Here is a 57,671-nt window from a genome sequence, read left to right as displayed (position 1 = left end):
GCGGGGCGGGGCGGTGCGCTGGGGCTCCGCCCCAGACCCCGTTCGCGCCTGAAGGGCGCTCGTCCTCAATCGCCGGACGGGCTGAAGATGTCCGTGCGGACCAGGAATGCTGCTAGGGGCGCGGGGCTGTGACATTGTGCGGCTCCGCCGCGCGGGCGCGATCAGCCACGTACAGGCCGCACACAACCGACCCGCACCCCGCGGAACCCCTCAGCCGTCCTCAGGTACAGGCGGAGCCGTAGGCCGTAGCTTCAGCCACACCAGGAAGAAGACCCCCAGGGCCAGCATCCCCAAGCCCGTCCAGAGGTTGATGTTGACCCCCTGCGCCTTCTTCAGGTCCGCGGACGACGCGAAGACTCCCGCCCCGCCCACAATCACCCCGTACAGGGTGAACAGCCCGCCGATGATGCGGCGGATGTCGAACAACCGGGCCGCCGTCGCCGACTTCCGCTCCAACTCGGAGACTTCACGCTGCAGTTCAGACATTTGAGTGACCTCCGGTCAGAAGGAGTAGGGGACGTAGCAGAGCGCGGCCAGCACGATCGCGCCCCAGCCGAGCAGGGCCGGCCGGCGGTACCAGGCGGCGTCGCCCTCGGCGGGCGGCTCCTCGACGCCGGGCGACTTCGTCCCGTACACCAGGCCCGCGAGCTCAGCCGCAGGCTTGGGCGCCGTGAACAGGGTGACCAGCACCATCACCACCGCGCCAGCCACGAAGCCGACGATCGCGGAGACGAAGTTCGCCCCCTGGTCGGTCGGGATGGACACGACACCGTGCTTGTAGATCCAGAAGTAGTTGACCATCGCCGCCGTGGTGCCCGCGAGCAGCCCCCACACCCCCGACTTCACCGACGCCCGCTTCCAGAACATGCCGATCACGAACACCACGAACATCGGCACGTTGAAGAAGGAGAACAGCGTCTGGAGGTAGCCCATGATGTTGGAGAAGGACGAGGCGATGAACGCCGTACCGATGGATGCCAGAACCCCTATCGCGGTGATCAGGCGCCCGAACCTCAGGTAGTACCCGTCCGGCTGGTCCTTCTTCACGTACTTGGCCCAGATGTCGTACGTGAACACGGTGTTGAAGGACGACACGTTCGCCGCCATGCCCGCCATGAACGCCGCGAGCAGCCCGGTCACCGCGATGCCGAGCACGCCGTTGGGCAGCAGCTCCTGCATGAGCAGCGGGATCGCGTCGTTGTACGTCAGGTCCGAGCCCGCCGTGCCGATCTTGGGTACGAGTACGGCCGCGACCAGGCCCGGGATCATCACCAGGAACACGATGAACATCTTCGGGAACGCGGCGATCAGCGGGGTGCGCCGGGCCGCGCTCAGGTTCTTCGCGGACAGTGCCCGCTGCACCTCGGCGAAGTTGGTCGTCCAGTAGCCGAAGGACAGCACGAAGCCGAGCCCGAGCACGATGGTCAGCCAGTTCGCGCCCAGCGGGTTGGCCTGGCCGATGCCGGTGCCGCCCCACGCGGACAGGAAGTTGTCACCGTGGCTCGTCCTGAGTGAACTCGTCAGGCCGTCCCAGCCGCCGACCCGCTTCAGACCCAGGATGGTCAGCGGTATGAGCGCGGCCAGGATCACGAAGAACTGGAGCACTTCGTTGTAGATCGCCGAGGAGAGCCCGCCGATGGTGATGTACGCGAGCACGAACAGCCCGGCGACGACGATCGCCACCCACTGCGGCCAGCCGAGCAGCGCCTCCACGACGATCGACAGGGCGTACAGGTTCACGCCCGCGATCAGCACCGCGGCGAACGCGAAGAGCGCCGAGGCCAGCAGGTGCGCCGACTTGTCGAAGCGCTGGAGCAGGAACTCCGGTACGGAGCGGACCTTCGACCCGTAGTAGAAGGGCATCATCACGAGCCCGAGGAAGACCATCGCCGGGATCGCGCCGATCCAGTACCAGTGCACGACCGCGACGCCGTACTGGGCGCCCGTCGCGGACATGCCCAGGATCTCGGTGGCGCCGAGGTTGGCGGCGACGAAGGCGAGCCCGGTCACCCAGGCCGGCAGCGACCGGCCCGACAGGAAGAAGTCGAGGCTGGTCTTCACGCTGGCGCGGGCGGCGAAGCCGATGCCCAGAACGACGATGAAGTAGATCGCCAGAATCGTGTAATCGAGCCCGTTGGTGGGGAGCCGAAGCCCCGCGGCCAGGTATTGCATGCGTACTCGCTTCGTCGCGCTTACTGATCCGGACGGGAACCTACGCCTCCATGTTCAGAAACTGAACACTTTTGATGAGATTGTTTGTTTGATTGTGATCGAGCGTGGATGGCGACCGGACCTGGCGCCGTACTTGATCATCCATGGCAACCGCTTGCGCGCCCATTGACGGAGGCTGTTGGCTTGTGGTTTGTTGTGTGCGGTTCTGTTGGATGGTGGAGGTTGCAGGTGAAGAAGACGTCGACCCGGCTCGCCGACGGTCGTGAGCTGCTCTACTACGACTCGCGTGACGACCTCGTACGGGACGAGACGGACCGGCGCCCGCTCGATGCGGTGTCGACCGCGTCCGAGATCCGCCGCGACCCGCTGCTCGGCGACGCGGTGGCCATCGCCTCCCACCGCCAGGCCCGCATCTACCACCCGCCGGCCGACGAGTGCCCCCTGTGCCCGTCGCGCGACGGGCGGCTCAGCGAGATCCCTGCCGCCGACTACGACGTCGTCGTCTTCGAGAACCGCTTCCCCTCGCTCGCGGGTGACTCCGGCCGCTGCGAAGTCGTCTGCTTCACCCCCGACCACGACGCGTCCTTCGCCGACCTCACCGAGGAACAGGCCGCGCTCGTCCTGGAGGCCTGGACCGACCGCACCGCCGAACTCGCCGAACTCCCGCAAGTCCAGCAGGTGTTCTGCTTCGAGAACCGCGGCGCCGAAATAGGCGTCACCCTCGGCCACCCGCACGGCCAGATCTACGGCTACCCCTTCACCACTCCCCGCACCGCCCTCATGCTCCGCTCGCTCGCCGAGCACCGCGAGCGCACGGGCGGCCGCAACCTCTTCGACGACGTGGTCGAGCGGGAGCTCACCGATCGCGTACGGGTGGTCCTGGAGGGCGAACACTGGGTGGCGTTCGTGCCGTACGCCGCGCACTGGCCGTACGAGGTCCATCTGCACCCCAAGCGACGCGTCCCGGACCTGCGGGCGCTCGACGACGGCGCGCGCACGGAGTTCCCACAGATCTATCTGGAACTCTTGAGGCGCTTCGACCGGATCTTCGGCCCCGACGAGCCGCCCACCCCCTACATCGCCGCCTGGCACCAGGCACCGTTCCGGGGCGAGGGCGCCGTCGACCGTGCGGAGTTCGGGCTCCATCTTGAGCTTTTCACCATCCGACGCACTTCCGGCAAGCTGAAATACCTCGCGGGTTCCGAGTCCGGCATGAGCGTGTTCATCAATGACGTGCCGCCGGAGGCCGCGGCCGAGCGACTGCGAGAGGTGGCAAGCAAGTGAGCAAGTACCTGGTGACGGGCGGTGCGGGGTACGTGGGCAGCGTGGTGGCGGCCCACCTGGTCGAGGCCGGCCACGAGGTGACCGTCCTGGACGACCTCTCCACCGGCTTCCGCGAGGCGGTCCCGGCCGGGGCGCACCTCATCGAGGGCCGCGTGCAGGACGCGGCCAAGTGGCTCGACCCCTCCTTCGACGCGGTCCTCCACTTCGCGGCGTTCTCGCAGGTGGGCGAGTCGGTGGTGAACCCCGAGAAGTACTGGGCGAACAACGTCGGCGGCACGATGGCCCTGCTCGCGGCGATGCGCGGCTCGGGCGTGCGCAGGCTCGTCTTCTCGTCCACGGCGGCCACGTACGGCGAACCGGTCTCGACCCCGGTCACCGAGACCGACCCGACGGCCCCGACCAGCCCGTACGGCGCCTCCAAGCTGGCGGTCGACCACATGATCGCGGGCGAGTGCGCGGCCCACGGCCTGGCCGCGGTGTCGCTGCGCTACTTCAACGTGGCGGGCGCGTACGGCGGTTGCGGCGAACGCCACGACCCGGAGTCGCACCTGATCCCGCTGGTGTTGCAGGTGGCGCTGGGGCAGCGGGAGTCGATCTCGATCTACGGCGACGACTACCCGACCCCCGACGGCACGTGCGTACGGGACTACATCCACGTGGCGGACCTGGCCGAGGCGCACCTGCTCGCGCTTGACGCGGCGACGGCGGGCGAGCACCTGGTCTGCAACCTGGGCAACGGCAACGGGTTCTCGGTCCGCGAGGTCGTGGAGACCGTACGCAAGGTGACCGGGCACCCGGTCCCCGAGGTCGTCGCGGGCCGGCGCGGCGGCGACCCGGCGGTCCTGGTGGCCTCCGCGGCGCGCGCCCACGAACGCCTGGGCTGGCAGCCCTCGCGCGCCGACCTCGCCGGAATCGTGGCGGACGCCTGGGCGTTCGCGCGGCGGACGGAGCACGCCGGTGAGTGAAGTGGCCGCCGCCTTCCGGGAGTTGTACGGGACCGAACCGGACGGGGTGTGGGCGGCCCCCGGCCGGGTCAACCTCATCGGCGAGTACACCGACTTCAACGAGGGCTTCGTCATGCCGCTCGCCCTGCCGCACACGGCGGTGGCGGCGGTGTCCCGGCGCACGGACGGGGTGCTGCGGATCCACTCGGCGGACATCGACGGCCCGCTCGTTGAACTCCGCGTCGACGAGCTGGAACCGCTGTCCGGCGCGGGCTGGGCGGCATACCCGGCGGGCGTGGTGTGGGCGCTGCGCGAGGCCGGCCACGAGGTGACCGGCGCCGACATCCACCTGACGTCGACGGTGCCGACGGGCGCGGGCCTGTCGTCGTCGGCGGCGCTGGAGGTGGTGACGGCCCTCGCGCTGCGCGACGTGTTCCAAATCCATTTGTCAATGGATGAGTTGGCGCGGCTGGCGCAACAGGCGGAGAACTCCTTCGTGGGAGTCCCGTGCGGAATCATGGACCAGACGGCGTCGGCGTGCTGCACGGCGGGCCACGTGCTGCACCTGGACACCCGGGACCTGGCCATGCGCCAGATCCCCTTCGATCTGCCGGCGCACGGTCTGCGGCTCCTGGTCGTCGACACCCGCGTGAAACATGCGCTGGGGGACGGCGCGTATGCCGAACGGCGCGCCGGCTGCGAGCGGGGCGCGCGGGAGCTGGGTGTACGGAGCCTGCGCGAAGTCGCCTACGCACAACTCCCGGAGGCTCTGGTGCAGTTGTCGTCCCCGACCGTGCGGGACTACGTACGGCATGTGGTGAGCGACAACGAACGGGTGGCGCGGGTGGCGTCGCTGCTGGCCGCGGGCGACGTCCGTGGCGTCGGCCCCGTCCTGACCGAGGGCCATGCCTCCCTGCGGGACGACCTGCGGGTGTCCTGCGCGGAGCTGGACCTGGTGGTGGACACGGCGGTGGCGGCCGGGGCGCTGGGCGCGCGCATGACGGGCGGGGGTTTCGGAGGCTCGGCGATCGTCCTTGTGGAGGAGCCGGCGGTGGGGCCGGTGTCGAAGGCCCTGGTGGCGGCCTTCGAGGGGGCCGGCCTGACCCGCCCTCGGGTCTTCGAGGCGGTGCCGTCGGCGGGGGCGCGGCGGGTGGGGTGAGGGCGCCCCTGCCCCCGGGGCCTGGGGCGCAGCCCCAGGCGTGCCGGGTCAGCTCGCGGCCTCGCCCGCGGCGCGGCCCAGCCGCTTGGTCAGGGTGTACTCCGTCACCCCCGGCGGATAGTCAGGGATGGCGCACACCACTTCGTACCCCCGCTTGCGGTAGAACCCCGGCGCCTGGAAGTCCCACGTCTCCACCCGGGCGAAGTCACAACCCCGCTCGGAGCGTGCCAACTCCTCGGCAGCGGTGAGGAGTTGGGAGCCGAAGCCCCCCGAGCGCAGCCCCGCGTCGATCCACAGGAGGTCCACGTGCAGCCAGCTCGCCCAGGTGCGCCCCACCAGGCCCCCCGCGAGCAGCCCCGCCTCGTTCAACCCCCAGACATGGAGCGGCACTTCCTTCTCCGACGGCGTCCCGCGCAGCGCGCGCAGCACCGGAGACCGCTCGGTGTTGGTGTCCCGCAGCCGCCGGTGCAGCTGTGCCCGCCGGGTCTTGTCCACTTCTGTCTCGATACGAAACATGGAACTCACCCTAAACATTCGGGCACGCCACGTAGCCGTACGGGTTCAATCAGTTCTGCAAAGTGCCTTCCGCTGACAGCTCACGGCCCTACGCTGATGCACAACACCGGTGGGGGCCGGTGTTGATCAGGGGGCGAGACAGTCGGGTACGTCGCCCGGGGTGGGGTAGTACTCAGTGCACGGCGGCGGCCGTGCGACTGCGGTGAACCCGGCTCCGGGCGCCGTACCCGTACCGGTCCGTCCCCCGACCCTGGGGGTGTCACTTGGTACGTATCCGAGTTCTGGTGGTGGACGACCACCGCATCTTCGCGGAGTCGCTCGCCGCGGCCCTGGCCGCGGAGCCCGACGTGGACGTCGCCGCGGCCGGCAGCGGTCCCGCGGCGCTGCGCTGCCTGGAGCGGGGTGCGGCCGAGGGCCGCAGATTCGATGTGATGCTCGTCGACGCGGACCTGGGCACATCGGCGACGGTCCCGGTGGCCCGCGCGGTGCCCGACGGCGGCGCCGAGGGCCTGGTGGACGGGATCTCCCTGGTCGCGGGCGTGCGTTCGGGCCAGCCCGCGGTGCGCACCGTCGTACTCGCCGAGAAGGACGACCCGCGCCGGGCCGCCCTCGCCCTGCAGGCCGGCGCCTGTGGCTGGGTCGCCAAGGACTGCTCCCTGCAACGGCTGCTCGCCGTGATCCGGGGCGTCCTGCGCGACGAGACGCATCTGCCGCCCGCGCTGCTCACGGGCGTCCTGCGCGAGCTGACCGCCGCCCGCAAGCACCGCACCGAGTCCGAGCGGCTCGTCGAGTCGCTCACCCCGCGCGAGCGCGAGGTGCTGCGCTGCATGGTGGCCGGGCTCGGCCGCAAGGCGGTCGCCGAGCGCCTGTTCCTGTCCCCGCACACGGTGCGCACCCACATGCAGAACGTGCTCGGCAAGCTGGGCGTGCACTCCACGCTCGCGGCCGTCGCACTGGCCCGCCGGGCGGGCGTCGGCCCGGTCGACCTAGCCGGGGATGTTGTCGAACGGGGCGGTCAACTGGCGTAGCAGGCCCGCCAGTTCGCCCCGCTGGGCGCGGCTGAGCTCGCCGAGGATGGCCCGCTCCTGCTCCAGGAGTCCGGCGAGCGCCTGGTCGGCCCGGTCGCGCCCCTCGGGCGTGAGCCGCACCAGGACCCCGCGCCGGTCGCTGGGGTCGGGCAGCCGCTCCACCAGGCCCTTCTTGGCGAGCCGGTCGATCCGGTTGGTCATCGTGCCCGAGGTGACAAGCGTCTGCGTCAGAAGCTGCCCGGGCGAGAGCTGGTAGGGGGCGCCCGCCCGCCGCAGCGACGTCAGCACGTCGAACTCCCAGGGCTCCAGGCTGTGCTCGGCGAACGCGAGCCTACGAGCCCGGTCGAGATGGCGCGCCAGCCTGCTGACCCGGCTGAGCACCTCGAGTGGTTCCACGTCGAGGTCCGGGCGCTCTCGGCGCCATGCTGCGACCAGTCGGTCGACCTCGTCCTCCATGGCGATCAGTGTAGAGGGTCTGTCGACGTGAAGTCTCTTGACGTCAAGATATATATCGAGCCACCATTGGGCATGGAGGGGCCGGGACCCTGTTCCGCTTCGGACGGCCGTACCTGCAAGGGGGCTCGAACATGCATTCCGATTCTTCGACGACCACCACCCGGACCGAGCCACCGGTCTGGGACCCACAGCAGTATCTGCGTCACGCCGGGCACCGCACCCGCCCGTTCCTCGACCTGCTCAGCCGCATTCCGGAACTCCCCGCGACCGGCGGTCTCTCGCCCCGGATCGCCGACCTCGGATGCGGCCCCGGCAACGTCACCGCCCGCCTCGCCGACCGCTGGCCCGACGCCCGCATCACCGGCTTCGACCTTTCACCGCAGATGCTCGCCCAGGCCGACAAGGAGCACGCCGGCACCACCGTGGGCGGCGGCTGGCTCGACTTCCAGGTCGCCGACGCCGCGCACTGGGTGCCCGGCGAACCGTACGACCTGATCGTCTCCAACGCGGCCCTGCAGTGGGTTCCCAACCACCCCGAGTCGTTCCCCGCCTGGATCGACGGCCTGAACCCAGGAGGCACCTTCGCCTTCCAGGTCCCCGGCAATTTCACCTCGCCCAGCCACGCGATCCTCGCCGAACTCTGCGAGTCCCCGCGCTGGCGCCGCCGCCTCGATGATCACGGCCGCCGCTACGTCCATATCCTCGAACCCGCGGACTACCTCACCCGCCTCGCCGATCTCGGCTGCGAGACCGATGTCTGGGAAACCGTCTACTGCCAGTTGCTCACCGGCCAGGATCCCGTCCTCGACTGGGTGAAGGGCACCGCCCTGCGCCCCGTGCTCACGGCCCTCGACGGGGACCAGGAAGCCATTGACGCCCTGCTCACCGAATACCGCGACCGGCTCCGCGAGGCCTACCCGCCGGGCCCGCACGGCACGGTCTTCCCGTTCCGCCGCATCTTCGCCGTGGCCAGGAAGAAGTAGAGGGAAGTAGAGGGAAGAAGTGGAAGAAGGCAGGAGAAACCAGCCCATGCTCGCCGCTGTCGACCATGTACAGCTCGCCGCCCCGCCGGGCAGCGAGCCGCAGTTGAGGACGTACTACGAAGTCATACTCGGCATGACCGAACTCCCCAAGCCCCCGGTACTGGCGGCCCGGGGCGGCTGCTGGTTCCAGTACGGGCCGGTCCAGCTCCACCTGGGCATCGAGGAGGACTTCCGCCCCGCGAAGAAGGCCCACCCCGGGCTCCGCGTCACCTCGATCGAGGCGTACGCGCGCCGCCTTGAGGAACACGGCGCGAAGGTCGTCTGGGACGACAACCTGCCGGGCCACAAACGCTTCTACTCCGAGGACCCGGTGGGCAACCGCCTGGAATTCCTGGAGCCGGCCCCGGTCGCCGGTTGAACGCACAGTGCCCCGCCCCCTCCTCGCGGAAGGGACGGGGCACTCCTGTGCGTGAACTGCCTTGCGCACACGGCGCGTTGGGCCTAGTAGATGCCGTTGTACGTGTTCCAGCCGCCGCCCAGGCTCACGCGCTCCTTGAAGGCACCCGTGCCGTTGGCGTCGTAGCGCCAGGCGGTACCCGAACCGTCGACGCCGATCAGGTCGGCGCGGCCGTCACCGGTCATGTCGCCCGGGGTGGCCAGCTTGTTGTAGCCGTTCCAGCCGCCGCCGAGGTCGATGCGGTTGCCGAAGCCGGGCGTCGACTTGCCCGGGTACATGAACAGGTGGCCGTTGCCGTCACGGGCCAGCAGGTCCGCGATGCCGTCGCCGTTGACGTCACCGGCGCCGAAGAGCTTGTTGAACCCGTTCCAGCCGGCGCCGAGGTCGACCGGGTTGTAGAACCCGGTCGCCTGGCCGTTGCCCGGGTAGAGGTACATGTGCCCGTTGTTGCCGCGCGCGAGCAGGTCGCCGTTGCCCTCACCGGTGAGGTCACCGACCCCGGCGAGCCCGTTGAACGCGTCCCAGCCGGCGCCGAGGTCGTGACCCTCGACGAACAGGTGGCCGCCGCCCACCTCCAGCAGCGTGCCCCAGCGGCTGTCGGCGCGGAGCGAGGAGGTGAAGGTGACGTTGGCCCCGGCCCAGCCGCCGACGTCGCTGATCAGCCTGCGGTCGGCCAGGGTGCCGTTGCCCAGCGCGTAGTAGTAGTAGAGCGAGCCCTGGGTGTCGAGGCCGAGCAGGTCGCCCTTGCCGAAGGCCGCGTTGCCGCCGGCATTGGCCAGGACGGAGCCGTTCCAACCGGTGGCGTTCATGGCGCCCCGCGGGCCCAGACCGCCCTGGAGGTCGACGCCGTAGTACCAGAGCGCCCCCGCGAGGTCGCGCCCCACGACGTAGCTGCCGGCTGCGTCGTCCATCACGAGGAGCTGGTTGTAGACGTTCCAGCCCGTGCCGATCTTGACGCGGTCCTTCAGCGGGGTCGCGGCGCTGCCCGAACCCGCATAGAAGAACAGGTCGCCGCCGGGCGTGCGGGCGACGATGTCGGCGATGCCGTCGTTGTTCATGTCGAGGCTGCCGACGATCTGGTCGTAGATTCCCCAGCCGCTGCCGACCTTGACCCGGTCCCCGAAGGGGCTGCCGGTGAGCGAGCCGGTGCCGGGGTACAGGTACAGGTCGCCGGAGGGCGTACGGGCCAGCAGGTCGGCCTTGCCGTCACCGGTGAGATCGCCGGGCACGATCAGCTTGTTGTACGCGTTCCAGCCGGTGCTGGACCACGACAGTGAGCCGCCGTAGACAGAGAGGCTGTCCTGCTGGTTCTGGTCCTTGACCGGCGTGGCGTACAGGCCCGAGTACAGGGCCAGCGTGCCGGTCGGCGACACGACGAACAGCTCGGGGTTCCCGTCGCCGTCGATGTCGCCGGGCTCGATCAGGTCCTTGGCCGGGGCGTAGCCGCTGGAGACCTCCGGGTTGTGGGTGATCTTCCAGGGCTCCAGGTAGACCTTGCCGTTCGGCTCCTGGTACAGCAGATCGCTGTTCCCGTCCTTGTCCAGGTCGAACCGGGGCTTCCGCGGGACGGCAGCGGCCGTGGCGCCGTACGGCGTCTTGCGCTGGGGCCGGGTCGCGGAGGGCTCGGCGGTCTGCGGCTTCGCCGGCTTCGCCGCGACATGCGGACCCGCCGGGTTGGTGTCGGCCGAGGCCGGGCCGGCGAGCAGCATGCCCGCCGACAGGACGATGGCGGTGCAGGCCGCGAGGCGGCTCGCGCGCTTGGTGCGCACAGAGGACAAAATTCCCCCCATGGGAATAAAGCGGGTAGATCCGGGGGGAATGGAATCGCTGCGTATTCGTCGTCGCATGGGCGCGCGGAAAAGGGCGCGGCACGCACGCCGTGGCGGCACAACGGGCAGCCACGGGTGATTGCACGCGAGGAATGGCGAAAATCCCCCCCGGGATTGTGCGTGAAGACTACAGCGGATTCTTGTGCAGTTGAAGTGAAAATTGTGGCCGATGTTGTCCGCTGTTGCCCGGAGGGAGTCCGGGGGGAGTGGGTATCAGTTTTTGCGGTGCCCTATCAGGCGCGGTTTCGGTTCAAGACCGTCCAAACCGTGCCAGGCCAGATTCACCAGATGCGCCGCGACTTCCGCCTTCTTGGGCTTGCGCACGTCCAGCCACCACTGCCCGGTGAGCGCCACCATGCCGACCAGCGCCTGTGCGTACAGCGGCGCCAGTTTCGCGTCGAAACCGCGGGCTTTGAACTCCAGGCCCAGAATGTCCTCGACCTGGGTGGCGATGTCGGAGATCAGTGAGGCGAAGGTTCCGGTCGACTGGGCGACGGGGGAGTCGCGCACCAGAATGCGGAATCCGTCCGTATACGTCTCGATGTAGTCGAGCAGCGCGAATGCGGCCTGTTCGAGGAGTTCCCGCGGGTGGCCCGCTGTGAGCGCGCCCGTCACCATGTCGAGCAGTGAGCGCATTTCCCGGTCCACGACGACCGCGTACAGGCCTTCCTTGCCGCCGAAGTGCTCGTACACCACCGGCTTGGAGACGCCCGCCTTCGCCGCGATCTCCTCGACCGAGGTGCCCTCGAAGCCCTTCTCCGCGAAGAGCGTGCGACCGATGTCCAGCAGTTGCTCCCGGCGCTCGGCGCCGGTCATCCGAGTCCGGCGGGTGCGCCGGGGCTTCTCGGCGGAGCCTGCGGCCCCGGCCGAGCGGGAAGAACCAGAGGTGCTGGTGGTACGGGTGGTGCTGGAGTCGGTCGCCACGTCGTCCATCATGCCGCCTCGGCGGCCTTCTCCTTGCGCCGGGAGGGGCCGTCCCCGTTCCGCTTGGAGTCGATACGGGCCGCGCTCGGCCAGCGCACGTCGTAGGCGAGACCCACCTGCTCGCACCAGCGGATGATCCGGGCACTGGAGTCGAGCTGCCCCCGCATCACCCCGTGCCGGGCCGACGTCGGGTCCGCGTGGTGCAGGTTGTGCCACGACTCGCCGCACGACAGAACGGCCAGCCACCACACGTTGCCGCTGCGGTCACGCGACTTGAACGGCCGCTTGCCGACCGCGTGGCAGATCGAGTTGATCGACCACGTCACATGGTGAAGCAGCGCGACCCGCACAAGGGAGCCCCAGAAGAACGCCGTGAACGCGCCCCACCACGACATCGTCACCAGACCGCCCACCAGCGGCGGAATCATGAGGGACAGGATCGTCCAGTAGACGAAGTCGCGCGAGATGCGGCGGATCGCCGGGTCGGCGAGCAGATCCGGTGCGTACTTCTCCTGCGAGGTCTGCTCCTCGTCGAACATCCAGGCGATGTGGGCCCACCACAGGCCCTTCATCAGCGCGGGCAGCGTCTCGCCGAACCGCCACGGCGAATGCGGGTCGCCCTCCGCGTCCGAGAACTTGTGGTGCCTGCGGTGGTCGGCCACCCAGCGCACCAGCGGCCCCTCGACGGCCATCGAGCCCGCCACCGCGAGCGCGATCCGCAGCGGCCGCTTCGCCTTGAACGAGCCGTGCGTGAAATAGCGGTGGAAACCGATCGTGACGCCGTGGCAGCCCAGGTAATACATGAACACGAGGAGGCCGATGTCGAGCCAGCTGACCCCCCACCCCCAGGCGAGCGGCACCGCCACGAGGAGCGCCACGAAGGGCACGGTGATGAAGAGCAGCAGAGCGATCTGCTCGATCGAGCGTTTGCTCTCGCCGCCCAGCGTCGCGGACGGCAACGGAGGTTCGTCAGGTGACTTGAGCAGATCGGGACTGGTGGTCATGGGGAGTACCCCCGGCAGGGTGAGGAATTCGAGAGGGATCGCCTGGCTACGGTTGCGTAACCTACGGCAACGTAAGTATGGCAGTGCCGTGGCCCGGGACAAGAGCCCGTGGACGGCGGGGCGGAATGGGACACCTATCCTGGGTGTCGTCGGACAGCGCGGTCCGCAAGCCTCCAGAACCCTCCAGACGTGCTCAAACACTGCAAGGAGCCGCACCTGTGAGCAGTGCCGACCAGACTCCCGCCGCCAGCCACGAGCTGCGCGCCGACATCCGCCGACTGGGTGACCTCCTGGGCGAGACCCTCGTCCGACAGGAGGGACCCGAGCTCCTGGAGCTCGTCGAGCGGGTCCGCGCGCTGACCCGGAGCGACGGCGAGGCCGCCGCCGAACTCCTCGGCGGCACCGAAGTCGAGACCGCCGCCAAGCTGGTGCGCGCGTTCTCCACCTATTTCCACCTCGCGAACGTGACCGAGCAGGTCCACCGCGGCCGTGAGCTGCGCGCCCACCGCGCCGCCGAGGGCAGCCTCCTCGCCCGCACCGCCGACATGCTCAAGGACGGCGACCCCGAGCACGTCCGCGAAAGCGTCAAGAACCTCAACGTGCGGCCGGTCTTCACCGCCCACCCCACCGAGGCCGCCCGCCGCTCCGTCCTCAACAAGCTGCGCCGCATCGCCGAGCTCCTGGAAACCCCGGTCATCGACTCCGACCGGCGCCGCCACGACCTGCGCCTGGCCGAGAACATCGACCTGATCTGGCAGACCGACGAGCTCCGCGTCGTACGCCCCGAACCGGCCGACGAGGCCCGCAACGCCATCTACTACCTCGACGAGCTGCACGCCGGCGCCGTCGGGGACGTACTGGAGGACCTCGCGGCCGAGCTGGAACGGGTCGGCGTCGAGCTGCCCCCCGGCACCCGCCCGCTCACCTTCGGCACCTGGATCGGCGGCGACCGCGACGGCAACCCCAACGTGACCCCCAAGGTCACCTGGGACGTGCTGATCCTCCAGCACGAGCACGGCATCAACGACGCGCTCGAAATGATCGACTTCCTGCGCGGGCTGCTCTCCAACTCCATCCGGTACGCCGGAGCCACCGAAGAGCTGCTCTCCTCGCTCCAGGCCGACCTCGAAGCACTCCCCGAGATCAGCCCCCGCTACAAGCGCCTCAACGCCGAGGAGCCCTACCGGCTCAAGGCCACCGCGATCCGCCAGAAGCTCGTCCACACCAAGGACCGGCTCGCCAAGGGCACCCCGCACCAGCCGGGCCGCGACTACCTCGGCACCGCCGACCTCATCGCCGACCTCACCCTCATCCAGACCTCCCTGCGCGAACACCGCGGCGCCCTGTTCGCCGACGGCCGCATGGACCGTACGATCCGCACGCTGTCCGCGTTCGGCCTCCAGCTCGCCACGATGGACGTACGCGAACACGCGGACGCCCACCACCACGCGCTCGGCCAGCTCTTCGACCGGCTCGGCGAGGAGTCCTGGCGCTACGCCGACATGCCGCGCGACTACCGGCAGAAGCTCCTCGCCAAGGAGCTGAGGTCCCGGCGCCCGCTCGCCCCCACCCCGGCCCCGCTGGACGCGGCGGGCCAGAAGACCCTCGGCGTCTTCGGGACGATCAAGGAAGCCTTCGAGCGGTTCGGGCCCGAGGTCATCGAGTCGTACATCATCTCGATGTGCCAGGGCGCCGACGACGTGTTCGCCGCCGCCGTCCTCGCCCGCGAGGCCGGCCTCATCGACCTGCACGGCGGCTGGGCCAAGATCGGCATCGTGCCGCTCCTGGAGACCACGGACGAACTGCGTGCCGCCGACGTCATCCTCGACGAAATGCTGGCCGACCCCTCCTACCGGCGCCTCGTCTCGCTGCGCGGCGACGTCCAGGAGGTCATGCTCGGCTACTCGGACTCCTCCAAGTTCGGCGGCATCACCACCTCCCAGTGGGAGATCCACCGCGCCCAGCGCCGGCTGCGCGACGTCGCGCACCGGTACGGCGTACGGCTCCGGCTCTTCCACGGCCGCGGCGGCACCGTCGGCCGCGGCGGCGGCCCCTCGCACGACGCCATCCTCGCCCAGCCCTGGGGCACCCTGGAGGGCGAGATCAAGGTGACCGAGCAGGGTGAGGTCATCTCCGACAAGTACCTGATTCCATCGCTGGCCAGGGAGAACCTGGAGCTGACCGTCGCGGCCACGCTCCAGGCGTCCGCCCTGCACACCGCGCCCCGCCAGTCCGACGAGGCGCTCGCCCGCTGGGACGCGGCCATGGACACGGTGTCGGACGCGGCCCACTCCGCCTACCGGCGGCTCGTGGAGGACCCGGACCTGCCGGCCTACTTCTTCGCCTCCACCCCCGTCGACCAGCTCGCCGAACTCCACCTCGGCTCGCGGCCCTCGCGCCGCCCCGACTCGGGTGCGGGCCTCGACGGTCTTCGCGCGATCCCGTGGGTCTTCGGCTGGACCCAGTCCCGGCAGATCGTGCCCGGCTGGTACGGCGTCGGCTCGGGCCTCAAGGCGCTGCGCGAGGCCGGGCTCGACACGGTGCTCGACGAGATGAGCGAGCAGTGGCACTTCTTCCGCAACTTCCTCTCCAACGTGGAGATGACGCTGGCGAAGACGGACCTCCGGATCGCCCGGCACTACGTCGACACGCTCGTGCCGGACGAGCTGAAGCACGTGTTCGCGACGATCGAGGCGGAGCATGAGCTGACCGTGCGGGAGGTCCTGCGGATCACCGGGGGCGATGAACTCCTCGGCGCCAACCCGGTGTTGCAGCAGACCTTCGCGATCCGGGACGCGTATCTGGACCCGATCTCGTATCTCCAGGTCTCGCTCCTGGCCCGCCAGCGGGCTGCCGCGGAGCGGGGCGAGGCCCCGGATCCCCTGCTGTCCCGTGCCCTTCTCCTCACGGTGAACGGAGTAGCAGCGGGCCTGCGCAACACGGGCTGACTTTCCCCACCCCGCCCCTTCCCGAGACCCTCCGGGGGTTGGGAAGGGGCGGCGGTCGTTCCTGGGGCTCCGCCCCAGACCCCGTTCGCGCCTGAAGGGCGCTCGTCCTCAATCGCCGGACGGGCTGAAATGCTCCGGTGCGGGCCAGGGTTGGTGTTGCTAGGGGCGCGGGACCGCGACATTGTGCGGCTCCGCCGCGTGGGCGCGACTGGGCATGCTGGGTGCCCTACAGGGGCGCGGGGAACTGCGCGACCAGCCACCGCGTGCCCGCGCGCGACATCCGGCCCACTAAGGGGCGCGGGGAACTGCGCGAGCGGGGTCGGGGGCAGCGCCCCCGGAAATTACAGGGCGATGAATGCCGCCGCCATCGTCGCCGCGCCCAGCACCCCCGTCACCCACGCCGTACGCGGCATCCGCACACCCCCACCGATCACCAGCGCCGCCAGCAGCAGCGCCCCCGCCAGGGGGAGCCAGGCGTACAGGAGGCCCGCCGTCCCGCTGCGTACCGCCTGCGTCGTGCCCGGTTTCACCACCACCGGTATCCGGGCGCCCCGACGGACCGCCACCGACTCGGCGATCGTCATGCCGGGGTGCGCCGACGAGCCCGCCGAGGGTCGGTACGGGCCGGTGCACACGTCGTCCGCGCACTTCGTCACCGTCAGCGTGCCGTGGTCACGGCCCTTCGCCAGGACCACGTGCTGGGCGGTGCCCCACGACGACCAGAACCCGGCGACCACGAGCAGCGCGGCGACCAGGGCCATCGCGGCCCGTCGCACGTACAGCAGGAACGTACGGCTCCGTTTCGTCATGGGGCGCGATCCTGGCGGTTTGGCTGCGCTCGGTCAACCTCTGCCCAACAAACAGGGCTGCTCTGCCACGCCTTGTCAGGAGTTGTACGTCGACTGAGCTCGTTCCAGGCCCTCGATCACCAGCGCCTCGGCCGCGTCCGCCGCCCGGTCCACGAAGTAACCCAGCTCCTTGCGCTCCGTCGAGGAGAAGTCCTTCAGGACGAAGTCCGCCACCTGCATCCGCCCCGGCGGCCGACCGATCCCGAACCGCACCCGGTGATAGTCCGCGCCCAGCGACTTCGTGATCGACTTCAGGCCGTTGTGCCCGTTGTCCCCACCGCCCAGCTTCAGCCGCAGCACCCCGTAGTCGATGTCCAACTCGTCATGAATCGCAACGATGTTGGCCACCGGCACCTTGTAGAAGTCGCGCAGCGCCGTCACCGGGCCACCCGAAAGGTTCATGTACGACAGCGGCTTGGCGAGCACCACCCGACGGTTCAGCGGACCCGGCGGACCGATCCGCCCCTCCACGACCTGCGCCCGCGCCTTGTGCGCCTTGAACCTGCCACCCATCCGCTCCGCCAGCAGATCGACGGTCATGAAACCGACGTTGTGCCGGTTCGCGGCGTACTCCGGACCCGGATTGCCCAGGCCCACGATCAGCCAGGGTGCGTTCGCGTCGGTCGTCATGGGGGCTGCGTCTCCTCACGTACGGACAAAAAGATGTGGACGAAACATACGGACAAAGAAAAACGGGGCGGCGGGCCATTGTGGCCCGCCGCCCCGTCGGAGTCCGTGCCCGGCACGGATCTCAGGCAGAGCGTGCGGCTCAGGCCTCGGCGCCCTCGGCCTCGGTCTCGGCAGCCGGCTCCTCGGCCTGCGCGGCCAGGATCTGGATGACGACGGCGTCGGGGTCGGTGGCCAGGGTCGTACCGGCCGGCAGCTTGATGTCCTTGGCGTGGATGGCCGCGCCGGCCTCAAGGCCCTCGATGGAGACCGAGACGGAGGTCGGGATGTGGGTGGCCTCGGCCTCGACGGAGATCGTGTTCAGCACGTTCTCGACCAGGAAGCTGCCCGGGGCCAGGTCGCCCTCGGTCTCGACCGCGATCTCGACCGTGACCTTCTCGCCCTTCTTGACGAGCAGCAGGTCGACGTGGACCAGGAAGCCCTTGATGGCGTCACGCTGGACGGCCTTCGGGATCGCGAGCTCGGTCTTGCCGTCGATGTCCAGGGACAGCAGGACGTTCGGCGTACGCAGCGCGAGCAGCAGGTCGTGGCCCGGCAGGGTCACGTGGACCGGCTCGGTGCCGTGACCGTAGATGACACCGGGAACCTTGTTCTCACGGCGGATGCTGCGGGCGGCGCCCTTGCCGAAGCTGGTACGGACGTCGGCGGCGAGCTTGACCTCGGACATGTGCACTCCTCGTAGAAGGTGAACCAAAAATTGGCGGTCACCCGGCCACGACTGGCCTGCTACGAAGAGCGCGTCGATAACGGACCGCCGTACCTCAGGTACGGCCTCCCTCGCCGAGCAACTTCCCCAGACTACCCGGCCACCCCCCACCCGCCCAATTGGATCAGTCGCCGAGGGCCGGGTATCGGATCCAGCTTCATAGGCATTCACCTATTCTTGCTGTTCATGGACCTGCTGCTGCACCTCAGGTACTTCCGCACCGTCGCCGAAGAACAGCACTTCGGCCGCGCCGCCGAACGCCTGCGCGTCGCCCAGCCCTCCCTCTCCCAGCGCATCCAGCGCCTCGAACGCGAACTCGGCGTCCGCCTCCTCGACCGCGGCCGCACCGGCGCCACCCTCACCCCCGCGGGCCGCCTCGTCCTCACCGAAGCCGACACCCTCCTCGACGCCGCCGACCGCCTGCGCACCCTCGTCGGCCGCGTCCAAGGCGGCGCCGCCGGCACCCTGCGCGCCGCCGTCCCGCCCCAACTCGGCGGCGCCACCGTCGCCGCCCTCCTCACCGCCTACCGCGAACGCAGCCCCGGCGGCGAACTCGACCTCCGCGAACTCAACACCGCCGACCAGACCGCCGAACTCACCGCAGGCACCCTCGACGCCGGCATCGTCCGCCACCCCTGCCCCACAACCGGCCTCGGCTTCGGCCCCCAACTCCACCAGCCACTCGGCGCCCTCCTCGCCGACCAGGACCCCCTCGCCACCCACACCGAGATCGACATACGCGAACTCGACGGCCGCGAACTCGTCCTCTTCCCCCGCGCCACCGCCCCCGCCCTCCACGACGAAACCCTCACCGCCTGCGCCCGCCACGGCTGCACCCCCAGCGCCGTCCGCGAAGTCGCCGGCATCGAATTCACCCGCGCCCTCATCCTGTCCGGCACCCACGTCGTCGCCCTGCTGCCCCGCCCCGCCCCCGAACCCGGCACCACCTGGCGCCCCCTGCACGCCAACCCCCTCACCTGGCGCACCTCCACCGCCTGGCCCGCCGGACGCGACGGCCCCGCCGTCCGCCTCTTCACCCAAGCCGCCCACGACGTCCTGCGCGACACCGCCGGCCTCACCCCCACCGCAACCCAGCGGCGCCTCTACCCCCGCCCCGCATCGGAGTTCCCGCTGTGAACACCCCCGTACGCAGCCGCATCACCGCCGCCTTCACCGACGCCGGCATCACCGGATCCCTCTGCGCCACCGACATCGACACCGGCGCCCACATCACCCTGAACGCCGACACCCCCGTCTCCACCGCCAGCGTCCACAAGCTGTGCCTCGTCGCCACCCTCTACCGCGAAGCCGCCGCCGGACGCATCGACCCCACCACCCCCCTCGACATCCCCGCAGGCAACCGCGCCCCCGGACCCACCGGCCTCGCCGTCATGCGCGACGCCGCCCGCCTCTCCCTGCGCGACCTCGCCTCCCTCGCCATCGCCGTCAGCGACAACGCCGCCGCCGACCTCCTCTGGGACCACCTCGGCCTCGACACCGTCAACGCCACCATGCACACCCTCGGACTGGCCCGCACCATCGCCGTCCACAACCAGGCCGGCCTCTACGCCACGATGGTCACCGACACCGGCCGCAGCGGCCCCGCAGCCCTCGTCGACCCCGCCGCCGTCGCCCGCCTCACCGTCCTCGACCCCACCCGCACCAACCGCTCCACCCCACGAGAAATCTGCGCCCTGCTCACCGCCATCTGGCGCGACGAAGTCTGCGAAGGACCCTGGGGCGACGAACTCCGCGCCATCCTCGGCACCCAGGCCTGGAGCCACCGCCTCGCCTCCGGCTTCCCCTTCGACGACGTACGCGTCAGCGGCAAAACCGGCACCCTGCCCACGCTGCGCCACGAAGCCGGCGTCGTCGAATACCCCGACGGCGGGCGCTACGCCGTCGCCGTCTTCACCCGCGCCGCCTCCACCGCGGCCACCCTGCCCGCCGCCGACGCCGCCATCGGACGCGCCGCCCGAACCGCCGTCGACGCGCTGCGGGCCCGTACATGAGCCTTCGAGAGCCCGGGCATGAAGAATCCGGACATGAAGAATCCGGGCATGAAGAAAGGGCCGCATCCGAACACCGGACGCGGCCCCAACTCCCAACAACTACAAGCTAGTTCTCCTCGAAGAGACTCGTCACCGAGCCGTCCTCGAAGACCTCGCGCACCGCGCGGGCGATCGACGGAGCGATCGAAAGCACCGTGATCTTGTCGAGCTCCAGATCCGACGGATCCGGCAGCGTGTTCGTGAACACGAACTCGCTCACCTTCGAGTTCTTCAGACGGTCCGCGGCCGGACCCGACAGGATGCCGTGCGTCGCCGTCACGATCACGTCCTCCGCACCGTGCGCGAACAGCGCATCGGCAGCGGCGCAGATCGTGCCACCCGTGTCGATCATGTCGTCGACCAGGACACAGACCCGGCCCTTGACGTCACCGACGACCTCGTGGACGGTCACCGTGTTCGCGACGTCCTTGTCACGGCGCTTGTGCACGATGGCCAGCGGCGCGTCCAGACGGTCGCACCAGCGGTCCGCGACACGCACGCGTCCGGCGTCCGGCGAAACAATCGTCAGCTTCGAGCGGTCGACCTTCGCACCCACGTAGTCCGCCAGAACCGGCAGCGCGGTCAGATGGTCCACCGGACCGTCGAAGAAGCCCTGGATCTGGTCCGTGTGCAGGTCGACCGTGAGGATGCGGTCCGCACCCGCGGTCTTCAGCAGATCGGCCACCAGACGCGCCGAGATCGGCTCACGGCCCTTGTGCTTCTTGTCCTGACGGGCATAGCCGTAGGACGGCACGATCACCGTGATGGAGCGCGCCGACGCACGCTTCAGCGCGTCGATCATGATCAACTGCTCCATGATCCACTTATTGATCGGAGCCGTGTGGCTCTGGATCAGGAAGCAGTCCGCACCACGCGCCGACTCCTGGAAACGAACGTAGATCTCACCGTTCGCGAAGTCGAAGGCCTTCGTCGGCACGAGGCCCACACCCAACTGGTGCGCAACCTCCTCGGCCAGCTCGGGGTGGGCGCGGCCGGAGAAGAGCATCAGCTTCTTCTCGCCGGTCGTCTTGATCCCGGTCACAGCACAGTCTCCTCAGACGTGTTCGATGCTGCTGCACCCGCGCGGTCCCTTTCGCGGCGAGCCAGCCGAATATGTGCACCTATCACGGTACGCCGTGAAAGACGCACCCGAATCCGGTCAGTTCTCCCCGCCCGACCGCTCGGCCGCAGCCTGAGCAGCCTGCGCGGCAGCACTTCCCGGACGCTTACGCTCCACCCAACCCTCGATATTCCGCTGCTGGCCACGGGCGACAGCCAACGAACCCGGCGGCACATCCTTCGTGATCACCGAACCCGCAGCGGTGTAAGCACCGTCCCCCACTGTGACAGGAGCAACAAACATGTTGTCCGAACCCGTCTTGCAGTGCGAGCCGATCGTCGTGTGGTGCTTGGCCTCACCGTCGTAATTCACAAACACACTGGCCGCGCCGATGTTCGTGAACTCACCGATCGTCGCGTCCCCCACATACGACAGATGCGGAACCTTCGTCCCCTCACCGATCGTCGCGTTCTTCGTCTCGACATACGTACCGATCTTGGCCTTCACACCAAGCCGCGTACCCGGCCGCAAATACGCGTACGGACCGACCGTCGCACCCTCACCCACCTCGGAGTCGTACGACACCGCGTTGTCGACCCGCGCGCCCCTGCCCACGACCGTGTTCGTCAGACGCGAATTGGGACCCACCTCGGACCCGGACGAAAGATGCGTCGTACCGAGCAGCTGAGTACCGGGAAGCACCACGGCATCCTGCTCAAAAGTCACCTGAACATCGACGAACGTCGACGCCGGATCCACCACCGTCACACCCGCGAGCATCGCCCGCTCCAGCAACCGGTCATTCAACAAACGACGCGCCTCGGCCAACTGCACCCGATTGTTGATCCCCAGAATCTCCCGGAAATCCCCCGCCAACGACGCACCGACCCGATGCCCCGCCTCACGCAGAATCCCCAGCACATCAGTCAGATACTCCTCACCCTGACTGTTGTCCGTCCGCACCTTGCCCAACGCATCCGCCAACAACGCGCCATCGAACGCGAACACACCCGAATTGATCTCACGAATCGCGCGCTGCGCCTCGGTCGCGTCCTTGTGCTCGACGATCGCGGTCACCGCACCCGAGACGTTGTCCCGCACGATGCGGCCGTAACCCGTCGAGTCGGCGACCTCGGCCGTCAGCACGGTGACGGCGTTGCCGTCCGCCTCGTGCGCACGGGTCAGCTCCGCCAGCGTCGCGCCGGTCAGCAGCGGGGTGTCGCCGCACACCACGACGACCGTGCCCTCGATGGTCTGGCCCAGCTCCTCCAGCGCCATCCGGACGGCGTGCCCGGTGCCGTTCTGCTCGTACTGGATCGCGGTGCGCACGTCGGCGTCGATCGCGCCGAGGTGGGCGGACACCTGCTCACGGGCGTGGCCCACGACCACGACGAGGTGCTGGGGCTCCAGCTCACGAGCGGCCGCCACGACATGGCCGACGAGCGAGCGCCCGCAGATCTCGTGCAGAACCTTGGGAGTGGCCGACTTCATGCGGGTGCCCTCACCCGCGGCGAGGACGACGACGGCGGCCGGGCGGGTTGCGCTCACGGAGGTGCCCTTCGGCTTCGGGGGGTGGACACCCGAAGGATACCGGGGGGTTTCGCAGATGAAATCGGGGTGGGGGCGGGGGAAAACGCGGCGGGTCCTGACTGGTGCAGTCAGGACCCGAACTTTTGAGCTCCCAGGGAAGGAATCGAACCCTCATTCAATGGACCAAAACCATTTGTCCTGCCATTAGACGACCTGGGATGGTCTGCGCCCTATGTCCGTTTCTGCTCACTGGTCGAGAGGGCGCCCCCTACTATGCCGTACCAGGCGCCTTCCATGCGACGGTACAGATCGACGCTATCCCGGACATAGATCGCGAGGCAGCCCCGGTATGCCTCCCCGGTGTTCTTCCGGCGCGTCTTCGGGTTGTGCCGCTTGAGGACCGGCTTGTTGAAGCTTGCCGGGCCGAGGCCCGTCAGTTCTGCCCAGAATCGCGTGGCTTCCTCCATGTCGGCCGACTCGTGGATGTTGACGCAGAGGCGCAGCCGCTCTGGTGCGACACCCTGAAGTGCCAGCCACTTCAGGTAGAGCCTGATCACGTTCGGGTCGCTGTTGATGAACTTCAGGGACTCCCGGCGATCCCAGGGCTTGTCCTTGGCGCCCTCGGCCCAGTACAGGGCCACGCCGACGAGGTACAGCTCGCGGTTGGACAGCTCCCCGATGTCGCCCGCGGAATCCTGCTTCGTCCGCTGCCGCTCCTCCTCCCGGCGCTGAAGCGTCGCCTCCCACCCTCGTCTGGCGATGGCCGACGCCTCCTCCGGGGTTCGCGTGCGGTCCGGCTTCGGGAGGTCTCGTACCCACAGGGATATCGAGCTCTTCGAGCAGCCGAGCTCGACCTGGATCTGGTCGTACGTCATGCCCTGCGAGCGAAGCTCTCGCGCGCGGTCGCGGAGGTCGTCCTTGGCGTTGGGGCGCTTGGTCCACTCGGGGGCGGGTTCGCCGTTGAGGAGGCGGTTCAGGAGGTCGTTGTTGTCGACGAACAGGCGGTCGCGGATCTGGCGGCGGCTGAGGCCTTCTCGGCGCAGGGCGACCGCCTGCTGGCGCAGGCCCTCGAAGTCGGCGTATTTGCCGGGTGTGGTGGATGTCATATGGACACGTTCGTCCGGCATGCGGACGCCCGCTCGAATATGCGGGCAGTTCACTACATCGTGGGATTAACACTGGTTTGCGGCGTGTTCGTGGGGATTTCATGCTGCGTACGCCGCCGGAAAAACGTTCGCGCCCGCCCGTAGTCTGGGAGCTATGACCGCAACGGGGGCTTACCAGGAAGCCACGGGGTTGACCTCCCGTGGCTGGTGGTGGTGGGAACGCAGGCGCAGCGCGGTGCTGGATGTGCTGCTCGGGGTGATCTCCGCGCTGGAGTGTGCGCTGGAGGGTGTGAGTTTCGCGGGGGCCTCGGGGCTGCCCGTGCCGGCCGGGGTGTTGCTCGGCCTTGTCGCGGGGGCGTCGTTGGTGCTGCGGCGGCGGTGGCCGATCGCCGTGGTGCTGGTGTCGATCGCGGTGACGCCGGCCAGCATGGGCTTCGTGCTGAGCGTGGTGGGTCTTTACACGCTGGCCGCGTCGGATGTGCCGCGTCGGATCACGGCGGCGCTGGCGGGGATGTCGGTGGCGGGGACGTTCATCGTGACGTTCGTGCGAATGCATCAGAGCGTGGCGCGGGGTGATTACGACCCGGGGCTCTGGTACGTGCCGTTGGTGTCGGTGGTGATGTCGCTCGGGATCACGGGTCCGCCGTTGCTGTACGGGCTGTACATAGGGGCGCGGCGGCGGTTGATGGAGTCGTTGCGGGAGCGGGCGGATTCGCTGGAGCGGGAGTTGTCGCTGCTCGCGGACCGGGCCGAGGAGCGGGCGGAGTGGGCGCGTACGGAGGAGCGGACGCGGATCGCCCGGGAGATGCATGACGTGGTGGCGCACCGGGTGTCGTTGATGGTGGTGCACGCTGCGGCGTTGCAGGCGGTGGCGCGCAAGGATCCGGAGAAGGCGGTCAAGAACGCGGCGCTGGTCGGTGACATGGGCCGGCAGGCGTTGACGGAGTTGCGGGAGATGCTCGGGGTTTTGCGGGCGGCGGATCAGCAGCGGGCGGCGGTGCGGGTGGATCCGGTGCCGTTGGCGGCTGTGGGGGTGGCGGCTGCTGCCGCTGCGGCTGTCGTGGAGGAGGGGCCGTGTCTGGCGGACGTCGAGGCGTTGGTGGGTCAGTCCCGGGAGGCCGGGATGGTGGTGGAGCTGATGGTGCAGGGGGAGGCGCGGGGGTATGACGCGCTGGTGGAGCAGACGGCGTACCGGGTGATCCAGGAGGCGCTGACCAATGTGCACAAGCATGCGGCGGGCGCGAAGGTGATGGTGCGTCTGGCGCGGCGGGAGGCCGAGGTGGCGATGCAGGTGGAGAACGGTCCTGCGGACGGTGTCACGGCGGATGCGGGGTTGCCGTCCGGCGGCAATGGTCTGGTGGGGATGCGGGAGCGGGTGACGGCGCTGGGCGGGGTGTTCGTGTCGGGGGCGACGGACGCGGGTGGGTTCCGGGTGTCGGCGGTGCTGCCGGACCGGGCTCCGGTGGTGTCGTAGCGTCCCTGGGGCTCCGCCCCAGACCCTGGATTCCCCCACCCCGCCCCTTCCCGCTGTGACATTCTGCGGCTCCGCCGCGTGGCCGCCGGGGGTGGAATGCAAAGACCCCTGGGGCTCCGCCCCAGACCCCGTTCGCGCCTGAAGGGCGCTCGTCCTCAATTGCCGGACGGGCTGAAGATGCCAGCATCAACCCTGCTAGGGGCGCGGGGAGCTGCGCGACCAGCCACGTAGGGCCCGCGGTCGAAGGCGGGTTTGAGGGGCGCGGGGAACTGCGCGAGTGCCGTGCACGGCCCGGTACCGGCCAAGGCCGGGGTCCGAGTCAGCCCGACGTCAGGCGGATCGGCTGGGTGCCGGTGATCAGGGTGTTCAGGGCGGCGTCGATGTCGGGGCCGAGGTACCAGTCGCCGGTGTGGTCGAGGGAGTAGACGCGGCCTTCGGTGTCGATGGCGAGTACGGCTTGTTGGTCGCCTTCTTCGCCGAGGGGGGCGATGTCGGTTTCGAGGGCGCGGCCGAGGTCGGCGAGGGTGCGGGCGAGGTGGAGGCCGGCCAGGGGGTCGAAGTGCAGGGCGGCGGGGGCGTTGCGGCGGCCGGGGCCCGGTGCGGTGAGGCTGAGGCCGCCGAATTCGGCCCAGGCTTCGACGGCGGCGGGGAAGACGGTGTGGCGGTGTCCGGCGGGCGAGGTGTGGCCGCGCAGGACGTCGGCCCAGGCTTCGGCCTGGCGGATGTCCCAGCGGCCGGGCTGCCAGCCGGCGGTGCGCAGGGCGGCGTCGACGGGGACGGGGAAGCGGGTGGTGGAGATGTCCGGCATCGGCCGCGGCCTTTCCGTGAGGTTTTGGTGTGGGGTTTGCTCAGGGTTCGACGCTGCGGACGCCGAAGTGGTCGAGCAGGGCGGTGCAGGATCGGCAGGGGGGTGCGTAGCTGCCGTGGAGGGGGTCGCCGTCCTCGCGGATGCGGCGGGCGGTGAGTTTGGCGTGTTTGAGGGCGCGGCGGGCCTCGCCGTGGGTGAGGGGTTTGCGCTGGGCGCGTTTGGAGCGTCCTGTTTCGACGGCGGTCAGGTGTCGGGAGAGCAGGATCGCTTCGGGGCAGCGGCCGGTGAAGCGTTCGCGCTGGCTGCTGGTGAGGGTGTCGAGGTAGTCCTGTACGAGGGTGTGCAGGATCGGTGGCTGTTCGCCTTTGCCCGCGGTGCAGGTGAGGGTTTCGCCGCGTACGGAGAGGGCGGCGGCGATGGCGGGGAGGATGCCGTCGCGGCGGTGGCGGAGTAAGGGTGCGGCGGTGGTGGCCGTGGCGCTCCACCCCAGGCGTGGGTCGCCCGGCCCCTGGCGTGGGTCGCCCGGTGTCCCTTTTATCGCGCTTGTTGCTGATGTTTCGCCTGGTGCGGTGTGCATGGTGCTGTGTTCCTCCCACTGGCCGCGGCTTCAGCCGCACGTGTCAGCGCCCCCGAGTTGCGGGGACAGCCTGCCAAATGTGCGTACTGGTACGGAAGCTGGGGCGTGATAAGCCGCGCGTCGCGCGCGCAGGGTGATACGGGCGTGACGGTTGGTGAGCGGAATGCGGGGCCGGGGCCCGGTATTGCCTCACCGCATAGTCTGGTCCTCACCAGCCAGACGCAGAGCACGCAGCAGGGGGCAACCGCCATGACGACAGGTCGGCTCGGGCAGCATGCCGCGCCACCGAACGCGGCCTATGCCGGGCAGGTCGTGCACTTTCCGGATCCGGTCCGGGCCTCCCGGCATCCCAGAGGGGTGCGGGTGGATGAGAACGGCTTCCCGGTTTTCTCGGCGTACGCCCGTGCGGCGGCGGAGATCGCGGAGCCGCCCGAGGGTTTCGGGGTGGACGAGCTCCGGCTGACCGACTACGTGTCGGCGAACGCGGCGATGGCCGCGGCGGGCCATGAGCTGTGGGACACGATCGCGCCTGTGGCGACGCCGCACGGCTGGACGTGGCACCACGTGCCGGGCGGTCGGCGGCTCGAACTGGTGCCGGTCGAGGTGAAGGCGCTGCTGCGTCACTACGGCGGTCTGGCGACGGCGCAGGTCGAGCACGACAAGCGGGGCACGCGCCCGTTGCAGGAGACGCGGCCCGCGCACTTCGGTCTGCCGAAGGGTTCGGTGTCGGTGACGGAGTCCCAACTCCTGGGTGTGGAGGAGGACTTGGGGTACCGGCTGCCGGGTGCCTACCGGTCGTTCCTGAAGGCGGCGGGGGGTTGTGCCCCGGTGGGTGCGGCGCTCGACGCCGAGCTGGGGCTGCTGGTGGACCAGCCGTTCTTCACGGTGCGTGAGGAGGCCGCGGTCAATGATCTCGTGTACATCAACAAGTGTCTGCGGGATCACCTCACCAAGGACTATCTGGGTGTCGCGTTCGTCCAGGGCGGGATTCTCGCGGTGAAGGTGCGGGGTTCCGGGGTCGGTTCGGTGTGGTTCTGCGCGTACGACGACGCACGGGACCGGGACGGGCTGAGCGTGCATGAGCGGGTGGAGCAGTTGCTGCTGCCCTGTGGGGACGATTTCGACGCGTTCCTGGCGCGGCTCGCGGGCAATCCGCCGGAGTTGGAGACCGTGGCGAATCTGATGGTGGACGGCGGCTTCGCGCGCGCTGTCGAGACGACCTCGGTAGGGGAGTGAGCCGGCCGATGGTGACTTTCGCTCAGGCGCAGGAGCGCGCGGAAGAGTGGATCAACGGCGATGTGCCCGCGTATCAGCACCGTGAGGTGCGGGTGCGGGAGTTCGAGCTGGGTTTCGTGGTGTGGGCCGAGGACCGCGAGGACGGGCCGTCGGGCGGTGGCGGCGCGCAGCGCCTGGTGATCGCCCGGGACAGCGGAGAGGCCTCGCTGTGGCCGGCGCTGCCGGTGGGTGAGGTGATCCGCCGGTACGAGGAGGAGTACGGGGTGCCCGAGGACGCGCCGCCCGCGCCGGAGCCTCCGGCGCGGATCGATCTGAACCAGACGTCGTTCCTGCTGAGTCCACCGGAGTGGCTCCAGGAGGCGGCGGACAAGCTGGGGATTCCGGACCGGCGCGGTGAGGGTTCCGCTTCGGGTTCCGGTGCGTCGCAGGGTGCCGGTGCCGGTATGGGTGCGGGTGCGGGTGCCTCCGCTCCCGCTCCTGCTGCCCCCGCTCCCGCCGCCCCCGGGCCTTCCGCGCCCGCGTGGCCGACGCCCGCTGCCGCCTCTCAGGGCTCGCAGGGCTCTCAGGGGGGGCCGGCCTCCGGGACTCCGGCCGGGGGTACGCCCTGGGCGGGGACGGACACCAACGCGGGGTCGGACGACGGTTCGGTGCCGCTGCCCGCGACGGTGTTCGCGCCTTCGCTGTCCGGTACGGACGGTGAGGACGCGGCGCCGCCGAGGGTGCTGCCCGAGGCGAAGACCGCGCTGATGGCGGGGGGCAGTCAGCTTCCGCCGACGGCGCTTGCGCCCGCGCTCGACCCGCAGGCCGCGCCGCCGCCGGGGTCGACCCCGCCGCCGGTCGCGCCCGCTCCGGTCGCTCCCGTCCCGCAGACGAGTCCCGCGCCTTCGGGTGCCGGGGACATCGCGGATGCCGCCACCAGCAAGGCGGTTGGTCCGCCGCCGGGTGCGCGGGCCGCGCGGGGCGGGGTGTCGGCGACTCCGCCGCCGCCCGGTGCGCCGGGTACCCCGGGTGCCCGTCCGGGTGTGCCGGTGGCTCCGCCCGCGCCGGGTTCGACTCCGCCGCCGGGTGCTCCGGCGGGCGGTTACCTGCCGACGCAGCTGGTCTCGCACCTCGGTCCTGAGGGGGCGCAGCCGCCCGGCCCGCCGACGCCGCCGCCCGCGCAGGGCGGTGTGCACCAGGCGGCCACGATGTTCGCGGACCCGAGCCAGATGGGCCCCGGCGGCCAGGGCGGCCCGGGTGCTCCGATGCCTCCGGGCCCGCCCGGAGCCCCGGGTGCGCCCGGCGCTCCTGGTGCTCCGATGCCGCCCGGTCCTCCCGGCGCGCCCGGCACCCCGCCCGGCGGGGTGCACCATGCCGCGACGATGCTGGCCGACCCGAGCCAGATGGGCCCCGGCGGTCCGGGGGCTCCGGTGCCTCCCGGTCCTCCTGGTGCGCCCGGTGCTCCGATGCCTCCGGGCCCGCCCGGAGCCCCGGGTGCGCCCATGCCGCCCGGGCCTCCCGGTGGCCCGCAGCCGCCTGCCGCTCCCGGTGCGCCCGGCGCTCCCGGTGGCGGTGTGCACCAGGCGGCGACGATGCTGGCGAGCCCCGCGCAGATGGGTCCCGGTGGCCCGGGGGCTCCGATGCCGCCCGGTCCGCCCGGCATGCCGCCGGGTGGTCCCGTGCCGCAGGCGCCGCCCGCGTACGGCTATCCCCAGCAGCCCCCGGCGGGGCTGCCGACGGTGGGTCCGGGTTATCAGGCGGTGCTGCGCTATCGCGCGCCCGACGGTTCCGAGCAGCAGCTCATCCGCCGTTCGGCGCCGGGCATTCCGCACCCGGAGTGGCAGATCTTCCACGAGCTGCGGGCGATGAACGTGCCCGCCGACCATGTCCTGGAGCTGCACACGGAGCTGGAGTCGTGCGAGCTTCCGGGTGGTTACTGCGCGCGGATGATCCGTGAGCAGTGGCCGCAGGTGCGGATCACGCATGTCGCCCCGTACGGCAAGGATCACGGCTCGCGTCGTCAGGGTGTGCAGCATCTGCTCACCCATCAGGGCGAGTTGGCGCAGGTCGCGGACGGTCCGGCCAGGCCGCAGCCGGTGCGGGCGCCGATCCCGGCGGTGCAGCCGGTGCCGCCGCTGCCGCCGGAGGGTGTGGCGCACGAGCTGGCGGGCGCGTTCGGGCCGCAGGGCGTCTTCCGCTTCGACCAGCGGGCGGTGTCGCGTCAGGGTGTGCCGGAGGTCGTGGCGGTCACGCTGGTGTGGGCGGGTCTGCCGGTGGACTTCGGGCCGTTCTTCTGGGCGCAGGCCGCGCCCGGGCAGCCGGTGCCGACGCTGGCCGAGCTGGCTCAGCAGCGCGGTGTGCAGCCGGCCGCGGACGCGGGTTCGTACCTGGTGATGGGCTCGGACTTCGGGCGGGCGATCTGTGTCCAGTACGGGACCGCGAACATTGTGGCGGTACCGGTGGAGGCGGGGCCCGGCGGGCAGTCGGTGCCGCCGCAGTTCGTGAACTCGGGGCTGCCGGAGTTCGTACGCTCCCTCGCGCTGCTCGGTCGGATGTGGCGGCTGCGGTTCGGGCTCAACCCCGAACAGGCGGGCCGCTGGACGGTCGACTTCCAGGCGCAGCTCGCGGCGCTTGACCCGGCGGCGCTCGCGTCGCCGGAGAGCTGGTGGTCGGTGCTGCTTGAGCAGATGTGGGACGGGCTGCTCTGACCGCTGCTTTCTGCCGCTCCGAGGCGCTCACCGTGCGGGTCGCGGTGGGCGCCTCTGGCGTGTGCCACCTGGGGCATTCCGGCTTCCGGCGTACGGTGACACATCCTTGAGCGTGCGATGTGGGCGGAGTGTCGCGTTATGGCCACTTCGCTCTGATCGGTCAGGATTCGATCGGTCAGGATGAGCGCCGGGCAGCCAGAAAGGGCACGCCGGGTCGCGCGTGGGTGCCAAGGAGAGGCTTCAGGATGAGCGCAGCATCGATGTCACCGCCGCCGCCACCGTCGGCGCCGCCGTTCGGCTACGGCCGGGGCCGCGGCTACCGCCCCGATCAGGTCGACCGCACGGTGGCCGAGATCTCGAAGGAGCGGGACACGGCCTGGGAGCGGGCGGCCCGGCTGACCGTGCTGGCCAAGGAGATGGGCGCCAAGGCGGCCGTCCTCGGCGAGCGGGCCGCGGGCCTGGCCCCGCAGACGTACGAGGGGCTCAGCAGGCGCGCCGGGATGCTGTTCACGCTGACGGTCGAGGAGGCGGAGGCGCTGCGGGCCGGGGCCGAGGAGGCGGCGGCCGAGGAGGCGCGCGCCGCCGAGGAGGCGGGCCGGGCGCTGAAGGACGCGGCGCGGGCGCACAGTGAGGAGGTGCTCGCGGCCGCCGAGACGTGGGTGCGGGAGAGGCTGCTCGCGGCCGGTACCGAGGCGGACGAGATGCGGGTCGCGGCCCGCGCGGAGGCCGAGGAGCAGCGCGGGGAGGCGGCCGGGGCGCTCGATGAGATGCGCCGGAGCTGCGAGGTGTACCTGGCGGGGCAGGAACAGGAGCAGTCCGCGGCGCTGGAGGCCCAGGAGTGTGAACTGGCGGCGCGCGAGGCCGAGTTGGAGGCCCGCTTCGCGGAGCTGACGGCGGTCGCCGAGGCGGGTCTTGAGGAGGCGCGGCGCGTGTTCGCCGAGGCCGAGGAGGGTGCGCGCAGCGGCCAGGAGGAGGCCGAGGCGCGCGCGGCCGAGCTGGTGGCCGGGGCGCGGGCCGCCGAGGCGCGTATCGAGGCGGACACGGAGCGGGTGCTGCGCGAGCACGCCGGATCCCGCGAGGAGATGCAGGCGCACATGGCGCACGTACGCAACAGCCTGGCGGCGTTGACGGGCCGGGCCCCCGACGAAGAGGAGGACTGATCCGTCAACTCCCCTTCCTTCTAGGGGTGTTGGTCCTTGCTGTGCTCGGCCAGTACGGGGAAGCGGCGCGGGGCCAGGAGGAGCAGGACCAGCAGGGACAGGACGGCGGCGATCGCGGCGCCGATGTAGACGTGGCCGACCGCGCTCGCCACCGCCCGGCGCAGGTAGTCGGCGGCGTCGGCGGTCAGGGACGCCGGGTGTTGCAGGGCGTGCGATACGGAGTCGAGGTCGCCGGGCAGGCCCGGCACGGGGGCGTGGGCCAGGCGGGCGGCGAGGGTGGCGTTGGCGATGGCGCCGAACAGGGCCGCGCCGACCGACTGGCCGACCTGGCGGCAGAACAGTACGGAAGCGGTCGTGGTGCCGCGCTCGGCCCAGCCCACCGTCGACTGGACGCCGACGATCAGCGGGAGTTGGAACAGGCCGAGCGCGCCGCCGAGCAGCAGCATGAGCAGTGCGGGCTGCCAGGCCTGGCCGGGGAAGGGCAGCAGCGGGAAGGCGGCCAGGATCAGCGCGGCGAGGGCGATGCCGGTGATGGCGCTGTTGCGGAAGCCGATGCGGGTGTAGACGCGACTGGAGAACGCGGCGGACAGGGGCCAGCTCAGCGTCATCGCGGACAGGACGAACCCGGCGGCGGTGGGGTTGAGGCCGAGGACGGACTGGGCGTAGGTGGGCAGGAACACGGTCGGGGCGACCATGAGCAGGCCGAGCCCGCCGAGCGCCAGGTTGACCGCGGCGATGGTGCGCCGGCGCCACACCCAGCCGGGTATGACGGGTTCGGCGGCCCGGCGCTCCACGTACACGGTGACCGCGGCGAGTGCGGCGCTGCCCGCGAGCAGGGCGAGTGAGGGTGCCGAGAGCCAGGGCCAGGCGACGCCGCCCTGGACGAGCGCGGTGAGCAGCAGGGCGCCGGTGGCGAAGACGCACAGCGCGCCCGCCCAGTCGATGCGCGGCCGGATGGCGGGCTTCGGCCGGGCGGGTTCGGTGAAGTGCCGGGTGACCAGATAGAGGGCGATGGCGCCGACGGGCACGTTGATGAGGAAGATCCAGCGCCAGTCGGCGTACGTGGCGAGGAGGCCGCCAAGCGCCGGTCCGGCGACCGCGGAGACCGCCCAGACCGTGGACAACTTGGCCTGGATCTTGGGGCGTTCCTTCAGTGGGTACAGGTCGGCGGCGATCGTCTGGACGGTGCCCTGGAGGGCGCCGCCGCCCAGGCCCTGCACGATGCGGAAGGCGATGAGGGCGGCCATGTTCCAGGCGAACGCGCAGAGCACGGAGCCGGCGAGGAAGACGATGACGCCGGCGATGAGGACGGGTTTGCGGCCGAAGGTGTCGGAGAGCTTGCCGTAGACGGGCAGGGTGACGGTCACGGCGAGCAGGTAGCCGGAGAACAGCCAGGAGAAGACGGCGAATCCGCCGAGGTCGCCGACGATCTGGGGGACGGCGGTCGACACGATGGTGCCGTCGAGGGCGGCCAGGGCCATGCCCATCATGAGGGCCGCGACGACCGGGCCGCGCCCGCGCGCGGGAGCCGCCTGCGGTGTCGCGCCGGGTATCGCCGCTTCGGTGCCGGGTGCTTCGTCGGAGACGCTCACCGAGATCCCTTCACTGTGCATGCATCTGGGGGACTCACCTTCTCACCCGGGCCTGGAGTCGCGGCAGGGGTGGAGACATCCCCGAGACGTACTGGTCCCACGGGTGGAGACCCCTAGGGGGCGGTCCCTACTTGGGGGCAGGGGGTGTTCGTCCCGGCGGAGGAGGTGGCGGCATCCCTTCGGTCCTTACCGTGGTCTTACGTCGAGGCGCGCGGCCGGGGGTGGGGAAAGCCCCACCTCAAGACTGCGCCTGGCACCAGGGCGCGAAGGTCCGCGGTGCCGGACACTCAAACTCGCATGTCGGCGACTGGCCGAAATTGACCTAGGAGAATTACCGTGACAACGGCTGTGACCATTCCCAGGCACGGGGGCACTGGAGGGCGTACGGCGGTCGCGGCCCGGGCGCGGCAGGTCGTGAAGGCGTACGGATCGGGTGAGACCCGGGTGGTGGCCCTCGACCATGTCGATGTCGACATAGCCCGCGGCCAGTTCACCGCGATCATGGGCCCTTCCGGTTCCGGCAAGTCCACGCTGATGCACTGCCTGGCGGGGCTCGACACGGTGACCGGCGGGCAGATCTACCTGGACGAGACCGAGATCACCGGGCTCAAGGACAAGAAGCTGACCCAGCTGCGCCGGGACCGGATCGGGTTCATCTTCCAGGCGTTCAACCTGCTGCCGACGCTGAACGCGCTGGAGAACATCACGCTGCCGATGGACATCGCGGGCCGCAAGCCGGACGCGAAGTGGCTGGACCGCGTGGTGGAGACGGTGGGTCTGGCGGGGCGGCTGGGGCACCGGCCGACCCAGCTCTCCGGCGGCCAGCAGCAACGCGTCGCCGTGGCACGGGCGTTGGCGGCGCAGCCGGAGATCATCTTCGGTGACGAGCCGACCGGAAACCTGGACTCCCGGGCGGGCGCCGAAGTGCTCGGCTTCCTGCGCCAGTCCGTCGACGAGCTGGGGCAGACCATCGTGATGGTCACCCACGACCCGGTGGCCGCCTCCTACGCGGACCGGGTGCTCTACCTCGCCGACGGCCGCATCGTGGACGAGATGTTCCGCCCGACCGCGGACGCCGTCCTCGACCGGATGAAGGACTTCGACGCGCGGGGGCGTACGTCATGAGCGTGCTCAAGACCTCGCTGCGCAACTTCCTCGCGCACAAGGGGCGGATGGCGCTCTCGGCCGTTGCGGTCCTGCTGTCGGTGGCGTTCGTGTGCGGCACGCTCGTCTTCACCGACACCATGAACACCACCTTCGACAAGCTGTTCGCGGCGACCTCCTCCGACGTCACCGTCAGCCCCAAGCCGGCCGGCGACGACCAGGGCGCCCGCTCCCGGACGGGCAAGCCCGACGCGCTGCCCGCCTCGCTCGTCCAGCGGGTCGAGAAGGCGCCCGGCGTGGGCAGGACCGAGGGCGGCGTCAGCAGCTCCCAGGTCACGGTCGTCAACGCCAAGAACGAGAACATGGGCTCCTCCACCGGCGCCCCGACCATCGCCGGCAACTGGACCGACAACGACCTCAAGGCGATGGAGATCACCTCCGGGCACGCCCCGCGCGGGCCGACCGAGATGATGGTCGACGCCGACACCGCCGACAAGCACCACCTCAAGATCGGCGACTCGCTGCGCACCATCGCCGTCACCGGCGACTTCACCGCCAAGATCACCGGCATCGCCACCTTCAAGGTGACCAACCCGGGCGCGGCCATCGTCTACTTCGACACCGCGACCGCCCAGAAGGAACTCCTGGGCGCCACCGGCCAGTTCACCCACATCAACGTCACCGCCGCGAGCGGGGTGAGCGACACCCAGCTCAAGCAGAACGTGGCGGCCGCGCTCGGCGCGGGCCCGTACAAGCTCCAGACCGCGAAGGAGTCCGCGGACGCGAGCCGGGACAGCGTCGGCTCGTTCCTCGACGTGATGAAGTACGCGATGCTCGGCTTCGCCGGGATCGCCTTCCTCGTCGGCATCTTCCTCATCATCAACACGTTCTCGATGCTGGTCGCCCAGCGCACCCGCGAGATCGGCCTGATGCGCGCGATCGGCTCCAGCCGCAAGCAGGTCAACCGCTCGGTGCTCCTGGAGGCGCTGCTGCTCGGCGTGTTCGGCTCAATTCTCGGGGTGGGCGCGGGAGTCGGTCTCGCCGTCGGGCTGATGAAGCTGATGGGCTCCATCGGGATGGAGCTGTCCACGGGCGACCTCACCGTCAAGTGGACGACGCCGGTGATCGGCCTGGTCCTCGGCGTCGTGGTCACCGTCGTCGCGGCCTACGTTCCGGCCCGCCGCGCCGGGAAGATCTCGCCCATGGCCGCGCTGCGCGACGCGGGCACCCCGGCCGACGGCAGGGCCGGCGTCATCCGGGCCGTCATCGGCCTGGTCCTGACCGGCGCGGGCACCGCCGCCCTGTTCGCCGCCGCCAACTCCTCGAAGGCGTCGGCCGGTTCGGGCCTGCTCGGCCTCGGTGTCGTCCTCACCCTGATCGGCTTCGTGGTCGTCGGACCGCTCCTCGCGGGCGGCGTGGTGCGGGTGATCAGCGCACTGGTGCTGCGGATGTTCGGCCCGGTCGGCCGGATGGCCGAGCGCAACGCGCTGCGCAACCCCCGGCGTACCGGGGCGACCGGCGCGGCCCTCATGATCGGGCTCGCCCTGGTGGCCTGCCTCTCGGTGGTCGGCTCCTCGATGGTCGCCTCGGCCACCAGCGAGCTCGACAAGTCGGTCGGCGCGGACTTCATCGTCTCCTCCGGCACCGGCCAGCCCATCGTGCCGCAGGCCGCCGACGCTCTGAAGAAGACCCCGGGCATCGAGCACGTCACCAACTACAAGGCGGTGGACGCCAAGCTCACCGCCCCCGACGGCAAGGCCCAGAACGACCAGGTCACCGCCGCCGACCCCACCTATCGGCAGGACCTGCGGCGCAAGACCGTCGACGGCGACCTGGCGGCGGCGTACGGCCCGAACGCCATGTCGCTCGGCGACACCTACGCCAAGGAACACGGCATCAAGGTCGGCGACTCGATGACCGTCGCCTTCAAGGGCGGCAGCACCGCCAAGCTGAAGGTCGCGGCGATCACCTCGGACGACACCAACGTCGACAAGGGCGCGATGTACACCAACATCACGACCGTCGCGACGTACCTGCCGGCCGACAAGATGCCCAAGAACATGCTGATGTTCGCCAAGGCCGAGGACGGCAAGGCGAAGGACGCCTACGCCTCCCTCAAGGAATCGCTGAAGGCGTATCCCCAGTACAAGGTGCAGAACCAGGCCGACTTCAAGCAGGACCTGAAGGACCAGATCGGCCAGCTCCTGAACATCGTGTACGGCCTGCTCGCCCTCGCGATCATCGTGGCGGTGCTCGGCGTGGTGAACACGCTGGCCCTGTCGGTGGTCGAGCGGACCCGGGAGATCGGCCTGATGCGGGCGATCGGCCTCTCGCGCCGCCAGCTGCGCCGGATGATCCGCCTGGAGTCGGTGGTGATCGCCCTGTTCGGCGCGCTGCTCGGCCTCGGGCTCGGCATGGGCTGGGGCACGACCGCCCAGAAACTGCTCGCCCTGGAGGGCATGGGCGTCCTGGACATCCCCTGGCCGACCATCCTCACGGTGTTCGTCGCTTCCGCCTTCGTGGGCCTGTTCGCGGCGCTGATCCCGGCGTTCAGGGCGGGCCGGATGAACGTGCTGAACGCGATCGCGACGGATTAGACGTCCGCCGGTGTGCGGCTCCGGGGGGGGGCAGGGTGCTGCTGGGGCTCCGCCCCAGACCCCGGAGGCCCCACCTCTTCCCGAAACCCGCCGGGGGTTGAAGGACCCTGGGGCTCCGCCCCAGACCCCGTTCGCGCCTTAAGGGCGCTCGTCCTCAAACGCCGGACGGGCTGAAATGCCCCAGTGCTGGCCAGCACCAGTACCGCTAGGGGCGCGGGGAACTGCGCGACCAGCCCCCCCACGGCCAGCAGGCCGAAAGGCGACAGGGGGGCGGGGGCGCAGCCCCAGGGCGGATGGGGATGCGGCGGGCGGCGGGTGTCGGTGGGGCGTCGTACGCTGGAAGCCCCGGCCCGTACGACGTGTCGGGCGGTTCGCGTTGCCCACTCCCCGGGATGGATGCCCTTCATGAGCCTGCACGGTCTGCTGGACGCCGTTGTACGAGACCCCGCGCTCGCCGAAGCGGTGAAGGCCGCCACCGACGGTCACCGGATGCACGTCGACCTGGTCGGCCCCCCCGCCGCCCGCCCCTTCGCGATCGCGGGCCTCGCGCGTGAGGCCGGGCGCCCCGTGCTCGCCGTGACCGCCACGGGGCGGGAGGCCGAGGACCTCGCGGCCGCCCTCCGCTCGATGCTGGCGCCCGACGAAGTCGTCGAGTACCCCTCCTGGGAGACGCTGCCGCACGAACGGCTCTCGCCGCGCAGCGACACCGTGGGGCGCCGCCTCGCCGTGCTGCGCCGCCTCGTCCACCCCAGCAAGGACGACCCCTCCGCCGGACCGGTCAGCGTCGTGGTCGCGCCCATCAGGTCCGTACTCCAGCCGCAGGTCAAGGGGCTCGGGGATCTGGAGCCCGTCGCGCTGCGCACCGGGCAGTCCGCCGACCTCGGCACCGTCGTCGAAGGGCTCGCCGCCGCCGCGTACGCCCGCGTCGAACTCGTTGAGAAGCGGGGCGAGTTCGCGGTGAGGGGCGGCATCCTCGACGTGTTCCCTCCCACCGAGGAACACCCCCTCCGCGTCGAGTTCTGGGGCGACGACGTCGAGGAGATCCGTTACTTCAAGGTCGCCGACCAGCGCTCGCTCGAAGTCGCCGAGCACGGGCTGTGGGCGCCGCCCTGTCGTGAGCTGCTGCTCACCGACGACGTACGCACCCGGGCCGCCGCCCTCGCCGAGGAGCACCCCGAGCTCGGCGAGCTGCTCGGGAAGATCGCCGAGGGGATCGCGGTGGAGGGCATGGAGTCCCTCGCCCCCGTCCTCGTCGACGAGATGGAACTCCTCATCGACGTGCTGCCCAAGGGCTCGATGGCCGTCGTGTGCGACCCGGAGCGGGTGCGGACGCGGGCCGCGGACCTGGTCGCCACCAGCCAGGAGTTCCTCCAGGCGTCCTGGGCGGCGAGCGCGGGCGGCGGCCAGGCGCCCATCGACGTCGACGCCGCCTCCCTGTGGGGCATCGCCGACGTCCGCGACCGGGCGCGCGAGCTCGGCATGATGTGGTGGTCGGTGTCGCCGTTCGCCGCCGACGAGGCGGACCTCGACGAGGAAACCCTCAAGCTCGGCATGCACGCCCCCGAGACGTACCGCGGCGACACCCAGCGGGCGCTCGCCGACACCAAGCAGTGGCTCGCCGACGGCTGGCGCACGGTGTATGTGACGGAGGGCCACGGCCCGGCCTCGCGCACCGTCGAGGTCCTCGGCGGCGAGGGCATCGCGGCCCGACTGGCCGTGGATCTCACCGAGTTGGCGCCGTCCGTCGTGCAGGTGGCCTGCGGCGCCATCGACTACGGCTTCATCGACCCGGCGCTCAAGCTCGCCGTCCTGACCGAGACCGACCTCACCGGCCAGCGCACCGCCACCAAGGACCTGGGCCGCATGCCGGCCCGCCGCCGCAAGACCATCGACCCGCTCACCCTGGAGGTGGGCGACTACATCGTGCACGAGCAGCACGGTGTGGGCCGCTACATCGAGATGGTGCAGCGCACCGTGCAGAACGCGACCCGCGAGTATCTGCTTGTCGAGTACGCGCCGGCCAAGCGCGGCCAGCCCGGCGACCGGCTCTACATCCCCACCGACCAGTTGGAGCAGGTCACCAAGTACGTCGGTGGAGAGGCGCCCACCCTGCACCGGCTCGGCGGCGCCGACTGGACCAAGACCAAGGCGCGCGCCAAGAAGGCCGTCAAGGAGATCGCCGCCGACCTCATCAGGCTGTACAGCGCGCGCATGGCCGCGCCCGGCCACGCCTTCGGCGCGGACACCCCCTGGCAGCGCGAGCTGGAGGACGCGTTCCCGTACGCGGAGACCCCCGACCAGCTGTCCACGATCGCCGAGGTCAAGGAGGACATGGAGAAGACGGTCCCGATGGACCGGCTGATCTGCGGCGACGTCGGCTACGGCAAGACCGAGATCGCGGTACGGGCCGCGTTCAAGGCCGTCCAGGACGGCAAGCAGGTCGCCGTCCTCGTGCCGACCACGCTCCTCGTGCAGCAGCACTTCGGCACCTTCACCGAGCGGTACGCCCAATTCCCCGTCAACGTAAGGGCGTTGAGCCGCTTCCAGTCCGACGCCGAAGCCAAGGCGACGCTCGAAGGGCTGAGGGACGGCTCCGTCGACCTCGTCATCGGCACGCACCGTCTCTTCTCGTCCGAGACCAAGTTCAAGGACCTGGGCCTGGTCATCGTGGACGAGGAGCAGCGCTTCGGCGTCGAGCACAAGGAGCAGCTGAAGAAGCTCCGCGCCAATGTGGATGTGCTGACCATGTCCGCGACACCCATTCCCCGTACGCTCGAAATGGCCGTCACCGGCATTCGCGAGATGTCGACGATCACCACGCCCCCCGAGGAGCGTCACCCCGTCCTCACCTTCGTCGGGCCGTACGAGGAGAAGCAGATCGGCGCCGCCATCCGGCGTGAACTGCTGCGTGAGGGCCAGGTCTTCTACATCCACAACCGGGTCGAGTCCATCGACCGGGCGGCCGCCCGGCTGCGCGAGATCGTGCCCGAGGCGCGCATCCAGACCGCGCACGGGCAGATGGGCGAGAGCCAGCTCGAACAGGTCGTGGTGGACTTCTGGGAGAAGAAGTTCGACGTGCTGGTCTCGACGACGATCGTCGAGTCGGGCATCGACATCTCCAACGCCAACACCCTGATCGTGGAGCGCGGCGACAACTTCGGCCTCTCCCAGCTGCACCAGCTGCGCGGCCGGGTCGGCCGTGGCCGTGAGCGCGGCTACTCCTACTTCCTGTACCCGCCGGAGAAGCCGCTGACCGAGACCGCGCACGAGCGGCTCGCCACCATCGCCCAGCACACCGAGATGGGCGCGGGCATGTACGTGGCGATGAAGGACCTGGAGATCCGAGGGGCCGGAAACCTGCTCGGCGGCGAGCAGTCCGGGCACATCGCGGGTGTCGGCTTCGACCTGTACGTCCGCATGGTGGGCGAGGCCGTCGCCGACTACCGGGCGCAGATGGAGGGCGGCGAGCAGGAGGAGGCGCCCCTCGAAGTCAAGATCGAGCTGCCGGTCGACGCGCACGTCCCGCACGACTACGCGCCGGGCGAGCGGCTGCGCCTGCAGGCCTACCGCGCGATCGCCTCGGCCAACTCCGAGGAGGACATCAAGGCCGTACGCGAGGAGCTCACCGACCGGTACGGCAAGCTGCCCGAGCCGGTCGAGAACCTGCTCCTGGTCGCGGGCCTGCGCATGCTGGCGCGCGCCTGCGGGGTCGGCGAGATCGTCCTCCAGGGCGCCAACATCCGTTTCGCGCCGGTGGAGCTGAGGGAGTCGCAGGAGCTCCGCCTCAAGCGCCTCTACCCCCGTACGGTCATCAAGGCGCCCACCCGGCAGATCCTGGTGCCGCGGCCGACCGCCGGGAAGATCGGCGGGAAGCCGGTCGTGGGGCGGGAGCTGCTCGCGTGGACGGGCGAGTTCCTGACCACGATCCTGGGGTCCTGAGGGGCGGGGAAGGCGGGTGGCGCCGTTCGGCGTCGCCCGCCTTCCCCGTTTTCCGGGCCCGGCGCCCGGTTGGAGCCGGGTGTGCGTCGGGTGCGAGCCGGGTGTGTGCCGGTCCGTGCGGGCCGCGCCCGGGCCCGTACGCCGGTCGTGCCGTGGTGATCAAGGGCGGACGGCTGTCCCTTTCGGGACCATTGGCCCGCGGCCTGCCGGGTAGGACTACCTAGGATTGCGAGGTTCCGCCAACTGCTGCCAGGACGGACCGCCTTGATGCGTATCTCCCGAATTGCCCTGCCCGCGACCGCTCTCGCGGCCTCCCTCGTCCTCGCCGGCTGCGGTGGCGACGGCGCCAAGAAGAGCGGCGACCCCGGACCCAAGGGCGCGGCCGGCTCCGCGCTCGCCGCCGTCGACTCGCTCACCGTCAAGGGGCGGGCGCCGAAGACCGGGTACACCCGTGACGAGTTCGGCAAGGGCTGGACCGACACGGACCACAACGGCTGCCAGACCCGCGAGGACATACTCAAGCGGGACCTGAAGGACGTGAAGTTCAAGGACAAGTGCGACGTGGCGTCCGGGACGCTCGTCCACGACCCGTACACCGGGGAGTCCATCCAGTTCACACGCGGCGCCAGCAAGATCGACATCGATCATGTGGTGGCCCTGTCGGACGCCTGGCAGAAGGGCGCCCAGCAGTGGGACAAGCAGAAGCGGACCGAGTTCGCCAACGACCCGCTCAACCTGATCGCCGTCGACGCGAGCGCGAACCGCCGCAAGAGCGACGGCGACGCGGCGACCTGGCTGCCGCCGTACAAGGCGTACCGCTGCACGTATGTGGCGGACCAGGTGGCCGTGAAGAAGAAGTACGGCGTGTGGCTGACGGATGCCGAGAAGACGGCCATGAAGACGGTCCTGGCGGAGTGCCCCGACCAGAAGCTCCCGGCGGGCTGAGCTGACGGTACGTCAGGCCGCGGCGATGGCGGACCTCGCCGGGGCGACCGCGTGGACCGGCTCGTCGAAGCGCGAGAAGGCGAGGGTGCCGGGGCTGTCGCCGCCCACGGTGACCATCTTCAGGAGGTAGGGCTTGCCGGAGGTCGCCACGTCCATGGTGTAGCTCTCGTCGCCGTCCTTCTCGGTCAGCACGATCGCGGGCCGGCCGTCGACCTTGGTGGCCGCGCCCTTGTCGGCCGCGCTGTCCTCGCCCTGGAAGCCGCCGATGAAGTTGTTCAGGTCGCAGACCGAGGCGAGGTCCTTGCCGTCGGCGGAGGCGGTGTTCGTCTTCGTCCACTTGCTCGTGCCCTGGGGCCGCAGGTAGACGGTCTTGCCGATCTTGATGATGCCGATGGTGTCCTTGCCCTGCGCGATCGTGCCGGTGCAGTCGCCCTTGGAGTCCAGCGAGAGGTCCATCTTGGCGGCGCCCTCCTTGGGGTCGGTGACGTCCGCCTTGAGGTGCAGCGAGGTGGCCTGGCGGGTGACCTTGAGCGAGTTGGTGAGTATCTGGCCGCCGGTCAGATCCGCGTACGGGCCTGTCGAGGCGGCGGCGGCCGGGTTCACGGCGGCGGGCGTCCGGGGGGCGGTCGGGTCCTTGGCGGCCGTACCGGAGCCGGAGCCCGAACAGGCCGTCAGGGTCGTGGTGGCGCAGACGAAGAGAACGGTGGTGGTGGCGATGGTGCGGCGGCGCATGGCGTGAACTCCCCCTGGGGGTGGCGGTGCTGAGCGAAGGCGGGACGGCAGGTGTGGCGGGGCCGGGGCACATCAGAGCAGGTGACTGTGAACCGAGTCAACACGGAATCATGGATTGTGATCGTTCACGGCGTGTATGGAGCGCTGTGGTGATCTTCGGTAGGGTCGGCATCACGCGGACGAGGGGAGCGGACAGGTGCCGGAGCACGCAGCGGAGGTGACCGCGGCCGCCATCGCCCGGCTCGCGGGAGTGGGGCGCGCGGCCGTCAGCAACTGGCGCCGCAGGCATGCCGACTTCCCCAAGCCGGTCGGCGGCACCGAGACCAGTCCGTCCTTCGCGCTCCACGAAGTCGAGCAATGGCTGCGCGCCCAGGGCAAGTTGGCTGAGGTCCCGCTGCGCGAACGCACCTGGCAACAGCTCTCGACCCACCCCGCGGGCGCGGTCACGGCCCTGGTCCACGCGGGCTGCGCCCTCCTCGCCGTACGGGACCGGCCCGCGCAGTGGCGAAAGCTGGCCGAGCTTTCGGACGCGGGGCCGGCCGAGGGGCTGCCGGAGCTGCTCGGTGAGGTGCTGGGGGAGCGGTTCGGGGACGGCGGCCCCGGTCTCGCTGTTCACGGCCGGTTCGGGGAGGATGCCCCCGATCGCAGTGTTCACAGCCGCTCTGTGCGCACCCCCCGCGCCGCCGAGCTCGCCCCCTCCCTGCCGCTGCTGCGCGGGGTCGCCGAGCTCGCCGGCGAGGTCGGGGTCCAGGAAGCCTTCGAGTTTCTGCTCGGACGGCATCTCGATGCCAACCCCCGTCAGTACACGCTCACTCCGCAGGGCCCCGCCGCGCTCATGGCCGCCCTCGTCGGGCCCGTGGCCAGCGTCCTCGATCCGGCCTGCGGCACCGGCACGCTGCTGCGCGCACTGCCGGACGCCGTCGCCCTGCACGGCCAGGACAGCGACCCCGACCTCGCCGCCCTCACCGGGCTCCGGCTCGCCCTCGCCGGTTCCGCCGGCATCCGTACCGCCCCTGCCGACTCGCTGCGCGCGGACGCCTTCGGGCACCTCGCCGCCGACGCCGTGCTGTGCCACCCGCCGTTCAACGAGCGGGCCTGGGGCCACGACGAACTCGCCTACGACCCGCGCTGGGAATACGGCCTACCGGCCCGCACCGAGCCCGAACTCGCTTGGGTGCAGCACGCGTTGGCCCGGTTGCGCGAAGGCGGAACCGCCGTGCTGCTGATGCCGCCCGCCGCCGCCTCGCGCCGCTCCGGGCGCCGGATCCGCGCCGATCTGCTGCGCCGTGGCGCCCTGCGCGCGGTCGTCGCGCTGCCCGCCGGGGCCGCCCCGCCGTACGGCATCCCGCTGCACCTGTGGGTGCTGCGCAGGCCGGGCGCCGCCACCCGGCCCGCGCCCGAGCTGCTCCTCGTCGACACCGCCGGGATCGACGGCGTCGCGGTGGACGGCGGCCGCGACCGGCTGCCCTGGCCCGCCCTGCAGTCCGCGGTGCTCGACGCCTGGGCGCCGTTCGACCGCGACGGCACGGTCGCCGAAAAGCCCGGGGTCAGCCGGTCGGTGCCGGTCATCGAACTCCTCGACGACGATGTCGACCTCGCCCCGGCCCGCCATCTGCCGCCGCCCGCCGCCGAAGGCGGCACCGCCGCGCTCGACGGAGTACGCGAACGCCTCGGCGCAGCCCTGCGCCTGGCGGCGGAGCTGACCCCGCCGCCCGCCGCGCCCGCCTCCGGACAGGGCACCCGCTGGTCGCTCACCACCGTCGGTGAACTCGCCCGGGCGGGCGCGCTGGTGCTGCGCGCGGGCGGCGCGGGCAGCGGACCCGACGGGCCCGCCGTCCTCACCGAGCACGACGTACTGGCCGGCACCGCGCCCTCGGGCACCCTGCCCGAAGGCCCCGCCGAAGACCCGGTGCTGACCCGGCCCGGCGACGTCGTGGTGCCCGTGCTCGGCGGCGGAGCCGTCGCCCGGGTCGTGGACGACACCACCGCGGGCGCCGCCCTCGGCCGCAACCTCCAGCTCCTGCGCCCCGAACCGGCCGCCCTCGACCCGTGGTTCCTCGCCGGGTTCCTGCGCGGCACCGCCAACAACCGCCAGGCCAGCAGCTACGCCACCACCGCCTCCCGGCTCGACGTACGCAGGCTGCACCTGCCCCGGCTGCCGCTCGCCGAACAGCGGCACTACGGCGAGCGGTTCCGGGCCCTGGCCGCCTTCGAGGACGCGCTGCGGCTCGCGGGCCGGCTCGGCGAGCAGCTCGTGCAGGGCTGCCATGACGGACTGACGGACGGTTCCGTCGGGCCCGAGTGAGAGCCTGTGTCTGAACCCCGCCCGGATCAGGCCGGGGCGTCTGGTGCGTGCGATCGCAAGGCGCCGGAGCGTCCTCGATGGGGGTACCCCCTGGTCTTCAAGACCTTGGGGGAGGAGCTACTAGGGCGTTTCGGCAACGCGGCATGGGGGTCCCCCCTGGCCCTTAAGGCCTTGGGGGAGTGCGTGCCAGACGTCACGGGCCCGGGCGGGGTTCAGACACAGGCTCTGAGGGCGGGGCGGCGGGGGCGGTAGCGGGCCGGGGCGATCCGGGAAACCGGGGCCCGGCCGGTCCCGAGTGCAGTCCGGGTGCAGTCCGGGTGCGGTCTCGGGTGTAGTCCCGGATGACGGTTGGATACCGGCCGGGGGATCGCCCGGCCGGTTGTCAGTGCGGGTGTATACGCTCGTATCCCTGACCAGTCCCGGTCCCGAACCAGTCCTCGTACCAGCCAGTCCCCGTACCAGTCTCAGTCTCAGTCCCAGTTCCAGGAGCAGCGATGCACGGCCCCGGCTATGGACCGCCGCAGCCCCGCCCCTCGGGCGCGGGGGCGATCGTGCTGCGCGTGCTGTTCGCGCTGCTGCCGCTGCTCAGCATCGGAATGCTGTCGTGGACCGCGCTGCTGCGGCTCGCGATCGTGACCCGGCGCGGGGCGCACTGGGCGCTGTTCTGGGCCCAACTGGCCGTATTCGTCTTCTTCTTCGCCTTCATCATGGCCGCCCCCGACGACGAGAACGACTGGCGGATGGACGTCGGGATGATCGGCCTGCTCAGCCTCGCCGTGGCGAGCACCGCGTACTTCCTGTACGCCGACATCCGCCACGCGGCGCAGCCGCCGTTCGTTGCGCACCCGTTCGGCCAGTACGGGGGGCCCGCCGGTTACGGCCCGCCGCACATACCGGGAACCACGGCCCCGCAGTTCGGCCCGTACGCGAACCCGTACGCCGACACCCCTGTGCCTGCCCCCGCGCCGAGCGCACCCCCGGCCCCCGTACCCCCGCAGTCGCACTTCCCGGCCGCGCCCAGGATCGAGCAGGTCAGGGCCGAGCTCGACGAGCTGTCGCAGTACCTCCGCAAGGGGACCGAGGGCGAGGCCAGGTGACCGAGGGGCGGGTCGTCGCCGGGCGCTACGAGCTGGCGGCGCTCCTCGGCCAGGGCGGCATGGGCCAGGTGTGGACGGCGTACGACCAGCGCCTCGACCGCCGGGTCGCGGTGAAGCTCCTTCGGCCGGACCGGGTCGCGGGAGTCGGATCCGCCGACGAGGTGGACGAGCTGCGCCGCCGTTTCGTGCGCGAGTGCCGGGTGACCGCGCAGGTCGACCACCCCGGGCTCGTCACCGTGCACGACGCGGGCAGCGACGGCGACGACCTGTACCTCGTCATGCAGTACGTCGAGGGTGCCGACCTCGCCGACCACCTCGCCGAGCACGAGCCGTACCCCTGGCCGTGGACGGTGGCCGTCGCCGCCCAGCTGTGCGCGGTGCTCTCGGCGGTGCACGCGGTGCCGATCGTCCACCGCGACCTCAAGCCGCGCAACGTGATGGTGCGGCCGGACGGCACGGTGACCGTGCTCGACCTGGGCGTCGCCTCCGTCCTCGACTCGGACACGACCCGGCTCACCCACACCGGTTCGCCCATCGGCTCGCCCGCCTACATGGCGCCCGAGCAGGCGATGGGCGGCACGGTCGGCCCGTACACCGACCTGTACGCGCTCGGCGTGCTGCTGCACGAACTGCTCAGCGGGGACGTCCCGTTCGCGGGCTCCACCGCGCTCGGCGTCCTGCACCGCCACCTGTACGAGCCGCCCGTCCCGGTGCGCAGCCTGCGCCCCGAGGTGCCCGAGCCCCTGGAAGCGCTCGTCCTGCGCCTCCTGGCCAAGGACCCGCAATCCAGGCCGAGTTGCGCGCAGGAGGTGTACGAGGCGCTGGTGCCGCTCCTTCCGGCGCGGGGCGGTCCGGGCCCCGCGGGGCCGCTCGACCCGACCCGCCCGTTCCTGCGCCCGCACGCACCCTGGCCGGACCGGGCCACGCCCCCCGCGCCCGTGCCGGTCACCCCGCCGGTACCACTCGTACCATCGAGGCCCGATGTCGCGGGCGCGGTCGACGAGGTCAAGCGGCTGCTCGGCGAGGGCCGCATCACCCAGGCCGTCGACATCCTCGGCTCGATCCTGCCCGCCGCGGCGGCCGAGCACGGCGAACATTCGCCGGTCGTACGCATCCTGCGCAAGCAGTACGCGGCGACGCTGATGGACGACGGCCAGTACCGGCGCGCCCTGCCCGAACTGCGCCGACTCGCCGCCGACCGGGCGGCCGAGGCGGGCCCCGCCGATCCGCAGGCCCTCGACTTCCGGCACGACGTGGCCCAGTGCCTGGAGCAACTGGGCGAGGCGGGCCCGGCGCTGGCGGAGTACCGGGCGGTGCTGCCGGGCTTCGAGGCGCGGTACGGGGCCGCCGACCCGTCCCGGGTTTTCGGCATCCGCCATCGGATAGGGCACCTGCTGCTTGCGGTGGGCGACCACGGGGCGGGGCATCAGCAGTTGCAGGCGCTGCTGTGGGATGCGGAGCGTGTTTACGGGGTGCAGCACCCCTACCCCGCCGAACTCCGGCGGGCCCTCGCCCACCAGCGCGAGCTCAGGGGAGGCTGAGCTCCCCACTGCGCGGGGCGGCCTGAACGCGGGCCGGGCTCACGGGCCTGCGGAGTTCCCCGCGCCCCTCAGAGCCTGTGTCTAAACCCCGCCCGGGCCCGTGGCGCCTGGCACGCACGCTCGCCGCGTTGCCGAAACGCCCTAGTAGCTCCTCCCCCAAGGTCTTGAAGACCAGGGGGTACCCCCATCGAGGACCTTCCGGCGCCTTGCGATCGCACGCACCAGACGCCCCGGCCTGATCCGGACGGGGTTTAGACACAGGCTCTTAAACCCGCTTTCGGCCTGCGGGCCGGTGGGTGGCCGGTCGCGCAGTTCCCCGCGCCCCTAGCAGGATTGTCCCTGGCAGCATCGATTCTGGTTGGCACCGGCATCTTTAGCCCGTCCGGCGTTTGAGGACGAGCGCCCTTAAGGCGCGAACGGGGTCTGGGGCGGAGCCCCAGCTACACCCCCCGCCCCCGGAACCGGCGCCGCACCGGCCCCCACACCCCCACCCCCACCAGCGCGAGCAACGCCCCCACCCCCACCGCCGAACCCGACCGCAGCCCCGGCGGGCGGAAGCCGCAGGACACCGAGCGCGCCCCGGTCGGCAGCGGCACGGCGACCAGGCCCAAGTAGTCGCCCGCCGGAGCCGCCCCGGCTCCGTTCACCGCACAGCTCCACCCCGCGATCCGCGGCACCGCGAACACCGCCGTGCCGCTCGCCCCCGCCGGGAGCTCCGCGTGCACCGAGCTCGACGACACCGAGACCGAGGCGGCCCCCGTCGCCCGCAGACGGTCCACCGCCCGCGCCAGCGCCCCCCGGTCCAGACACCCCAGCTCCGCGTGCCGGTCGGTCGGCGTCAGGGTGATGTGGGAGGCGCGGCCAGGGCCCGCCGAGGGGCCGAATGGGATCAGCGGGGCCCGCCGGCTCGGCGCGCCGCCGCGCATTTCGACGAGCGGGCCGTCGCCGAGCCGCGCGGAACCGAAGTGTTCCGGGGCCCAGAGGAAGATGTCGGTCCCGGCGGGGCAGCCCTGTGTGAGGGTGCGGGTCGTGTAGACCCGGGCGCCGAGCAGGAGTTCCTGGTTGCGGAACGGGTTGGCGCCGTACACCGGTTGAGGCCCGGGCGGCCGGAGCGTGACGAGCGGCGGGGTCGCGGCCGCCCGGATCAGGGCCGGGTCGCCGCCCTTCTGCGCGACCCGCACCCGCGCTCCCACCGAGAAGATCGCGTCCGTCACCGGGTTGTCGAGGCTCTGCACCGCCCGCCCCCGCGAGGTCCAGCCGCCGCCGAGCGCGGTCATCGTACGGTTCAGGACTTCCGGGGTGAGGCTGGAGTAGTAGGCGCCGCCCTCGCCGCCGAGGAGCAGCGGGTCGTTGTTGGTGATCTGCCGCTGCCCGGGGTCGGTGCGGTATGCGGGCCAGCCCGAGGCGTCCGATTCCAGCGCGGCGCGCTCCGTGTGCTCGGCGCTCCAGGCGGGATAGCCGTCCATCCGGGCCGCCCGCTGCTGGTCTCCGTACGCCGTCGTCACCCCCGCCTGCGCGATCTGCGCCCCGGCCAGCAGGGCGATGGCGAGGAGGGACGGTCCCCGCCGGCCGCACCGGGCCAGGAGCAGGCCGCCGATCGTGGCCGCCAGGCCCAGGGCGAACAGCGGGTACGTCCAGGCCGAGATCAGCTCGCTGAAGGCCGCGCCCGCCGCGATCAGGGCGAGGACGCCGCCCCCGCCGAGCAGCGCGCGGCGGCCGGGAATCCCGTACGAGAGGGAGATCCAGGCGGCGATCACGAGGATGCCGCACAGCACGAACGTCTGGCGGTAGGGGCTGCCGTTGGGGGTGACGAAGGCGTGCCAGGCCAGATGGGTCGGCTTCCACTGGAAGGAGAGCGCGACGGCGAGCGCGAGGCCGCTCCACGCGTACCGCTCGCGGCGCGGGACCGCGCGGTGGAAGCCGAGGGTGCAGGCGAGCAGGAGCGCGCCGGTGCCGAGGAAGACGGCGGGGGAGGAGAAGGAGTACGTGCCGGGCAGCGTGCGTGCCAGATAGTCCGGCCAGGACACCGGCGCGAACTCCCGCACCCAGCCCGGATGCGCGTGCTTGGTGCCCAGATAGACCGTGAAGAGGATCGGTGCCGAGAGCCCGATGCCGATCGCGACCGAGCGTGCGGCGAGCAGGACCGCCCGTACCCGGCCGCGCCTGTCCGTGTCGCGGTCCACGTACAGAAGGAGGAGCAGGACGAGTCCGGCCCCGATCGTCGCCATGTACGCGGTGTAGAAGTTGGCGGTCCAGGCGAGCGCCACGACCAGCGGGCCGAGGACCGGCCGCCTTCCGGTCCTGGCCCAGTGGCCGACCAGGCACAGGAGCGGGAAGGCGATCAGGCCGTCCAGCCACATCGGGTTGTAGACCGACTCCAGGACCGACCAGCCGCACAGCGCGTACGAGGCGCCGAGCACCCCCGCCACCCAGCGGTGCCGGACAGCCGGGCGCAGTGCGAGAAGGAGCACCGTCATGGCGACGGCGGCGGCCGCCATCTTCAGGACGGTGATCACATACACCGCGAGGTCGATCCGGTCGCGCGGGAAGACCCCGACGAGCAGTGCGAACGGGCTGCTGAGGTACGTACCGAGGTCGGGCAGGAACGAAGTGCCGTACCCGGACTGCCAGTTGAGGAGCAGCCCGCCCTCGGCGCGGCCGTGCAGCAGGTCCCACAGGTGCTCGTGGAAGGGGACGAACTGGTTGCCCAGGTCGTTGATGCTGCGGGTGTGGCGCTGGAGCGGGCCGAGCGGGACGACCCCGGCGACCGCGTCCGCGCCGCACACCGAGATCAGGGTGATCAGTGCGGAGAGGGCGGCGGCCCGGGTGGCCGGGCGGCGGGCGGCCGCGATCCGCACCGGGGCCACCGGTGGGGCGGGGGCGGCTTCGAGGGTCGGCATCGGGGTCCTTTGCTGTGCGCTGCCGTCGAATATGCCCGAGCCTTTGAGGCAACACAGCGGGCCGGGACCTCAGTTCACGCAATGGACGGCGCGGCTTCACCCGGCTTCACCCCCGCGACCGATGGGGGTTGCGAATCGTTGGGCGAATCAGTGGCCCCGGCCACCTCGACTGCCTAACATCGATCATCGCAAGGTCTTAGCAAGGTCCGTCGCCACGCCGCACGTATCTGCTCCGCCGGGAGGCTCCTTTGCACCGCCGCCGTCGCACCGCGCTCTCCGTCTCCGTCGCCCTGCTCGCCGGAGGACCGCTCCTCGCGGCCTGCGGCAGTACGGCCCATCCGGGGGCCGCGGCCGTCGTCGGGGGCCAACGGATCGAGGTGTCCGCACTCCAGGCCGAGGTCAAGGACGTACGGACGGCACAGCAGAAGTCCCCGGAGTCCGCCCGGCTGATCAAGGATTCGGGGCAGCTCGGCAAGGTGAAGCTGAGCAACATGATCTTCGATCGCGTGCTGGGCCGCGCTGCCGAGCAGGCCGGGGTGAGCGTCAGCCGCAAGGAGATCCAGGACGCGCGGGCCGCGATGGTCCAGCAGGCCGGCGGTGAGGACCAGCTGCGTGAGCAGGCCCTCACCAACGGCGGGCTCGCCCCGAACCAGATCGACGCGTACGTCCAGCGGCAGGTCACCGAGCAGAAGCTGGCCGCCGCGCTCGGCGCCCGCACCCAGCAGGACCTGCTGCCCGCCCTGGTCAAGGCGTCCAAGGACCTCGGCGTCGACGTGAACCCCCGCTACGGCAGCTGGAACGCGAGCCAGATCCAGCTCGCCGACTACCAGGCCCCCTGGATCGCCAAGCCCAAGCAGCCCGCGGCCCCGCAGACCGCCCCCGAGGAGCAGCAGGGCGACCCCGGGGACGCCGTCTCGACCGGTTGAGCCAGCGGGTAGGTTCGACGGGTGACTGCTGTTGAAGAACCCGGCCGAATCGTTCTGCTCACCGCGAGCCACCGGGTCGCCCCGGGCCTGCTGTCCTGGCCCGCGTGGCAGACCCTGAGCGCCGCCGACCTCGTGCTGTGCCCCGACGCCGGGCACCCGCAGCTGCCGTATCTGCGCGAGGCCGGCGTGCCGGTGGAGATCTCGGCGCCGGACGCGCAGGAACTCGTCGCGGCCTGCGCCGGGGGCCGGACCGTCGTCGTCCTCCCCTCCGGCGAGGGCGACCGCCGCCTGACGGACGGGCTCGCCCGCCTCGCCGGCTCCGGCCGCGTCCAGATGCCCGACCTGGAACTGCTCCCCGGCTCCTACGACCTGCCGGGCGCCCGCCTGCTCGACCTCGTCCAGGTCATGGACCGCATCCGCCGCGAATGCCCCTGGTCCTCCCAGCAGACCCACAAGGGCCTGGCCAAGTACGCCCTTGAGGAGGCGTACGAGCTGGTCGAGGCGGTGGAGGAGGGCGACCGCGACGAGCTCCGCGAGGAGCTGGGGGACGTGCTCCTTCAGGTCGTCTTCCACGCGCGGATCGCCGAGGAGGACGCGGAGGCTCCCTTCTCGGTGGATGACGTGGCGGGCGGCATCGTCGAGAAGCTGATCCACCGTCACCCGCACGTCTTCGGCTCGGAGACGGCCTCGACGCCGGAGGAGGTCAAGGCGCACTGGCTGCGGATGAAGGCGGTGGAGAAGCAGCGTTCGTCCGTGACGGACGGGGTCCCGCTGGGGCAGCCGGCCCTGGCCCTGGCGGCCAAGCTGTCCGCGCGCGCCCGTACGGCGGGGCTGTCCGTGCCGCTTCCCTCCGGGGAGGGGGTCGGGTATCGGCTCCTCGCGCTGGCGGTGGAGGCGGAGGCGGCGGGGGTCGACCCGGAGGCGGCGCTGCGGGGCGCGGCGCGGGCCTACCGGGAGGCGATCCGCTCGACCGAGGGCTGATTCCCCCACCCCGCCCCTTCCCGCTGTGACACTCTGCGGCTCCGCCGGAGGCTTTCGGGAAGGGGTGGGGAGGGGCCTCCGGGGTCTGGGGCGGAGCCCCAGGAGCGAGCCCCAGGGCCGGGGTGGGGCTCAACCCCGCCGGTCCGCCGGGTTGTGCCAGCGCGGGGCCGGGCGGTTCAAGAGCCATTCCGCCGGGCCGAGCGGGCGGGGACCCGGGCCCGCCGAAGGGACCGCGTCGCTGAAGACACGGCCCACGTCCACCCCCAGCCCCACCAGAACCCCGCGGACCTCGGTCATGAACCCCGGCGGCCCCGCCAGATACACGCCATGGTGGGGCCAGTGGCTGCGATGACCCAGCGCGGTGATCAGGCGTTCCGTGGCCTGAAGGGGATCCCGCCCCGGCGCCGGCGTGATGAACGTCGTGTGGAGGCAAGGGAGTTGGGAGGCCAGCGCCTCAACAGCCGGCCGGTCGTACAGGTACGCCACATCCCGCGCCACCACGAACAGCCGTACCTCGTCCGCGAATTGAGCCCGGGTCAGCTGCTCCAGCAGGGCCTTCATGGGGGCCCACCCCGTACCCGCGGCTATGAAGGTCAGCGGGCCGGACGGGGTCGGCCCCAGGGATAACGAGCCCGCGGGCGGGCTCAGTCGCAGTGCGTCCCCCGGGTCCGTCCGCTCGACCAGTGCCGTCGACATCAGCCCCCCGGAAACCCGGCTGGCATGAAGGTCGACCGTGCCGTCCGCACGCGGCGCGTTCCCGATCGAGTACGTCCGCCACGCCCCCGGCACCCGCGGATGCGCCACACTCACGTACTGCCCTGCCGTATAAGGGAGTTGGGGCGACGGGCGCAGGGTGAGGACCGCCAGGTCGGGGCCGTAGCGGGCATGGCGGACGACCTCCGCGCCCCACCACGCCGGCTCCCCCGCCGAGGCCGCCGCGGCCGCGCCCTCCAGCATCGTCTCGGACATCACCGAGTACGCCTGGCACCACGCCTTCTCGACCTCCGCCGTCCACGCCCCGCCCGCCGCCCGGGCGAACGCGGCGAGCAGGCTCGCGCCGACCGCCGCGTAGTGCTCCGGCGCCGCGAGGAACTTGCGGTGGTCGCGGCCCAGCGCACGCAGATAGGAGGGGAGGGAGGGGTCGCCGAGGCGGCCCACGACCTCCGTGATCGCGGCGAACAGCCGGTCGCGCTGGCGCTCCATGGCCTCAGGCCCGGACGGGAACAGCGCCCGCAGGCCCGGGTTGTGCCAGAAGAGGTGGGAATAGAAGTATTTGGCCGCATGCTCGGCCCGCCGCTCCACCACCGCGAAGCCGGCCCTCAGCGCCTCTTGATCCTCTTGATCCACCGCGTGAATGTAGGGGAGAGAGCGGGATACGGTCGAGAGGTGCAGGACAACAACCCCATTCCGCCCGCCCCGCCCGCCCCCGAACTCTTCACCTGGGAGTTCGCCACCGACCCGTACCCGGCGTACGCCTGGCTGCGCGAGCACGCCCCCGTGCACCGTACCCGGCTGCCCAGCGGCGTCGAGGCGTGGCTGGTGACGCGGTACGGGGACGCCAAGCAGGCCCTCGCCGACCAGCGGCTCTCCAAGAACCCGGCGCACCACGACGAGCCGGCGCACGCCAAGGGCAAGACGGGCATCCCGGGCGAGCGCAAGGCCGAGCTGATGACGCATCTGCTCAACATCGACCCGCCGGACCACACCCGGCTGCGGCGGCTCGTCTCCAAGGCGTTCACTCCGCGTACGGTCGCCCAATTCGCGCCCCGCGTCCAGGAGTTGACCGACCAGCTCATCGACGCGTTCGAGGCCAAGGGCGAGGCCGATCTCATTCACGAGTTCGCCTTCCCTCTCCCCATCTACGCCATCTGCGACCTGCTCGGCGTACCGCGCGAGGACCAGGACGACTTCCGCGACTGGGCGGGCATGATGATCCGGCACGGCCGCGGACCGCGCGGTGGCGTTGCCCGCTCGGTCAAGAAGATGCGCAACTACCTCGCCGAGCTCATCCACAAGAAGCGCGAGAACCCGGGCGACGACCTCATCTCCCGGCTCATCGAGGCGAGCGACCACGGCGAGCACCTGACCGAGAACGAGGCCGCCGCCATGGCCTTCATCCTGCTCTTCGCCGGCTTCGAGACCACGGTCAATCTGATCGGGAACGGCACGTACGCCCTGCTCCGCAATCCCGAGCAGCGCGAGCGGCTCCAGGGTTCGCTCGCCGCGGGGGAGACGGGCCTGCTCGAAACCGGCGTCGAGGAGCTCCTGCGCTACGACGGGCCCGTCGAGATGGCGACCTGGCGGTTCGCCACCGAGCCGCTGACGCTCGGCGGGCGGGACATCGCGGCCGGCGACCCCGTGCTCGTGGTGCTCGCCGCCGCCGACCGCGACCCCGAGCGCTTCGCCGACCCGGACGCGCTCGACCTCGGCCGCAAGGACAACCAGCACCTCGGGTACGGGCACGGGATCCACTACTGCCTCGGTGCGCCGCTGGCGCGCCTTGAGGGGCAGACGGCTCTGGCGACCCTGCTGCGGCGCCTTCCTGACCTGCGGCTCGCGGCGGAACCTGACGATTTGCGCTGGCGCGGCGGGCTCATCATGCGCGGACTGCGCGCCCTGCCGGTCGAGTTCACGCCGCCGCGTTGAGGGCCCGCGTCCGAGCCGTATCTGACGGACCGTCAAGACTGTGACTTTTATGTGATCCCGGCTGCATCGACTTGTGACAAGCGTTCGAGTACGGCTACGTTCACCGTTCATTCGGCTCAGCAGTCACACGGAAGGCCTTTCGCATGCGCTCCGGGAATGGACGGCATCGTCGACCCCGCCAGGCACCCGCTCTCGTCGTCGCGGCAGGAGTGACCGGATCGGCCATCGCCCTTCCCCTGCTCGCCGCGACCGGCGCGAACGCCGCTGACGCGAGCACCTGGAACCAGGTGGCCGCCTGCGAGTCCGGCGGAATGTGGAGCGCCGACTTCGGCAACGGCCTGTACGGCGGGCTCCAGTTCTCGCAGGCCACCTGGGAGGCGTACGGCGGTACGGACTACGCCCAGCGCGCCGACCTCGCCAGCCGCGCCCAGCAGATAGCCGTCGCCGAGCAGGTGCTCAAGGCCAAGGGTCCGCAGGCCTTCGCGAACTGCGGCAGCGCCGCCGGGCTCACCAGGGGCGGGGGCTCGGCGGGGGTCGACCCCGGCGCGCCCGACACGTCGACCGGCACGCCCACGCCCGCCCCCGCGACCCCCTCCGCTCCGGACACCAAGGCGCCCGACGCCACCCCGACGCCGGGCGCCTCCACGCCCGCCACGCCGACTCCGGGTCCCACGAAGCCGAGCGACCCGGCCAAGTCCCCGACGCCGTCCGCATCCACCCCGACGAGCCCCGGCAAGCACCGCGGGTCGCCGTCGCCGGAGGAGAGCGCGGGCACGACCCCGGGCGGCACCGGCTCGTCCGCCCCGACGACCGGTCGGACCGACCCGAGCGGCCCGGCCGGATCGAATGGGTCCAGTGGCTCAAGCGGGTCCAGTGGCTCCAATGGTTCGAACAATTCGGGCAACTCCACCGATAGTCGCGATTCCGGACGTCACGCCTCGCGAGGTGACGATGCCTCACGTGAGTCCGGTAACACCCCCGCCGCCAACGGCGACTACACCGTCCGTCCCGGCGACAATCTGTCGGTCATCGCCGAGGCGAACAAGATCCAGGGCGGCTGGCCCGCGCTGTACCACGCCAACGAGAAGCTGATCGGCACCGACCCGAACCTCATCCTGCCTGGCCAGAGCCTGGACCTGAAGGGTGTCGCGGCGGTCGTGACGGCCCCGAAGTCGGCACCGAAGCAGGGTTAGTTCGCTGGCGTATGTCCGTTCTGTGCAAGTGAGACATGGGTCTCTTCGCCTCAACTGGCGTGTCCCGTCTGCCCGGTCCGTCCGCCCCGCCCCTCACCTGCGGAAACATCCCTTGTGTGACGGCAAGTAGGGGGGATTTCTCCCCGATGTGCGTCTTTGAACATTGGCGGGGCGTGTGTTTTCGTCGGACTCGCTCGTCACCACGAGCCCCGTCGACCGAGCACGCCGAATCCTGCCGTCGGCCGACGGGAACAGTCGACGCTTATGCGCCGTAGGCAGGAGCGGGGGACCCAAGGTAAGTGCCGGGCCCGGCAGTTCAGACGACTGCCGCAACGGCTTGGGGTGAAGACGGGCGCATCGACGCTCGGCCGGGCAGCTCACGCCCGAACCCGACAGCTCACCTCGCAGGCGTCGGTGAGGAGAACCTCCATGCTGCTTTCCGGCAAGGGCAAGCACCGTCGCCCGTCCAAGGCCGTCCGTGTCGCCACGCTGGCCGGTGTCACCGGTGTCGCCGTGGCCGCCCCGCTGATGGCGGCGGGCAACGCCTCCGCCGCTTCCGTCCAGACCTGGGACGCCGTCGCCCAGTGCGAGTCCGGCGGCAACTGGTCCATCAACACCGGCAACGGCTACTACGGCGGCCTGCAGTTCTCGCAGTCCTCCTGGGCCGCCGCCGGCGGCACCCAGTACGCCGCGCGCGCCGACCTCGCCACCAAGGGCCAGCAGATAGCCACCGCCGAGAAGCTGCTCGCGATGCAGGGCCCGGGTGCCTGGGGCTGCGCCGGCGCCGGCAACCTGACGTCCGGCGGCAGCAAGGCCGACGTCGACACCTCCGGCTCGTCCTCGAAGCCGAAGGCCTCGAAGCCCGCGGCGCCCAAGCAGCAGGCCCAGCCCCAGCAGAAGTCGCAGCCGAAGGCGAAGAAGGCCGAGCGCACCGAGTCCGCGCCGGCCAGCCGCGACGAGCAGCGCACCGAGCCGGTCAAGCAGGGCAACGGCGAGTACACCGTCAAGTCCGGCGACACCCTCGGTGACATCGCCGCCGCCAACGGCGTCAAGGGCGGCTGGCAGAAGCTGTTCGAGCTGAACAAGGACATCGTCAAGGACGCGAACCTGATCTTCCCGGGCCAGAAGCTGCACCTCAGCTGAAGCTGACCCACCCCCCCAGGTCGCCCCGGCCCGGCGCGCATTCCCCCGTACGCGCCGGGCCGGGGTTTTCGCTGTTACCCGGCAGTAGTGTTGTGGCCCTTTGCCCGGGAATCAGGGTTCTTGGGCCCTTTTTCGTCCCAGGAGGCGGGCACCCGGCTGGCCGGAGCTCCAGAGCCGGTTAGGCTCTTGTCGCAAGGCGAAGCGACCCCGCAAGGCCCTGCACTGCTTGCGTCACATCTAGCGTCACATCCCAGAAGGAGATGCTCGTGCCGTCCATCGACGTCGTCGTAGCCCGGGAAATCCTGGACTCCCGAGGCAACCCCACGGTCGAGGTCGAGGTCGGCCTCGACGACGGCAGCACCGGCCGTGCTGCAGTTCCGTCCGGCGCCTCCACCG

Annotated in this window: 45 protein-coding genes, 1 tRNA gene and 1 riboswitch (1 of these 47 only partly in view); of the genes, 26 read left to right on the top strand and 20 right to left on the bottom strand. The window is 71.1% G+C overall.

The annotated features are described in order from the left end of the window. Positions 1-210: 210 nt before the first annotated feature. Both ACWC2B_RS17725 and ACWC2B_RS17720 read right to left on the bottom strand, forming a co-directional pair. Positions 211-486 carry a hypothetical protein gene (locus tag ACWC2B_RS17725; protein ID WP_450717433.1) on the bottom strand — a complete coding sequence of 92 codons (276 nt, stop codon included), beginning with the start codon at positions 484-486 and terminating at the stop codon, positions 211-213. A gap of 15 nt (positions 487-501) precedes the next feature. Then, positions 502-2,172 carry a sodium:solute symporter family protein gene (locus ACWC2B_RS17720; protein WP_450717431.1) on the bottom strand — a complete coding sequence of 557 codons (1,671 nt, stop codon included), beginning with the start codon at positions 2,170-2,172 and terminating at the stop codon, positions 502-504. Positions 2,173-2,400: 228 nt separating this feature from the next. Here ACWC2B_RS17720 and galT point away from each other — a divergent pair, with 228 nt between their 5' ends. Genes galT through galK form a run of 3 tightly spaced genes read left to right on the top strand, consistent with a single transcriptional unit; the run spans position 2,401 to position 5,559 of the window. Further along, complete coding sequence (gene galT / locus ACWC2B_RS17715; RefSeq protein ID WP_450717429.1) at positions 2,401-3,456, top strand: galactose-1-phosphate uridylyltransferase; 1,056 nt, start codon at positions 2,401-2,403, stop codon at positions 3,454-3,456. After that, entirely contained in the window at positions 3,453-4,421 is a 969-nt protein-coding gene (gene galE / locus ACWC2B_RS17710; RefSeq protein WP_450717427.1) for a UDP-glucose 4-epimerase GalE, read from the top strand. The genes galT and galE overlap by 4 nt, the downstream gene beginning before the upstream one ends. Continuing rightward, a complete protein-coding gene (gene galK, locus ACWC2B_RS17705) occupies positions 4,414-5,559 on the top strand; it encodes a galactokinase (protein ID WP_450717425.1) in 1,146 nt (381 codons plus the stop codon). Before galE ends, galK begins: the two co-directional genes overlap by 8 nt. A 48-nt stretch (positions 5,560-5,607) precedes the next feature. Here galK and ACWC2B_RS17700 read toward each other — a convergent pair whose 3' ends face one another. Next, positions 5,608-6,075 carry a GNAT family N-acetyltransferase gene (locus ACWC2B_RS17700; protein ID WP_450717423.1) on the bottom strand — a complete coding sequence of 156 codons (468 nt, stop codon included), beginning with the start codon at positions 6,073-6,075 and terminating at the stop codon, positions 5,608-5,610. A 263-nt stretch (positions 6,076-6,338) separates the two neighbouring features. On the opposite strand from ACWC2B_RS17700, the gene ACWC2B_RS17695 reads away from it, so the two are divergent. Beyond that, the gene (locus ACWC2B_RS17695) at positions 6,339-7,103 is read left to right on the top strand and encodes a LuxR C-terminal-related transcriptional regulator (protein ID WP_450717421.1); all 765 of its coding nucleotides are present in this window, start codon (positions 6,339-6,341) and stop codon (positions 7,101-7,103) included. Here ACWC2B_RS17695 and tamR read toward each other — a convergent pair. Beyond that, on the bottom strand, positions 7,062-7,559 hold the full coding sequence (tamR, locus tag ACWC2B_RS17690) for a MarR family transcriptional regulator TamR (RefSeq protein ID WP_450717419.1): 498 nt from the start codon (positions 7,557-7,559) through the stop codon (positions 7,062-7,064). The two genes, ACWC2B_RS17695 and tamR, sit on opposite strands and share 42 nt — an antisense overlap. 131 nt (positions 7,560-7,690) lie before the next feature. Here tamR and ACWC2B_RS17685 point away from each other — a divergent pair, with 131 nt between their 5' ends. Together ACWC2B_RS17685 and ACWC2B_RS17680 are read left to right on the top strand one after the other, a co-directional pair. Beyond that, positions 7,691-8,542, top strand: coding sequence for a trans-aconitate 2-methyltransferase (locus tag ACWC2B_RS17685; RefSeq protein WP_450717417.1), 852 nt, complete (start codon positions 7,691-7,693; stop codon positions 8,540-8,542). Between the two features lie 46 nt (positions 8,543-8,588). Continuing rightward, positions 8,589-8,960 (top strand): VOC family protein, encoded by a 372-nt coding sequence (locus ACWC2B_RS17680; protein ID WP_450717415.1) that lies wholly within the window; start codon positions 8,589-8,591, stop codon positions 8,958-8,960. A gap of 83 nt (positions 8,961-9,043) precedes the next feature. On the opposite strand, the gene ACWC2B_RS17675 is transcribed toward ACWC2B_RS17680, so the two are convergent. The 3 genes from ACWC2B_RS17675 to ACWC2B_RS17665 all read right to left on the bottom strand — a co-directional run bounded on the left by ACWC2B_RS17675 (position 9,044) and on the right by ACWC2B_RS17665 (position 12,756). After that, positions 9,044-10,768 (bottom strand): FG-GAP repeat domain-containing protein, encoded by a 1,725-nt coding sequence (locus tag ACWC2B_RS17675; RefSeq protein ID WP_450717413.1) that lies wholly within the window; start codon positions 10,766-10,768, stop codon positions 9,044-9,046. Between the two features lie 273 nt (positions 10,769-11,041). Continuing rightward, a complete protein-coding gene (locus tag ACWC2B_RS17670) occupies positions 11,042-11,764 on the bottom strand; it encodes a TetR family transcriptional regulator (protein ID WP_450717411.1) in 723 nt (240 codons plus the stop codon). Further along, positions 11,761-12,756, bottom strand: coding sequence for an acyl-CoA desaturase (locus tag ACWC2B_RS17665; RefSeq protein WP_450717409.1), 996 nt, complete (start codon positions 12,754-12,756; stop codon positions 11,761-11,763). Before ACWC2B_RS17665 ends, ACWC2B_RS17670 begins: the two co-directional genes overlap by 4 nt. Before the next feature lie 218 nt (positions 12,757-12,974). Between ACWC2B_RS17665 and ppc the strand changes: the two genes are divergently transcribed. Then, positions 12,975-15,704: a phosphoenolpyruvate carboxylase gene (gene ppc / locus ACWC2B_RS17660; RefSeq protein ID WP_450717407.1), complete on the top strand. Its 2,730-nt coding sequence runs from the start codon at positions 12,975-12,977 to the stop codon at positions 15,702-15,704. Positions 15,705-16,045: 341 nt separating this feature from the next. Here ppc and ACWC2B_RS17655 read toward each other — a convergent pair whose 3' ends face one another. From ACWC2B_RS17655 to ACWC2B_RS17645, 3 genes are all read right to left on the bottom strand, one after another. Then, the gene (locus ACWC2B_RS17655; protein ID WP_450717405.1) at positions 16,046-16,513 is read right to left on the bottom strand and encodes a hypothetical protein; all 468 of its coding nucleotides are present in this window, start codon (positions 16,511-16,513) and stop codon (positions 16,046-16,048) included. A gap of 75 nt (positions 16,514-16,588) precedes the next feature. After that, positions 16,589-17,182 (bottom strand): aminoacyl-tRNA hydrolase, encoded by a 594-nt coding sequence (gene pth / locus ACWC2B_RS17650; protein WP_386032160.1) that lies wholly within the window; start codon positions 17,180-17,182, stop codon positions 16,589-16,591. A 139-nt stretch (positions 17,183-17,321) separates the two neighbouring features. Then, on the bottom strand, positions 17,322-17,906 hold the full coding sequence (locus tag ACWC2B_RS17645; RefSeq protein ID WP_450717403.1) for a 50S ribosomal protein L25/general stress protein Ctc: 585 nt from the start codon (positions 17,904-17,906) through the stop codon (positions 17,322-17,324). 225 nt (positions 17,907-18,131) lie between these two features. On the opposite strand from ACWC2B_RS17645, the gene ACWC2B_RS17640 reads away from it, so the two are divergent. Both ACWC2B_RS17640 and ACWC2B_RS17635 read left to right on the top strand, forming a co-directional pair. Then, entirely contained in the window at positions 18,132-19,082 is a 951-nt protein-coding gene (locus ACWC2B_RS17640) for a LysR family transcriptional regulator (protein ID WP_450717401.1), read from the top strand. Next, positions 19,079-19,957 (top strand): serine hydrolase, encoded by an 879-nt coding sequence (locus ACWC2B_RS17635; RefSeq protein WP_450717399.1) that lies wholly within the window; start codon positions 19,079-19,081, stop codon positions 19,955-19,957. The genes ACWC2B_RS17640 and ACWC2B_RS17635 overlap by 4 nt, the downstream gene beginning before the upstream one ends. A gap of 106 nt (positions 19,958-20,063) precedes the next feature. Here the strand turns inward: ACWC2B_RS17635 and ACWC2B_RS17630 are convergent, their stop codons facing one another. The 4 genes from ACWC2B_RS17630 to ACWC2B_RS17615 all read right to left on the bottom strand — a co-directional run bounded on the left by ACWC2B_RS17630 (position 20,064) and on the right by ACWC2B_RS17615 (position 23,692). Then, on the bottom strand, positions 20,064-21,038 hold the full coding sequence (locus tag ACWC2B_RS17630; RefSeq protein WP_053725021.1) for a ribose-phosphate diphosphokinase: 975 nt from the start codon (positions 21,036-21,038) through the stop codon (positions 20,064-20,066). Between the two features lie 117 nt (positions 21,039-21,155). Continuing rightward, positions 21,156-22,604, bottom strand: coding sequence for a bifunctional UDP-N-acetylglucosamine diphosphorylase/glucosamine-1-phosphate N-acetyltransferase GlmU (gene glmU, locus ACWC2B_RS17625; protein WP_450717397.1), 1,449 nt, complete (start codon positions 22,602-22,604; stop codon positions 21,156-21,158). A gap of 130 nt (positions 22,605-22,734) precedes the next feature. Then, positions 22,735-22,805, bottom strand: a tRNA-Gln gene (locus ACWC2B_RS17620). 11 nt (positions 22,806-22,816) lie between these two features. Beyond that, entirely contained in the window at positions 22,817-23,692 is an 876-nt protein-coding gene (locus ACWC2B_RS17615; protein ID WP_450717395.1) for a hypothetical protein, read from the bottom strand. Between the two features lie 154 nt (positions 23,693-23,846). Between ACWC2B_RS17615 and ACWC2B_RS17610 the strand changes: the two genes are divergently transcribed. Next, positions 23,847-25,166 (top strand): sensor histidine kinase, encoded by a 1,320-nt coding sequence (locus ACWC2B_RS17610; RefSeq protein WP_450717393.1) that lies wholly within the window; start codon positions 23,847-23,849, stop codon positions 25,164-25,166. A gap of 319 nt (positions 25,167-25,485) precedes the next feature. Here ACWC2B_RS17610 and ACWC2B_RS17605 read toward each other — a convergent pair whose 3' ends face one another. Together ACWC2B_RS17605 and ACWC2B_RS17600 are read right to left on the bottom strand one after the other, a co-directional pair. Beyond that, positions 25,486-25,974, bottom strand: a complete 489-nt coding sequence (locus ACWC2B_RS17605; protein WP_450717391.1) for an SUKH-3 domain-containing protein — start codon at positions 25,972-25,974, stop codon at positions 25,486-25,488. Between the two features lie 40 nt (positions 25,975-26,014). Next, entirely contained in the window at positions 26,015-26,551 is a 537-nt protein-coding gene (locus ACWC2B_RS17600; protein ID WP_450717389.1) for a YwqJ-related putative deaminase, read from the bottom strand. Between the two features lie 249 nt (positions 26,552-26,800). On the opposite strand from ACWC2B_RS17600, the gene ACWC2B_RS17595 reads away from it, so the two are divergent. The 3 genes from ACWC2B_RS17595 to ACWC2B_RS17585 all read left to right on the top strand — a co-directional run bounded on the left by ACWC2B_RS17595 (position 26,801) and on the right by ACWC2B_RS17585 (position 31,634). Further along, complete coding sequence (locus tag ACWC2B_RS17595; RefSeq protein WP_450717387.1) at positions 26,801-27,787, top strand: SMI1/KNR4 family protein; 987 nt, start codon at positions 26,801-26,803, stop codon at positions 27,785-27,787. Between the two features lie 8 nt (positions 27,788-27,795). Then, a complete protein-coding gene (locus tag ACWC2B_RS17590; protein WP_450717385.1) occupies positions 27,796-30,474 on the top strand; it encodes an SUKH-4 family immunity protein in 2,679 nt (892 codons plus the stop codon). 245 nt (positions 30,475-30,719) lie between these two features. Then, complete coding sequence (locus tag ACWC2B_RS17585) at positions 30,720-31,634, top strand: cellulose-binding protein (RefSeq protein WP_450717383.1); 915 nt, start codon at positions 30,720-30,722, stop codon at positions 31,632-31,634. A gap of 20 nt (positions 31,635-31,654) precedes the next feature. Here ACWC2B_RS17585 and ACWC2B_RS17580 read toward each other — a convergent pair whose 3' ends face one another. After that, positions 31,655-33,247 (bottom strand): MFS transporter, encoded by a 1,593-nt coding sequence (locus ACWC2B_RS17580; protein ID WP_450717381.1) that lies wholly within the window; start codon positions 33,245-33,247, stop codon positions 31,655-31,657. 315 nt (positions 33,248-33,562) lie between these two features. On the opposite strand from ACWC2B_RS17580, the gene ACWC2B_RS17575 reads away from it, so the two are divergent. The 4 genes from ACWC2B_RS17575 to ACWC2B_RS17560 all read left to right on the top strand — a co-directional run bounded on the left by ACWC2B_RS17575 (position 33,563) and on the right by ACWC2B_RS17560 (position 41,811). Continuing rightward, positions 33,563-34,351, top strand: coding sequence for an ABC transporter ATP-binding protein (locus ACWC2B_RS17575; RefSeq protein WP_450717379.1), 789 nt, complete (start codon positions 33,563-33,565; stop codon positions 34,349-34,351). Further along, complete coding sequence (locus tag ACWC2B_RS17570; protein ID WP_450717377.1) at positions 34,348-36,927, top strand: ABC transporter permease; 2,580 nt, start codon at positions 34,348-34,350, stop codon at positions 36,925-36,927. The genes ACWC2B_RS17575 and ACWC2B_RS17570 overlap by 4 nt, the downstream gene beginning before the upstream one ends. Before the next feature lie 405 nt (positions 36,928-37,332). After that, on the top strand, positions 37,333-40,866 hold the full coding sequence (mfd, locus tag ACWC2B_RS17565) for a transcription-repair coupling factor (RefSeq protein WP_450717375.1): 3,534 nt from the start codon (positions 37,333-37,335) through the stop codon (positions 40,864-40,866). Positions 40,867-41,133: 267 nt separating this feature from the next. Beyond that, positions 41,134-41,811: an HNH endonuclease family protein gene (locus tag ACWC2B_RS17560; protein WP_450717373.1), complete on the top strand. Its 678-nt coding sequence runs from the start codon at positions 41,134-41,136 to the stop codon at positions 41,809-41,811. A 12-nt stretch (positions 41,812-41,823) separates the two neighbouring features. Here the strand turns inward: ACWC2B_RS17560 and ACWC2B_RS17555 are convergent, their stop codons facing one another. After that, the gene (locus ACWC2B_RS17555; protein ID WP_450717371.1) at positions 41,824-42,543 is read right to left on the bottom strand and encodes a hypothetical protein; all 720 of its coding nucleotides are present in this window, start codon (positions 42,541-42,543) and stop codon (positions 41,824-41,826) included. 196 nt (positions 42,544-42,739) lie between these two features. Between ACWC2B_RS17555 and ACWC2B_RS17550 the strand changes: the two genes are divergently transcribed. The 3 genes from ACWC2B_RS17550 (at position 42,740) to ACWC2B_RS17540 (ending at position 47,486) form a co-directional block, all read left to right on the top strand. After that, entirely contained in the window at positions 42,740-44,848 is a 2,109-nt protein-coding gene (locus tag ACWC2B_RS17550; protein ID WP_450717369.1) for an N-6 DNA methylase, read from the top strand. Positions 44,849-45,342: 494 nt separating this feature from the next. Then, on the top strand, positions 45,343-45,945 hold the full coding sequence (locus tag ACWC2B_RS17545; protein WP_450717367.1) for a hypothetical protein: 603 nt from the start codon (positions 45,343-45,345) through the stop codon (positions 45,943-45,945). After that, entirely contained in the window at positions 45,942-47,486 is a 1,545-nt protein-coding gene (locus ACWC2B_RS17540) for a protein kinase domain-containing protein (RefSeq protein WP_450717365.1), read from the top strand. Before ACWC2B_RS17545 ends, ACWC2B_RS17540 begins: the two co-directional genes overlap by 4 nt. Positions 47,487-47,926: 440 nt before the next feature. Here ACWC2B_RS17540 and ACWC2B_RS17535 read toward each other — a convergent pair whose 3' ends face one another. Continuing rightward, positions 47,927-50,386, bottom strand: a complete 2,460-nt coding sequence (locus ACWC2B_RS17535) for a YfhO family protein (RefSeq protein WP_450717363.1) — start codon at positions 50,384-50,386, stop codon at positions 47,927-47,929. A gap of 248 nt (positions 50,387-50,634) precedes the next feature. Here ACWC2B_RS17535 and ACWC2B_RS17530 point away from each other — a divergent pair, with 248 nt between their 5' ends. Then, positions 50,635-51,312 carry a SurA N-terminal domain-containing protein gene (locus tag ACWC2B_RS17530; RefSeq protein WP_450717361.1) on the top strand — a complete coding sequence of 226 codons (678 nt, stop codon included), beginning with the start codon at positions 50,635-50,637 and terminating at the stop codon, positions 51,310-51,312. A 21-nt stretch (positions 51,313-51,333) separates the two neighbouring features. Continuing rightward, positions 51,334-52,293, top strand: a complete 960-nt coding sequence (locus tag ACWC2B_RS17525; RefSeq protein WP_450717359.1) for a nucleoside triphosphate pyrophosphohydrolase — start codon at positions 51,334-51,336, stop codon at positions 52,291-52,293. A gap of 129 nt (positions 52,294-52,422) precedes the next feature. On the opposite strand, the gene ACWC2B_RS17520 is transcribed toward ACWC2B_RS17525, so the two are convergent. After that, positions 52,423-53,640 carry a globin domain-containing protein gene (locus tag ACWC2B_RS17520; protein ID WP_450717357.1) on the bottom strand — a complete coding sequence of 406 codons (1,218 nt, stop codon included), beginning with the start codon at positions 53,638-53,640 and terminating at the stop codon, positions 52,423-52,425. Between the two features lie 39 nt (positions 53,641-53,679). Here ACWC2B_RS17520 and ACWC2B_RS17515 point away from each other — a divergent pair, with 39 nt between their 5' ends. The 4 genes from ACWC2B_RS17515 to eno form a co-directional block, all read left to right on the top strand. Continuing rightward, the gene (locus ACWC2B_RS17515; protein ID WP_450717355.1) at positions 53,680-54,939 is read left to right on the top strand and encodes a cytochrome P450 family protein; all 1,260 of its coding nucleotides are present in this window, start codon (positions 53,680-53,682) and stop codon (positions 54,937-54,939) included. 143 nt (positions 54,940-55,082) lie between these two features. Beyond that, positions 55,083-56,132: a transglycosylase family protein gene (locus tag ACWC2B_RS17510; protein ID WP_450717353.1), complete on the top strand. Its 1,050-nt coding sequence runs from the start codon at positions 55,083-55,085 to the stop codon at positions 56,130-56,132. A gap of 257 nt (positions 56,133-56,389) precedes the next feature. Then, positions 56,390-56,558, top strand: a riboswitch (cyclic di-AMP (ydaO/yuaA leader). 3 nt (positions 56,559-56,561) lie between these two features. Further along, positions 56,562-57,275, top strand: a complete 714-nt coding sequence (locus ACWC2B_RS17505; protein ID WP_450717351.1) for a transglycosylase family protein — start codon at positions 56,562-56,564, stop codon at positions 57,273-57,275. Positions 57,276-57,535: 260 nt separating this feature from the next. Next, on the top strand, positions 57,536-57,671 hold the 5' end (the start) of the coding sequence (gene eno / locus ACWC2B_RS17500; protein ID WP_114039304.1) for a phosphopyruvate hydratase. 1,151 nt of this gene lie beyond the right edge of the window; the window shows 136 of its 1,287 coding nt (coding positions 1-136); the start codon lies at positions 57,536-57,538; its stop codon lies off the right edge, out of view.

This window comes from Streptomyces sp. NPDC001415 (assembly GCF_053597395.1).
The sequence above is the reverse complement of the archived record's forward strand: the minus strand, read 5'-3'. Positions and strand labels throughout refer to the sequence as shown.

Excerpts from the sequence above, each read along its gene's own strand:
- ACWC2B_RS17615 (WP_450717395.1), bottom strand. The coding sequence starts at position 23,692 with ATGACATCCACCACACCCGGCAAATACGCCGACTTCGAGGGCCTGCGC.
- ACWC2B_RS17665 (WP_450717409.1), bottom strand. The coding sequence starts at position 12,756 with ATGACCACCAGTCCCGATCTGCTCAAGTCACCTGACGAACCTCCGTTG.
- ACWC2B_RS17680 (WP_450717415.1), top strand. The coding sequence starts at position 8,589 with ATGCTCGCCGCTGTCGACCATGTACAGCTCGCCGCCCCGCCGGGCAGC.
- ACWC2B_RS17595 (WP_450717387.1), top strand. The coding sequence starts at position 26,801 with ATGACGACAGGTCGGCTCGGGCAGCATGCCGCGCCACCGAACGCGGCC.
- ACWC2B_RS17505 (WP_450717351.1), top strand. The coding sequence starts at position 56,562 with ATGCTGCTTTCCGGCAAGGGCAAGCACCGTCGCCCGTCCAAGGCCGTC.
- ACWC2B_RS17535 (WP_450717363.1), bottom strand. The coding sequence starts at position 50,386 with ATGCCGACCCTCGAAGCCGCCCCCGCCCCACCGGTGGCCCCGGTGCGG.
- ACWC2B_RS17570 (WP_450717377.1), top strand. The coding sequence starts at position 34,348 with ATGAGCGTGCTCAAGACCTCGCTGCGCAACTTCCTCGCGCACAAGGGG.
- ACWC2B_RS17725 (WP_450717433.1), bottom strand. The coding sequence starts at position 486 with ATGTCTGAACTGCAGCGTGAAGTCTCCGAGTTGGAGCGGAAGTCGGCG.
- ACWC2B_RS17510 (WP_450717353.1), top strand. The coding sequence starts at position 55,083 with ATGCGCTCCGGGAATGGACGGCATCGTCGACCCCGCCAGGCACCCGCT.
- ACWC2B_RS17590 (WP_450717385.1), top strand. The coding sequence starts at position 27,796 with ATGGTGACTTTCGCTCAGGCGCAGGAGCGCGCGGAAGAGTGGATCAAC.
- ACWC2B_RS17545 (WP_450717367.1), top strand. The coding sequence starts at position 45,343 with ATGCACGGCCCCGGCTATGGACCGCCGCAGCCCCGCCCCTCGGGCGCG.
- ACWC2B_RS17555 (WP_450717371.1), bottom strand. The coding sequence starts at position 42,543 with ATGCGCCGCCGCACCATCGCCACCACCACCGTTCTCTTCGTCTGCGCC.
- ACWC2B_RS17685 (WP_450717417.1), top strand. The coding sequence starts at position 7,691 with ATGCATTCCGATTCTTCGACGACCACCACCCGGACCGAGCCACCGGTC.
- mfd (WP_450717375.1), top strand. The coding sequence starts at position 37,333 with ATGAGCCTGCACGGTCTGCTGGACGCCGTTGTACGAGACCCCGCGCTC.
- tamR (WP_450717419.1), bottom strand. The coding sequence starts at position 7,559 with ATGGAGGACGAGGTCGACCGACTGGTCGCAGCATGGCGCCGAGAGCGC.
- ACWC2B_RS17585 (WP_450717383.1), top strand. The coding sequence starts at position 30,720 with ATGAGCGCAGCATCGATGTCACCGCCGCCGCCACCGTCGGCGCCGCCG.
- ACWC2B_RS17670 (WP_450717411.1), bottom strand. The coding sequence starts at position 11,764 with ATGATGGACGACGTGGCGACCGACTCCAGCACCACCCGTACCACCAGC.
- ACWC2B_RS17655 (WP_450717405.1), bottom strand. The coding sequence starts at position 16,513 with ATGACGAAACGGAGCCGTACGTTCCTGCTGTACGTGCGACGGGCCGCG.
- ACWC2B_RS17700 (WP_450717423.1), bottom strand. The coding sequence starts at position 6,075 with ATGTTTCGTATCGAGACAGAAGTGGACAAGACCCGGCGGGCACAGCTG.
- ACWC2B_RS17610 (WP_450717393.1), top strand. The coding sequence starts at position 23,847 with ATGACCGCAACGGGGGCTTACCAGGAAGCCACGGGGTTGACCTCCCGT.
- ACWC2B_RS17560 (WP_450717373.1), top strand. The coding sequence starts at position 41,134 with ATGCGTATCTCCCGAATTGCCCTGCCCGCGACCGCTCTCGCGGCCTCC.
- ACWC2B_RS17720 (WP_450717431.1), bottom strand. The coding sequence starts at position 2,172 with ATGCAATACCTGGCCGCGGGGCTTCGGCTCCCCACCAACGGGCTCGAT.
- pth (WP_386032160.1), bottom strand. The coding sequence starts at position 17,182 with ATGACGACCGACGCGAACGCACCCTGGCTGATCGTGGGCCTGGGCAAT.
- ACWC2B_RS17605 (WP_450717391.1), bottom strand. The coding sequence starts at position 25,974 with ATGCCGGACATCTCCACCACCCGCTTCCCCGTCCCCGTCGACGCCGCC.
- ACWC2B_RS17600 (WP_450717389.1), bottom strand. The coding sequence starts at position 26,551 with ATGCACACCGCACCAGGCGAAACATCAGCAACAAGCGCGATAAAAGGG.
- ACWC2B_RS17580 (WP_450717381.1), bottom strand. The coding sequence starts at position 33,247 with ATGCACAGTGAAGGGATCTCGGTGAGCGTCTCCGACGAAGCACCCGGC.
- ACWC2B_RS17645 (WP_450717403.1), bottom strand. The coding sequence starts at position 17,906 with ATGTCCGAGGTCAAGCTCGCCGCCGACGTCCGTACCAGCTTCGGCAAG.
- ACWC2B_RS17640 (WP_450717401.1), top strand. The coding sequence starts at position 18,132 with ATGGACCTGCTGCTGCACCTCAGGTACTTCCGCACCGTCGCCGAAGAA.